At 58.9% G+C, this 56,850-nt stretch carries 51 protein-coding genes and 4 pseudogenes; 17 read left to right on the forward strand and 38 right to left on the reverse strand.

The features are described from left to right. Positions 1 to 90 precede the first annotated feature (90 nt). Positions 91 to 984 (forward strand): LysR family transcriptional regulator, encoded by an 894-nt coding sequence (locus ACMGE0_RS30615; protein ID WP_436819658.1) that lies wholly within the window; start codon positions 91 to 93, stop codon positions 982 to 984. Positions 985 to 1,005: 21 nt separating this feature from the next. Here ACMGE0_RS30615 and ACMGE0_RS30620 read toward each other — a convergent pair whose 3' ends face one another. Genes ACMGE0_RS30620 through ACMGE0_RS30640 form a run of 5 tightly spaced genes read right to left on the reverse strand, consistent with a single transcriptional unit; the run spans position 1,006 to position 6,671 of the window. Continuing rightward, a complete protein-coding gene (locus ACMGE0_RS30620) occupies positions 1,006 to 2,061 on the reverse strand; it encodes an ABC transporter ATP-binding protein (protein WP_436819659.1) in 1,056 nt (351 codons plus the stop codon). Between the two features lie 13 nt (positions 2,062 to 2,074). Then, on the reverse strand, positions 2,075 to 2,926 hold the full coding sequence (locus ACMGE0_RS30625; RefSeq protein ID WP_436819660.1) for a carbohydrate ABC transporter permease: 852 nt from the start codon (positions 2,924 to 2,926) through the stop codon (positions 2,075 to 2,077). A gap of 2 nt (positions 2,927 to 2,928) precedes the next feature. Next, entirely contained in the window at positions 2,929 to 3,819 is an 891-nt protein-coding gene (locus ACMGE0_RS30630) for a carbohydrate ABC transporter permease (protein ID WP_436819661.1), read from the reverse strand. Positions 3,820 to 3,841: 22 nt separating this feature from the next. Further along, on the reverse strand, positions 3,842 to 5,134 hold the full coding sequence (locus tag ACMGE0_RS30635) for an ABC transporter substrate-binding protein (RefSeq protein ID WP_436819662.1): 1,293 nt from the start codon (positions 5,132 to 5,134) through the stop codon (positions 3,842 to 3,844). 16 nt (positions 5,135 to 5,150) lie between these two features. Then, positions 5,151 to 6,671: a sulfatase gene (locus ACMGE0_RS30640; RefSeq protein ID WP_436819663.1), complete on the reverse strand. Its 1,521-nt coding sequence runs from the start codon at positions 6,669 to 6,671 to the stop codon at positions 5,151 to 5,153. 85 nt (positions 6,672 to 6,756) lie between these two features. On the opposite strand from ACMGE0_RS30640, the gene ACMGE0_RS30645 reads away from it, so the two are divergent. After that, a complete protein-coding gene (locus ACMGE0_RS30645) occupies positions 6,757 to 7,650 on the forward strand; it encodes a LysR family transcriptional regulator (protein ID WP_436819664.1) in 894 nt (297 codons plus the stop codon). A 70-nt stretch (positions 7,651 to 7,720) separates the two neighbouring features. Here the strand turns inward: ACMGE0_RS30645 and ACMGE0_RS30650 are convergent, their stop codons facing one another. From ACMGE0_RS30650 to ACMGE0_RS30680, 7 genes are all read right to left on the reverse strand, one after another. Beyond that, positions 7,721 to 9,511 carry a chloride channel protein gene (locus ACMGE0_RS30650; RefSeq protein ID WP_436819665.1) on the reverse strand — a complete coding sequence of 597 codons (1,791 nt, stop codon included), beginning with the start codon at positions 9,509 to 9,511 and terminating at the stop codon, positions 7,721 to 7,723. 260 nt (positions 9,512 to 9,771) lie between these two features. Beyond that, on the reverse strand, positions 9,772 to 10,818 hold the full coding sequence (locus ACMGE0_RS30655; RefSeq protein ID WP_436819666.1) for an NAD(P)-dependent alcohol dehydrogenase: 1,047 nt from the start codon (positions 10,816 to 10,818) through the stop codon (positions 9,772 to 9,774). An 11-nt stretch (positions 10,819 to 10,829) separates the two neighbouring features. Then, complete coding sequence (locus ACMGE0_RS30660; protein WP_436819667.1) at positions 10,830 to 11,837, reverse strand: ABC transporter ATP-binding protein; 1,008 nt, start codon at positions 11,835 to 11,837, stop codon at positions 10,830 to 10,832. Between the two features lie 52 nt (positions 11,838 to 11,889). After that, positions 11,890 to 13,356, reverse strand: coding sequence for a sulfatase family protein (locus tag ACMGE0_RS30665; RefSeq protein WP_436819668.1), 1,467 nt, complete (start codon positions 13,354 to 13,356; stop codon positions 11,890 to 11,892). Positions 13,357 to 13,421: 65 nt separating this feature from the next. Then, complete coding sequence (locus ACMGE0_RS30670) at positions 13,422 to 14,243, reverse strand: carbohydrate ABC transporter permease (protein ID WP_436819669.1); 822 nt, start codon at positions 14,241 to 14,243, stop codon at positions 13,422 to 13,424. Continuing rightward, the gene (locus tag ACMGE0_RS30675; RefSeq protein WP_436819670.1) at positions 14,240 to 15,172 is read right to left on the reverse strand and encodes a carbohydrate ABC transporter permease; all 933 of its coding nucleotides are present in this window, start codon (positions 15,170 to 15,172) and stop codon (positions 14,240 to 14,242) included. Before ACMGE0_RS30675 ends, ACMGE0_RS30670 begins: the two co-directional genes overlap by 4 nt. 46 nt (positions 15,173 to 15,218) lie before the next feature. Then, positions 15,219 to 16,127 (reverse strand): LysR family transcriptional regulator, encoded by a 909-nt coding sequence (locus ACMGE0_RS30680; RefSeq protein WP_436819671.1) that lies wholly within the window; start codon positions 16,125 to 16,127, stop codon positions 15,219 to 15,221. Between the two features lie 156 nt (positions 16,128 to 16,283). Here ACMGE0_RS30680 and ACMGE0_RS30685 point away from each other — a divergent pair, with 156 nt between their 5' ends. Further along, the gene (locus ACMGE0_RS30685) at positions 16,284 to 17,603 is read left to right on the forward strand and encodes an ABC transporter substrate-binding protein (protein WP_436819672.1); all 1,320 of its coding nucleotides are present in this window, start codon (positions 16,284 to 16,286) and stop codon (positions 17,601 to 17,603) included. Between the two features lie 73 nt (positions 17,604 to 17,676). Continuing rightward, on the forward strand, positions 17,677 to 19,167 hold the full coding sequence (locus ACMGE0_RS30690; protein WP_436819673.1) for a sulfatase family protein: 1,491 nt from the start codon (positions 17,677 to 17,679) through the stop codon (positions 19,165 to 19,167). Positions 19,168 to 19,984: 817 nt separating this feature from the next. On the opposite strand, the gene ACMGE0_RS30695 is transcribed toward ACMGE0_RS30690, so the two are convergent. The 13 genes and pseudogenes from ACMGE0_RS30695 to pcaQ form a co-directional block, all read right to left on the reverse strand. Continuing rightward, positions 19,985 to 20,917: a cucumopine synthase-related protein gene (locus tag ACMGE0_RS30695; protein ID WP_436819674.1), complete on the reverse strand. Its 933-nt coding sequence runs from the start codon at positions 20,915 to 20,917 to the stop codon at positions 19,985 to 19,987. Positions 20,918 to 21,032: 115 nt separating this feature from the next. Further along, entirely contained in the window at positions 21,033 to 23,021 is a 1,989-nt protein-coding gene (locus ACMGE0_RS30700) for a hydantoinase B/oxoprolinase family protein (RefSeq protein WP_436819675.1), read from the reverse strand. A gap of 4 nt (positions 23,022 to 23,025) precedes the next feature. Next, positions 23,026 to 25,068, reverse strand: coding sequence for a hydantoinase/oxoprolinase family protein (locus ACMGE0_RS30705; protein WP_436819676.1), 2,043 nt, complete (start codon positions 25,066 to 25,068; stop codon positions 23,026 to 23,028). Positions 25,069 to 25,109: 41 nt separating this feature from the next. Beyond that, entirely contained in the window at positions 25,110 to 26,000 is an 891-nt protein-coding gene (locus tag ACMGE0_RS30710) for an ABC transporter ATP-binding protein (protein WP_436819677.1), read from the reverse strand. After that, the gene (locus ACMGE0_RS30715) at positions 25,997 to 27,004 is read right to left on the reverse strand and encodes an ABC transporter ATP-binding protein (protein ID WP_436819678.1); all 1,008 of its coding nucleotides are present in this window, start codon (positions 27,002 to 27,004) and stop codon (positions 25,997 to 25,999) included. The genes ACMGE0_RS30710 and ACMGE0_RS30715 overlap by 4 nt, the downstream gene beginning before the upstream one ends. Position 27,005: 1 nt before the next feature. After that, positions 27,006 to 27,842, reverse strand: coding sequence for an ABC transporter permease (locus ACMGE0_RS30720; protein ID WP_436819679.1), 837 nt, complete (start codon positions 27,840 to 27,842; stop codon positions 27,006 to 27,008). A 10-nt stretch (positions 27,843 to 27,852) separates the two neighbouring features. Further along, positions 27,853 to 28,773: an ABC transporter permease gene (locus tag ACMGE0_RS30725; RefSeq protein WP_436819680.1), complete on the reverse strand. Its 921-nt coding sequence runs from the start codon at positions 28,771 to 28,773 to the stop codon at positions 27,853 to 27,855. A gap of 5 nt (positions 28,774 to 28,778) precedes the next feature. Next, positions 28,779 to 30,299 carry an ABC transporter substrate-binding protein gene (locus tag ACMGE0_RS30730; protein ID WP_436819681.1) on the reverse strand — a complete coding sequence of 507 codons (1,521 nt, stop codon included), beginning with the start codon at positions 30,297 to 30,299 and terminating at the stop codon, positions 28,779 to 28,781. A gap of 184 nt (positions 30,300 to 30,483) precedes the next feature. Continuing rightward, positions 30,484 to 31,362, reverse strand: coding sequence for a TrmB family transcriptional regulator (locus tag ACMGE0_RS30735; protein ID WP_436819682.1), 879 nt, complete (start codon positions 31,360 to 31,362; stop codon positions 30,484 to 30,486). Between the two features lie 371 nt (positions 31,363 to 31,733). Further along, positions 31,734 to 31,847, reverse strand: a pseudogene (locus ACMGE0_RS30740) (IS1595 family transposase); the annotation flags it as partial. After that, positions 31,833 to 31,945, reverse strand: a pseudogene (locus tag ACMGE0_RS30745) (aconitase family protein); the annotation flags it as partial. The pseudogenes ACMGE0_RS30745 and ACMGE0_RS30740, both read right to left, overlap by 15 nt. Before the next feature lie 28 nt (positions 31,946 to 31,973). Then, the gene (locus ACMGE0_RS30750; protein ID WP_436819683.1) at positions 31,974 to 33,548 is read right to left on the reverse strand and encodes a sulfatase family protein; all 1,575 of its coding nucleotides are present in this window, start codon (positions 33,546 to 33,548) and stop codon (positions 31,974 to 31,976) included. A 109-nt stretch (positions 33,549 to 33,657) separates the two neighbouring features. After that, on the reverse strand, positions 33,658 to 34,566 hold the full coding sequence (gene pcaQ, locus ACMGE0_RS30755) for a pca operon transcription factor PcaQ (protein ID WP_436819684.1): 909 nt from the start codon (positions 34,564 to 34,566) through the stop codon (positions 33,658 to 33,660). A 106-nt stretch (positions 34,567 to 34,672) separates the two neighbouring features. Between pcaQ and ACMGE0_RS30760 the strand changes: the two genes are divergently transcribed. Together ACMGE0_RS30760 and ACMGE0_RS30765 are read left to right on the forward strand one after the other, a co-directional pair. Beyond that, a complete protein-coding gene (locus ACMGE0_RS30760; protein ID WP_436819685.1) occupies positions 34,673 to 35,659 on the forward strand; it encodes a Bug family tripartite tricarboxylate transporter substrate binding protein in 987 nt (328 codons plus the stop codon). A gap of 61 nt (positions 35,660 to 35,720) precedes the next feature. Further along, complete coding sequence (locus tag ACMGE0_RS30765; RefSeq protein WP_436819686.1) at positions 35,721 to 36,707, forward strand: MBL fold metallo-hydrolase; 987 nt, start codon at positions 35,721 to 35,723, stop codon at positions 36,705 to 36,707. Between the two features lie 220 nt (positions 36,708 to 36,927). Here the strand turns inward: ACMGE0_RS30765 and ACMGE0_RS30770 are convergent, their stop codons facing one another. Genes ACMGE0_RS30770 through ACMGE0_RS30780 form a run of 3 tightly spaced genes read right to left on the reverse strand, consistent with a single transcriptional unit; the run spans position 36,928 to position 39,513 of the window. Beyond that, on the reverse strand, positions 36,928 to 37,761 hold the full coding sequence (locus tag ACMGE0_RS30770; protein WP_436819687.1) for a hypothetical protein: 834 nt from the start codon (positions 37,759 to 37,761) through the stop codon (positions 36,928 to 36,930). Then, positions 37,758 to 38,705: a nucleotidyl transferase AbiEii/AbiGii toxin family protein gene (locus ACMGE0_RS30775; protein WP_436819688.1), complete on the reverse strand. Its 948-nt coding sequence runs from the start codon at positions 38,703 to 38,705 to the stop codon at positions 37,758 to 37,760. Before ACMGE0_RS30775 ends, ACMGE0_RS30770 begins: the two co-directional genes overlap by 4 nt. Then, on the reverse strand, positions 38,695 to 39,513 hold the full coding sequence (locus ACMGE0_RS30780; protein WP_436819689.1) for a type IV toxin-antitoxin system AbiEi family antitoxin domain-containing protein: 819 nt from the start codon (positions 39,511 to 39,513) through the stop codon (positions 38,695 to 38,697). Before ACMGE0_RS30780 ends, ACMGE0_RS30775 begins: the two co-directional genes overlap by 11 nt. A 263-nt stretch (positions 39,514 to 39,776) precedes the next feature. On the opposite strand from ACMGE0_RS30780, the gene ACMGE0_RS30785 reads away from it, so the two are divergent. Next, entirely contained in the window at positions 39,777 to 39,920 is a 144-nt protein-coding gene (locus ACMGE0_RS30785; protein ID WP_436819708.1) for a hypothetical protein, read from the forward strand. Positions 39,921 to 39,969: 49 nt separating this feature from the next. Here the strand turns inward: ACMGE0_RS30785 and ACMGE0_RS30790 are convergent, their stop codons facing one another. Beyond that, on the reverse strand, positions 39,970 to 40,794 hold the full coding sequence (locus ACMGE0_RS30790) for a LysR family transcriptional regulator (protein WP_436819690.1): 825 nt from the start codon (positions 40,792 to 40,794) through the stop codon (positions 39,970 to 39,972). Positions 40,795 to 40,945: 151 nt separating this feature from the next. Here ACMGE0_RS30790 and ACMGE0_RS30795 point away from each other — a divergent pair, with 151 nt between their 5' ends. Continuing rightward, positions 40,946 to 41,299: a DoxX family protein gene (locus tag ACMGE0_RS30795; RefSeq protein ID WP_436819691.1), complete on the forward strand. Its 354-nt coding sequence runs from the start codon at positions 40,946 to 40,948 to the stop codon at positions 41,297 to 41,299. Positions 41,300 to 41,380: 81 nt separating this feature from the next. Here the strand turns inward: ACMGE0_RS30795 and ACMGE0_RS30800 are convergent, their stop codons facing one another. Further along, positions 41,381 to 42,319 (reverse strand): LysR family transcriptional regulator, encoded by a 939-nt coding sequence (locus ACMGE0_RS30800; RefSeq protein WP_436819692.1) that lies wholly within the window; start codon positions 42,317 to 42,319, stop codon positions 41,381 to 41,383. 117 nt (positions 42,320 to 42,436) lie between these two features. On the opposite strand from ACMGE0_RS30800, the gene ACMGE0_RS30805 reads away from it, so the two are divergent. After that, positions 42,437 to 43,378, forward strand: coding sequence for an alpha/beta hydrolase family protein (locus ACMGE0_RS30805; protein ID WP_436819693.1), 942 nt, complete (start codon positions 42,437 to 42,439; stop codon positions 43,376 to 43,378). A 119-nt stretch (positions 43,379 to 43,497) separates the two neighbouring features. Here ACMGE0_RS30805 and ACMGE0_RS30810 read toward each other — a convergent pair whose 3' ends face one another. From ACMGE0_RS30810 to ACMGE0_RS30820, 3 genes are all read right to left on the reverse strand, one after another. Further along, on the reverse strand, positions 43,498 to 44,280 hold the full coding sequence (locus ACMGE0_RS30810; protein WP_436819694.1) for an alpha/beta hydrolase: 783 nt from the start codon (positions 44,278 to 44,280) through the stop codon (positions 43,498 to 43,500). 89 nt (positions 44,281 to 44,369) lie between these two features. After that, positions 44,370 to 44,657 carry a putative antibiotic biosynthesis monooxygenase gene (locus ACMGE0_RS30815; RefSeq protein WP_495885027.1) on the reverse strand — a complete coding sequence of 96 codons (288 nt, stop codon included), beginning with the start codon at positions 44,655 to 44,657 and terminating at the stop codon, positions 44,370 to 44,372. Between the two features lie 12 nt (positions 44,658 to 44,669). Then, positions 44,670 to 45,281, reverse strand: coding sequence for a glutathione S-transferase family protein (locus ACMGE0_RS30820; protein ID WP_436819696.1), 612 nt, complete (start codon positions 45,279 to 45,281; stop codon positions 44,670 to 44,672). Positions 45,282 to 45,402: 121 nt separating this feature from the next. Here ACMGE0_RS30820 and ACMGE0_RS30825 point away from each other — a divergent pair, with 121 nt between their 5' ends. The 7 genes and pseudogenes from ACMGE0_RS30825 to ACMGE0_RS30855 all read left to right on the forward strand — a co-directional run bounded on the left by ACMGE0_RS30825 (position 45,403) and on the right by ACMGE0_RS30855 (position 51,516). Then, on the forward strand, positions 45,403 to 46,197 hold the full coding sequence (locus tag ACMGE0_RS30825) for a helix-turn-helix transcriptional regulator (protein WP_436819697.1): 795 nt from the start codon (positions 45,403 to 45,405) through the stop codon (positions 46,195 to 46,197). A gap of 654 nt (positions 46,198 to 46,851) precedes the next feature. Beyond that, the gene (locus ACMGE0_RS30830) at positions 46,852 to 47,820 is read left to right on the forward strand and encodes an AraC family transcriptional regulator (RefSeq protein WP_436819698.1); all 969 of its coding nucleotides are present in this window, start codon (positions 46,852 to 46,854) and stop codon (positions 47,818 to 47,820) included. A gap of 116 nt (positions 47,821 to 47,936) precedes the next feature. Continuing rightward, on the forward strand, positions 47,937 to 48,590 hold the full coding sequence (locus ACMGE0_RS30835; protein ID WP_436819699.1) for a nitroreductase family protein: 654 nt from the start codon (positions 47,937 to 47,939) through the stop codon (positions 48,588 to 48,590). Positions 48,591 to 48,623: 33 nt separating this feature from the next. Further along, a pseudogene (locus ACMGE0_RS30840) lies at positions 48,624 to 49,170 on the forward strand (carboxymuconolactone decarboxylase family protein). Positions 49,171 to 49,213: 43 nt separating this feature from the next. Then, positions 49,214 to 49,921, forward strand: coding sequence for an FMN-dependent NADH-azoreductase (locus ACMGE0_RS30845; RefSeq protein WP_436819700.1), 708 nt, complete (start codon positions 49,214 to 49,216; stop codon positions 49,919 to 49,921). 69 nt (positions 49,922 to 49,990) lie between these two features. Continuing rightward, positions 49,991 to 50,455, forward strand: a complete 465-nt coding sequence (locus tag ACMGE0_RS30850; protein WP_436819707.1) for a DUF3788 domain-containing protein — start codon at positions 49,991 to 49,993, stop codon at positions 50,453 to 50,455. A gap of 143 nt (positions 50,456 to 50,598) precedes the next feature. After that, positions 50,599 to 51,516 (forward strand): NADP-dependent oxidoreductase, encoded by a 918-nt coding sequence (locus ACMGE0_RS30855; RefSeq protein ID WP_436819701.1) that lies wholly within the window; start codon positions 50,599 to 50,601, stop codon positions 51,514 to 51,516. 210 nt (positions 51,517 to 51,726) lie between these two features. Here ACMGE0_RS30855 and ACMGE0_RS30860 read toward each other — a convergent pair whose 3' ends face one another. The 4 genes from ACMGE0_RS30860 to ACMGE0_RS30875 form a co-directional block, all read right to left on the reverse strand. Then, entirely contained in the window at positions 51,727 to 52,149 is a 423-nt protein-coding gene (locus ACMGE0_RS30860) for a type II toxin-antitoxin system VapC family toxin (RefSeq protein ID WP_436819702.1), read from the reverse strand. Beyond that, positions 52,146 to 52,400: a type II toxin-antitoxin system Phd/YefM family antitoxin gene (locus tag ACMGE0_RS30865; RefSeq protein ID WP_436819703.1), complete on the reverse strand. Its 255-nt coding sequence runs from the start codon at positions 52,398 to 52,400 to the stop codon at positions 52,146 to 52,148. Before ACMGE0_RS30865 ends, ACMGE0_RS30860 begins: the two co-directional genes overlap by 4 nt. A gap of 231 nt (positions 52,401 to 52,631) precedes the next feature. Then, positions 52,632 to 53,834 (reverse strand): porin family protein, encoded by a 1,203-nt coding sequence (locus ACMGE0_RS30870; protein ID WP_436819704.1) that lies wholly within the window; start codon positions 53,832 to 53,834, stop codon positions 52,632 to 52,634. Positions 53,835 to 53,852: 18 nt separating this feature from the next. Further along, a complete protein-coding gene (locus ACMGE0_RS30875; RefSeq protein WP_436819705.1) occupies positions 53,853 to 54,863 on the reverse strand; it encodes an ABC transporter substrate-binding protein in 1,011 nt (336 codons plus the stop codon). Between the two features lie 334 nt (positions 54,864 to 55,197). Here ACMGE0_RS30875 and ACMGE0_RS30880 point away from each other — a divergent pair, with 334 nt between their 5' ends. Next, complete coding sequence (locus ACMGE0_RS30880; protein ID WP_436819706.1) at positions 55,198 to 56,142, forward strand: glycoside hydrolase family protein; 945 nt, start codon at positions 55,198 to 55,200, stop codon at positions 56,140 to 56,142. 44 nt (positions 56,143 to 56,186) lie between these two features. Here the strand turns inward: ACMGE0_RS30880 and ACMGE0_RS30885 are convergent. Then, positions 56,187 to 56,850, reverse strand: a pseudogene (locus ACMGE0_RS30885) (IS3 family transposase); the annotation flags it as partial.

The following is a 56,850-nucleotide window of genomic DNA, read 5'->3' on the forward strand; positions in this document are numbered from 1 at the left end:
TCCTCTCAGCCTGCATCTTGAATCACATTCGACATCAAAAGGGAATCCGCGATTCAAACAAAATCATAAACGCTCTAATAAGAGGCGAATATGGATCAGCGGCTTCTTGCTTCATTTGTCGTGCTCGCCGAGGAACTGCATTTCATACGGGCAGCCGAGCGATTGCGGATAACGCAGTCCGCGCTCAGCCAGCAGATCTCCAAGCTGGAGCAGGAACTTGATGTACAACTGTTCGACCGCACGCGCCGTCGCGTATCCTTGACCGACGCCGGCCGCAGCCTGCTTGAGGAAGGCAGCATTGCCCTGAAGCAGTTAACCCTTGCGGTTGACATGGCGAAGCGGGCTGCACAGGGACATGTGGGGCGACTGACGATTGGCTTTGCCGATGCCGCGGCGCTGAACGTCCTGCCCACTCTCACTTCGGAATTCGCGCGCCTGTTTCCGGGCGTCAACATCATTCTCCATGAGATGATTTCCGCCGAACAGGTGGAGGCCCTGCGGGCGGGGCGGATTCAGATCGCCTTCCTCCGCCCCGTCTTCGACAACGAGGACTTTGAAACCTTTCTGCTGCTGCGCGAACCCTATGTGGTTGCCATTTCGGCGACCCACAGGTTGGCAACATCAGAGGTGATCAGGCTCACCGAGCTGGCTGACGAGGGGCTTATCACGACACACCGGGTCAAGGCCCGTTATGTGCATGGAAATTTCCAACCTTACCTCAAGAGGGCAGGAATTCAGTTGAAGATTGTCCAGGAAGTCAACGAGCTGCATGCCATTCTCGGCCTTGTGGCAGGTGGTCTCGGGATCGCCCTCTTCCCTCGCTCGATCATAAAGCTGCAGCTGGAAGGGGTTGTTTATAAAAATCTGCATCGCGACGATACGCCGATGGCGGAGATGCTGATCGCCAAGCGCTCCGACGACCGGACCGCGACGGTCACGCGCTTCATGGAAATGGCGAAGAGATTTTACCGGCCGGCGCGATGATACCCGGGGTCGCGTGCCGGCTCAGCGGAGGCGCTTGCCTGTACCCTTATCAAAGAACAATGCCTTGTCGGCCTGCGGTCTGACCTTCAGGATTTCCCCCGGCCGCGCCTTGATCCGGTCCTTGAAGACGCAGACCACGTCCTGGCCACCAAGCTTGCCGGCGACCTGCGTCTCCGATCCCATCGGCTCGACGACGATGACGTCCAGCGGCAGGCCGCTTTCGTCGATTTCAATATGCTCGGGACGAATGCCGTAAAGCACATTCCGGGATGTCAGCGCAGGAGTCCCCACTGATATCGGCAGCGTAACCGTTCCGGCCGAAAGCCCGCCATCCGGCGCGGTCGTCACCTCCAGGAAATTCATCGAGGGCGAGCCGATGAAACCCGCCACGAACATGTTGTCCGGATCGTCATAGAGGTCGAGCGGAGCGCCGATCTGCTCGACACGACCGTCTCGCATCACGACGATCTTGTCGGCCATCGTCATCGCCTCGATCTGGTCATGGGTGACGTAGACGGTCGTCGTGCGAAGCCGCTGATGCAGCGCCCGGATCTCGCCGCGCATCGTCACACGCAACTTGGCATCGAGGTTCGATAATGGTTCATCGAACAGGAAAACCTGCGGATCGCGAACGATGGCCCGTCCCATGGCAACACGTTGCCTTTGGCCACCAGAAAGCTGGCGGGGGAAGCGATCGAGCAAAGGCTTTAGGCTCAGGATCTCGGCAGCACGCTCTACTTTTGCAGCGATCTCGCGCTTGTCGGCCCTCTTCAGCATCAGCGAGAACGCCATGTTCTCGGCCACCGTCATATGCGGGTAAAGCGCGTAGCTCTGGAAGACCATGGCGATATCACGGTCCTTCGGAAGGACGTCGTTGACGACCCTGTCGCCGATGCGGATTTCGCCTCCCGTCACGCTTTCAAGCCCGGCGATCATCCTGAGGAGGGTCGACTTGCCACAGCCCGACGGTCCAACCAGGACGACGAATTCCCCGTCCTCGATCTCCACGGCGACTTCGTGCAGGATCTTGGCCGCGCCATAGGCCTTTGCGACATTGTTGATGTGAACTGAAGCCATTGTTGTCTCGACTTTAGCTTTTGACCGCACCGGAGGTGAGCCCGGCGACAAAGAAGCGTTGCAGGAAGGCGAAGATGATGACGGCAGGCAGCGATGCGAGAATGGCAGCCGCCATCGCACCTCCCCAGTCCTGCTGCATTTCGCCGAAGAAGGTGAGGAGCAGACCAGGACCAATGGTTCTCAGATTGTCGCTGGTAACCAGCGTCAATGAATACAGAAGGTCATTCCAGGCCCAGGTGAACGAATAGACGGCGACCGAAATCAGCGCCGGGCGGGACAACGGCAGGACGACTTTCCATAGGATCGTCAGCTCCGATGCTCCGTCGATGCGGGCCGCTTCAATGAGTTCGTTCGGAAGCCGCGAATAGAAGGAGAAGAGGATATAGATCGCCGGCGGCAGCGCAAACACGACATAAGCGATGGTGAGACCGAGCAGCGTATCAAGGAGGCCTGCCGCCTGCATCATCGGATAAAGGCTGATGAGGATCACTGCGAACGGAAACATCTGCGCCACGATCATGAAGTTCATCATGACGAAGCGGCCGGGGAAACGATATTTGGCAAAGCCGTAGGCAGCCAGCGCCGCAAGCGTGGTGGTGATGAGCGACGAGCCGCCGGCCGTAATCAGGCTGTTCGTCAGGTAGCTCGGAAGGTTTGACTGCGAGATCGCCCGCCAGAAACTGGCGAGAGTCGGCTCGGTGGGGATAAGCGATGGAAACTGCACGAAGATCTGGTTGTTCGGCTTCAGTGCCGTCGCCAGCATCCAATAGACAGGAAAGAAGAGGAAGCCGACCAAGAGGACGGTAAGAACCGCCCTGAAAGTGACGGCAACGGGATGCCGGGATGTGAGAACCAGGGGATGCATGGTCAGTCGGCATCCTTAAAGAGGGAACGGAGATAGGGCACGGCGACGACGGCGATGGTGAGGAACCAGATGATGCCCACGGCCGATGCCGTGCCGAGGTCCCAATTCTCGAAAGCGCGACGATAGACCTCGATCGAAAAGACTGTGGTCGCCCGTACAGGCCCCCCGGAGGTCATCGCATAGATGATGTCAAACATCTGCAGATTGCCCATGGCCTGCAGGACCATGATGACGCCGAGTGTCTTCTTGATATGCGGAAGGACGATGTAGCGGATGACGTGATAGTCGTTGGCGCCATCGATGCGGGCTGCCTCGACCTGCTCCTGCGGCAGGGATTGCAAGGCTGCCAGTACGAATAGCATCACGACGGGCGTGCTGAGCCAGGCCTTTGCCGTGATGACGCTCATCATCGCGCCGACATTATCCGACAGGAAGAAGATGGGCTGATCAGTCAGGCCGAAGGTCAAAAGCGCGGCGTTGATGATGCCGTACTGGCCGTTGTAGATCCAGCTCCAGAGCAGCGCCGTGACGGTGCTCGGCAGCACCCAGGGCAGAAGCGATGCGGCGCGGATCACCGAGCGTCCGCGCATCGGCTCGTTGAGCAGCAGCGCATAAGCCGTACCGAAGACCGTCGTTACCATGGTTGTCACGATCACGAAAATGGCCGTGACCTGCCAGGACAGCAGGAAGCCTGGGTCGGACAGGAGCTTCGTGAAATTGGCAAAACCGATGAAGCGGGGTTCAGCCGATGTCAAAAGATATTCGTGGAAAGCCAACCAGGCGGACCTCAGGAAAGGCCCGAAGATCAGCACGAGGAAAGCCAGCAAGGCCGGGATCGTCAAAGAGAACCCGAACCGATGCTGGGCTGCTTCCAGGGAACTTGTTCTGCGCATCAAACTGAACCCGCGCATGCGATCACTTCTTCGGACCGATGACCTTTAGCCGATCGGACATGCTCTTCAGCGCATCGGCCGGCTTCTTCTGGCCGAGCATTGCGGCAGCCACTTCTTCGCCGATGACGGTGCGAAGCTCGTTGGCGTTCGCGAAGGGCGAAAGCTCGTCGGCTCGTGCCGTGCTGGAAAGCTCTATCCACTTCGTCAGATAAGCGTCATCCTTCAACGTGTTGATCGCGGAAAGCGTCGAGGGGAAGACCCCGGTCTGCTTGTAATACTCGATCTGCACTTCCTGCTGGCTCAAGAATTTTGCGAAACGACCGGACGGTCCGTCGGGGGTGGGCTTGACGCCGCCATAGTTGAAGAAGCCCAGGAGGTGCCCCCACTGGACAGAAACCGGCGCGTCATCGGCTTTCAGCACGGGCATGGCGACCGGGAGGACGTTCTTGTCATAAGCTTCCCCCTGCCCGCTTTGAGCGCGGGCAAAGGCGCGGGCGAGCGGCGGATCCGGATAGAACGCGACCTGCTCCTGGGCAAACAGCCTGCGAATATCGAAGCGGTCGTTGCCGGGCAGGATGAGGCCTTCCTTCACGAGGTCCGCAAGCAGTGTGAGCGCCTGTCGGTTCGCGGCGGAATCCACGACAACGTTCGTGTCCTCGAAAAATTTGCCGCCGAAGGTCCAGAAATAAAGCTGTGTCTCGAGCTGGGTGAGCGACGGGTTCTTGGTGCTGAAGCCCAGCGGGCTGGACGACGGCTTTGCCTTCTTGACCTGACGCAAAGCGTCGACAAACGCGTCGATCGTCTTCGGCATCTCCTTGATGCCCGTATCTTCCAGCACCTTGGCATGGGCGACGAGGCCGGTCGAGCCGGTGACCCAGGGCAGCGCATAACGCTTACCATTCACCATGGTCATCGCAAGCGCGCTCGGGTGATAGGTGCCATCGATGAAGTCCTTGCCGAAGACCTCGTCGACGTCGAACATGCCACCCGCGGCCACGAAAGGTGACAGCCAGCGTTCCTGCAACTGGCCCACATCGGTCTGCTGGTTGGAGCGCTTGCGCAGCAGAAGCGTGGTTTCCATCTGCGCGAAGGGGACGCCGACAGTGTCGAGCTTGATCCCTTGATTGGCAGCGCGATACTTTTCGAAGGTCGCGTCGAGGAAGGGCTTGCTGCCCGCCTCCGTATGGCTCCAGCCGATGTAAACCATCGTATCGGCGGACGCCGCCGACGTAGCCGAGGGGCCTATCAGATAGCCGGCGCCTGCCGCGCCAGCCAGCGCAAGAACATTCCGTCTCGTTAATTCTGCTTTGATCATGTTAACCTCCCGATGATCAATTCGCATTTTCAAGGCCGTACCAGCCATAGACTTCCATCGGCGTGTCATGCGCTTTCAGATGGCTCGTGAGCTGGTGATAAAGATAATCGAGGATGCCCGGATTTTCCGCCGGGCTCCGCTGCAGAGGATCCTGGACTATGTTGTAAAGGCGGGTCCCCAGGTCATCGAATGACTTCAGATCGTTGCCTGGGGGACGCGGCGCCGTTTTCAGAGCATCAAAACCAAGGAGCGGCGCGCCCTTCGTGAAATCGAAGGGCGGCACGAGCCGTGCGGTCTTGAGTTCCTCGATGCTGAAGGGCACCGTCATGTGCGCCGGCGCGAGCGTGTATTCGACCAGACCTTCCCGCGAAATATCCGGCGGATAGTGGTAGAGTACCCATTCGCCATCCGTGATGCCGATCGGGCCCGAAAAGAGGCCGAACATCGCGGAATCGCGGATTTTCTCGTCGCGCGCCAAAACCGGCAACAGGCTGTGGGAGCGAACTTCGGTCGGTATGTCGAGGCCATGAATGTCGAGAAAGGTGGGCATCAGATCGGTTGTCTGCGTCAGCGCCTGACGCCTCGTCCCCGCCTGGTCCCGGTAGTCGGGATGGTGGATCATCAGCGGGATATGGGAGATTTCCTCGTAGTAAGGCATCCGTGCCTTGCCCCACCATCCGTGTTCCGACAGCAGGAATCCATGGTCGGTGGAAAGCACGAGGCAGGTGTCCTTCCACATATCATGCTCGTCCATGTAGTCGAGCAACCGGCCGAAATATTCGTCGCACATGGCAACAAGCGCCGCATAGTTGGCGCGGATCTCAGCGATCTCCTCTGCGCTCTCGACCACCCGCTCGTAATGCGGCCAGTCCAGGATCTTGCCGTTGTAGCCCTGGTCATAGGCCTGCTTGAATCTGTCCGGGGCATGGAAGGGCTCATGCGGATCAAAGCATTCCAGCATCAGGAACCAATTGTCGGCACCCCGATTCTGGTCGAGAAACTTGAAAGCGGATGAGAAACATCTCGGCCCGGGGAAATCGGCCTCATCAAGGATCTCCGTCCGGTTGATGGCGTGCTGAAGCCGCTTGTCGGGCTTGGCGGTGTTGTATTGCCGTTCATCGAACTGCGCCCGGATGCGGTCGATCGGCGGCTCAACCAGCGCGACCCAGGGATCGTATTCCTGCCCACGAATATAATCGTAGCTTGAGAATTTGGTGTGGAAGCCGTGTCCTCCATCCTCGAAGTAATGAAGATGATCGGAGATCAAATGGGTATAGATACCTGCCTTCTTCATCTGCTGCGCAAACGAATTGTCATAGGGCTCCATCGGGCCCCATGAGCGATGCATGAAATTCAATCGGCCCGTGTGAAGGTCACGGCGCGCAGGCATGCACGGCAACGACCCGACATAGTGCCTGTCGAACGTCACGGCCCGCCGCGCGAGACGGTCAAAATTGGGAGTTTTCACCGCGTCGCCGCCATAGGCGCCAAGCGCAGCACGATTGAGCGAGTCGAACAAAACGAAGATGGTTTTCATTGATCCTCCGGACTCGCAAAAAGCATATCGCAATGATAAGGAAAAATATCTGTTGGTAGTGAACTAATGAAGAAAAGTTATCGATATGAGGCTGCTTGTTTCCCGCCACCTGGAGAACTTCCTCGTCACCTACGAGACGCTCAATCTTCATGACGCGGCGGATCTGAAAGGCATCTCTCAGCCGGCGCTGAGCAAGAGCCTGAAATTGCTGGAGGAGGAAGTCGGGGCGCCGCTGTTCATCCGTACCAGTCGCGGACTGGAGCCCACCCCGGCGGGCGATACGCTGCACAAATATGCCAGGAGGCTGGATCAGGATGCCCGTTTTGCATCCATCGATTTGCAACGCTCCGTCGACAATCTTTACGGCAAGATGCGGATCGGCATCGGCCCTGTTCTTGCGACGACCACGTTTCCGAAAACCATAGCTGAGTTTCATCGCCAGTTCCCGCAGATTTCCGTTACCGTGGAAACCGGCGTCTCCAGCACGTTGATCGCAGCCCTCGATCGAGACCATCTCGACGTCGTCGTGTCTGCGCTTCCCGAAGCACCGGTACCCGACAGCATGGTCGCGATGCCCCTGTTCACGAGCGAGATGGTCGCCATCGGGCGGAAGAGCCATCCGCTTGCCGATCAGGTTTCGACCTTTGAACAGGTGTCGGCGTTCGGGCGGGTCGGATTTGTCGAGGATCGTGAATTCGAGCGCAATGCCGCCAAGGCCTTGGGACAGCGCGCGGAAAAAGTCTCACCCATCCTCCAGACGACGTCACTATCCGTCATGTTCGGCATGCTGGCCGAGACAGACTATTACGCGATCGTGAGTGATTTGATCCTGCCTCGCGCGCTCGATAGCAACCTTGTAAAGCTGAGGTGCAAGAGCCGCCTGTGGTCGATCACGATCGGTGTTGTCTGTAAGCTGCCGATCTCCGAATCTCGGGCAGTTGTCGCCCTTAAACGGGCCCTTGGTGAGAGGCGCGGCTGAAGCCATGCCGAGGTCGCCATTGGGGGGTGGCTTCTATGGGACAATGGCGAAGCAATCGCAAAGGCAGCGATCAGATTGTTTCACCCACGGCCTCCCGGCGTCTCCGGTCAAGCTCTTCGCTATACCGGCGCAATGTGTGGGCTTCGCTGAGCTGTCCGATCACGCGCCGTTCAATCAGATTGTTGACGACGGCCAGCGCATCGCTTCTCGTCTTGTCAAAAATTGTGGCGGCCTGCTTGGCATTCATCTGGGGCTGCAGGAAATCGTTCCTATTTCGAATGAACTTGTCCAGCGTAGAGTTCTCATCGCCGTGAGCCTCGTCCGCATAGACTTCTGCGACCAGCACAATGCCGACATACCGGTCGTCGTCATCGACAAGGATTGCTCGTTGTGCGGAGCCCAATGGGAATGCCTCTCGGAACTCTGCAAGCGAGAGGCCGGCCTTCGCCTTCTTCACATCCTGACGCATGAGTTTGTCAACGGTCAGGTTTCGGATCCAGCCGATATCATGGGCGCCACGGATGCTTTCGCCGCGCAGATGGAAGCGCCAGGTGGCGAACGAATAGCCGAACGTCGTGCGGACGACGACCGAAGTACTGATGGCGGCTGCCAGCACCAATGCCGTGATGGGAAAATCTCCGGTGATCTCGAGGGCGAGGAAGGTCATTGTCAGCGGTCCGCCGATCAAGGCCACAGCGAGGGAGCTCATGCCGACCACAGCGAAAACCGTCGACGTCAGCGCCCCGCTCATCACCACATCGGCAGGAACCGCAAATATCTTGCCGAGCAATGCTCCCATGAAAAGCGATGCGAAGAAAAGCCCTCCGCGGAAGCCCGACCCGATGGATATAGCGGAGGCGATCGCCTTCAACAGGAAGATGACCATAAGGGTGGCCAGACTGCTCTGGGTCTCAAGATTGAGGTGCAGAGCGCCGTGACCGGCCGAAAGCACCTGGGGCGTGATCATGGCCAGCAATCCGACGACTATGCCGCCGAGAGCCGGTCTGACGGCTGCATGGATCGAACTGCGCCGCGCGACCTGCTCGGTGAACGCCACTCCTTGCATAATGGCGATTCCGACGAGTGCGCAGAAAGTTCCAAGCAGGATGGCCGGAAGGAAGTCACTTGGCGCGATCGGACCAATATCTCCCACCTCGATCAAAAACGCGTTTCCGGAAAACGACCGAGCGACAAGAGTTGCGAGTATGGCCGCGACCACGACGGGAGCGAGAGCGATTGTGCTGTAGGTGCCGATAATAAGCTCGAACGCATAAAACGAGCCGGTCAACGGCGCATTGAACGCGGCCGCGATCGCGCCGGACGCCCCACACCCAACGAGGATGCGCAGGTCTTCTCTTCTGAAGTTCAGTTTTGAGCCGAATTTTGAGGCGATTCCTGCAGAAAGCTGCGTGTATCCGGCCTCCAACCCAACAGACGCGCCGAATCCGTTGGAGATCAGATTCTGGATTGCGACGATGATGCTATCCGTTAGGGATATGCGTCCGCCATAAAGCGCATTGGCTTCGATGGGATCCACGATCGGACGGTTGCGTCTCTTTCGCAGCAACAGGAAGACAATTCCCATGAGGATGCCGCCCCCGATCGGTGCGGTCAACAGAACAAGTCGGTGGTTGATCGCCGATGAACTCAACCATTGATCGTGCTGGATATCAAAGATCGCGCTGTGCAGTGCCTTCGAAATCCAGCTCATAGCGCTTACCGCACAACCCGCTGCTATTCCGACCAGAGCAGCACAGGCGATGACGCCGATTTCGCTGCCTCTTGCAAGCGTCTTCTTCTGGAAGAGCCTCCATCGGGCCTGCGCCGCCCGATATAGCGATGACAAAGCTGTGGGGGACATGGGTGCTTCTATTGGGTATGTCGCAGTTCGAAGGAGCCGAAGGATAAGCCAGACCGGTGAGGTCTACTCGGGCTCAAGTCAGTTATGGAGGGTTCATATTTCGCACGACGTGTTGTGCATAATATCTTTGGCACAGCCGGCGATTTCCAAAAGTTATCGCCCGATGATCTGACTTCCCAGGAGACGTTTCTCATCAGATGTCACAATTCCCCATGTTAAGGCTGGAGCGTCCGCCAGCATATGATTGTCAATCCCCCCGCTCAGTTGGCGACGCGGATCTGCAGCTTGACGTCGGAAGGACGCCCCTCGGCTGCCCGCTCAAACGCTTCGATGGATTTGTGAAACGGATAGGTTTCCGTGATGAGAGGTTTCAGGTCGATCCTACCTGACGACATCATCTGGATGGCGCGGGGATACTGATGGGCGTAGCGGAAGACTGTCTCGAAGCGGATTTCCCTGGTCGATGCCAGCGACCAGTCGACCGGTGTCGGCTCGACCGGAAGACCCACCACGACGATGCAGCCGGCAGGGCGCGGCAGGGCGAGAATGTGCTTCCAGACAGCGGCGGCTCCGCTAGCCTCGAAGACGATATCCGCACCCCACTCGCCGGTCACTTCGCTGACGACCGCTGCCAGGTTTTCGCGCTTGGCATTGACGGTCCGGATACCCGGGTATTGTGCTGCCGTTGCCAAATTTTCGTCGACGATGTCAGCGATAATGATCTGAGCGCAACCACCGCCAAGCGCGGCAAGCGCGATCATGATACCGATCGGGCCGGCACCGATCACGACGCCAATGTCTCCCGGTGCTATTCGTGCCTTCTGCGCCGCCTGCAGCCCGACTGCAAACGGTTCTATCATGGCCCCTTCGGCGAAGCTGACATGGTCAGGAAGCTTGAAGGTGAATTTTGCCGGATGCACCACTTCGCTGGTCAAGACTCCGTGGATCGGCGGGGTTGCCCAGAAGTTCACGGCGGGATCGACATTATAGAGGCCAAGCTGGGAAGCGCGAGAATTAGGATCGGGAATACCTGGCTCCATGCAAACGCGATCGCCAATCTTCAGGCCATTGACGCCTTCGCCGACTTCGACGACTGTTCCGGACGCTTCGTGGCCGAGCACCATTGGCTTGTTGACGACGAAGGGACCAATCCGGCCATGCGTGTAATAGTGCACGTCAGAGCCACAAACGCCCACGGTATGGATGGCGATCTTCACCATGCCAGGGCCGACGTCCAGCGGCAGGTCGATGTCGCGCAGGGCAAGCTCGCCCTTCTTTTCAAGCACTAGCGAACGCATCTTGGTCATCTTCGATCTCCTCAGGCAACAGCTTCGACGCGGCGCCCGTTGCGGAAAACATGAAACTTCTCACGACTGGCGGACGCGTACACTTCCTGTCCCTGCAGGGTGGCGACCTGGCGTCCGATCCGCACGATGAATTCTCCCGCACCTTCGAGTTCGACATGGGCGATGGTATCGCTTCCCAGCTGCTCGATGAGCCGGATGCGCCCCTTCCAGTCGCCACCGTCGCGCGACAGTGTGACGTCTTCCGGGCGCACGCCTGCGAGATCCCCGCCGAAGCGCTCTGCAGCCCCGCCGGTGACGAGATTCATTTTCGGCGAACCTATGAAACCTGCGACGAACGGTGTCGCTGGACGGTCGTATAGGTCGAGCGGCGCGCCAACCTGCTCGATGTTGCCCTTGTTCAGGACGACGATCTGATCCGCCATCGTCATTGCTTCGATCTGGTCATGGGTGACGTAGATCATCGTCGCACCGAGTTTGCTGTGCAGATCCATCAGTTCCACTCGCATCTGATTACGCAGTGCTGCATCTAGGTTCGACAGCGGCTCGTCGAAAAGAAATACTTTGGGATCGCGCACGATCGCACGGCCGATGGCGACGCGCTGCCTTTGCCCACCGGACAACTGTCCAGGCTTGCGGTCCAGATATTGATCGAGCTGGAGGATGCCAGCTGCACGCTTTACCCGCGTATCGATTTCTTCCTTCGGCATTTTCGCCAGTTTCAGCGAAAAGCTGACATTGTCGTGAACAGACATATGCGGATAGAGCGCGTAGGACTGGAACACCATGGCAATGCCGCGATCAGAGGGATGGACGTTGGTCACATCCTTGCCTCCGATCGAGATCGAACCGCTCGTAGGATTTTCAAGACCAGCGATCATGCGCAGCAAGGTCGATTTTCCACATCCGGAAGGGCCAACGAGAACCGTGAACGAGCCATGCGGAATGTTAAGCGACAGGTCGGGAATGACCTGCACCGATCCGAATGTCTTGTTGATATTGGAAATGCTGACTTCGGCCATTGTTCCTCCTCCGAGGGGCAGCATCTGGCTGGCGCCCTTGGTCCCGTTGATTTCAGAAATCGGCGATGCGCCGCGGACCCGCGCCGCTCACGACCATCATAGCTGCGAAATGCTTTTGCATGAGATCCAACTTGAGTGCCTGGTACCCCGGATCGGTCCAGTGGTCGTTACATTCCTGCGGATCGTTCTCAAGGTCGAACAGTTCCCCCTCCCCTGCGTCATGATAGACATTGAGCTTGTAACGACCATCGAAATACATTGAGCCACGCGAACCGCGGCCTCCCGGAAAGCCGAGTGCATCGAAGAATTCCGACAGGACATATGGCTTGTGGCTGTCCAGATCCGATTTGCCGGTCAGAAGCGGCAACAGGGACTTGCCTTGGTTTTGACACGGCGCCGGAAGCCCCGCCGCCTCAAGCAATGTCGACGGCAGGTCGACCAATTCGACCAGAGCCTGCGACTTTGCGCCCTCCTCGAACCGCCCCGGATGCGAGATGATCAGCGGGACATGGACAAGCCCTTCATAGAAGCGGCATCCCTTATAAAGCAGGCCGTGGTCACCCAGCATCTCACCGTGATCGCTCATGAAGATCACCAGCGTGTCCTGCCGCTGGCCGGTTTCGTCGAGTGTCGCCATCAGTTCACCCACCATGTCGTCGATGAGAGCGATCATCGCGAAATACGCGGCGCGAATACGTTTGGCATCATAGGATGCGGGTGGCGTGTCGTGGCTTTGCCCTTCCGACTTGGCTGCGGCTGCAGGGTGATAGGGTATCGTCGGATCGACCGCGACCTTGGCCTGCTGGTCGACGCCGACAAAGCGCTTCTGATGTTCGATATCGCTCTTTGCAAAGATTGGATCGGGAATGCTGTCCGGATCCACCCGGTCCATGTATTCCTTCGGCGGGTCGAAGGGCGGATGCGGGTCGAAGAGGTTGATGGACAGCATCCACGGCTTGTCCTTTGACCGCCTCATGAAATCCTGCGCCCGTTCCTTCGCCCAGGTCGTCTGATGCACGCTGGTGTCGACGCCGTCATAGATCGCACCATGTGCATGCGCATAGGCCTTCAGCGGATCGACGCCCTTTTCGACCATCCAGTTGTGATAGTCATGTCCTTCCGGCCAGTCAGGATTGGGGTGCTGGCTCCAGTAGAACTCGTTGTAACCGTCATCCGGGCGCATCTCGATCCTGTTCTGGGCTGCCGACAGATGCAGCTTGCCGATCAGGCCGGTGTGATATCCCGCTTCCTTGAAGATTGCAGGCACCAGCTTGAGATGCGGAGGAAAATGGCTGTTGCCGTTGCGCTGCACTTGATGGGCGATCGGATACATGCCGGTCAGGAACGACGAGCGGCTCGGGGTGCAGATCGGGCTTTGCGTGTAGGCGTTCTTGAAGATCACCCCCTTTTGCGCCAGCGCGTCGATATTGGGGGTTTTCGCTCCTGAGAAGCCGAGACAGGACAGGGTATCCCAGCGTTGCTGATCGGTGCAGATCCAGAGTATGTTCGGCTTTCTCATGACAAACCTCATCCATGCCCGGAACGATGCGCGCCGGGAAAAAACAGACTGATCAGGTTATTTCGCTAGCCCTTGACGCCGCCCGCGGTCGTCTGGACCAGATATTTGCGGATAAAAATCGAGAAGACGAGAACTGGCAGCAGGATCAGCACGCCTGCAGCGGCCACCTTGCCCCACTCGGTTCCCTCGTAGGCCATGTAGTTCAGGATCGAGACAGCAGCGGTCTTCGCATCGAACCGTGTGAGCGTCAGCGCGAAGAGGAACTCGTTCCACGAGAAGATGAAGACGAGGATGGCGGTCGAGGCGATGCCAGGTGCCGCCATCGGCACCGCGATCTTAGTGAGCGTCTGGAGCCGGGTGGCCCCATCAACCACCGCGGCCTCCTCAATCTCCGTCGGAATAGTGTCGAAGAAGGAGATCATGATCCAGATCGCCAGCGGCACGGTGAACACCGTATTGATGATCACCAGGCCCAGCTTGGTGTCCATCAGCCCCGTCTCGCGAAAGGCAACATAGTAGGGAATGACGTAGATCATGCCCGGAGCGGCGCGCACTAGGAGAACCCAGGAGAGCAGGCCCGGCTTCAGCCTTGAGCGCAGCCGCGACAGCCCGTAAGCGGTCGGGATCGCCAGGAGCATGCTTAGCGCGACTGTCGATGCGGAGACGACCACCGAGTTAAAGAAGGACTGCATGAACTTGGCGTCACCCAGCACGTCCGCATAATTCTGCAGGATTGGGTGGCCGATCAGCACCGGCGGCTTCTGGAAGGTCGTCAGCTGGTCCTTGAAGGAGGTCGAAACCATCCAGATGACCGGTGCCAACAGAAAGATGATGAATAGATAGGCGATCGTGTAGCAGACTGCCTTTTCCCAACCACGGGTATTCATGACTTTGCCCTCCCCTCGGTCCGGGCGATGTTCACGAGGAACGGTGCGCACAAAGCCATCATGACCATGAAGAAGAAGAAGATAATCGTCGCCGCATAATCGATCTTCAGATATTCGAAGCCGGTGACATAGGCGTAGTAGTTGACGGGTTCCGTTGCGCCGGCAGGACCGCCGCCGGTGAGAATGAAGATGATCGGGAAGATCGCCAGCGCTTCCAGCACGCGGAAGACGATAACCGTCTTGATCACCGGCCGGATAGCCGGCAGCGAGATGTACCAGTGGCTCTGCAGCCAGCCCGCGCCATCGATTGTCGCCGCTTCATATTGCTCCTTGTCGATCGTCTCTAGGGCCGACAACAGCAGCAGGGCTACGAACGGCGTTCCGACCCAGGTCGAAGCCACGATCACGACCATCAGCGCGGAGGTCGGCATATTCAGTAGATCCAATTCGAGATTGCTGCCTAGAACGCCACCCAAATAGCTGAGACCACCGGCGCCCGGAACCAGAAAGAGTTTCCATACTAGACCACTGACGGCCGGCGGAATGACGGAGGGCAACAGGAAAGCAAGCCGCATCCATTTTGTGCCCGGCAGTTTCTCCTTCATCACGATTGCCAGCGCCAGACCGATCAGCAACTGGGCCAGAACAGGAAAGATGATCAGTTCCATCATCACGACCAGGGAATTTATGAACCGTTCGTCGGACAGCAGCGACCAGTAATTCTCTGCGCCTTGGAAACTCGGCGGCATCATCGAGGTCGGATCGACATAATAGAGGCTGACGATGAATGTGTAGATGATCGGCAAGATCGTTATGCCAGCCAGCAGCACAAAACAAGGCAGAATGAGCGCCCATAGATCGCCGTTACGTTTTATAAGCATATATGCTCCTCCTGGGAAGGAGCTAACGGGAAGCTCGGCGGGGATCAAATACCAATTATCGATATGTTATTTAAAAAGCTGATAACGCTGTGGTTCACCATTCTTGCGAGCTCACGGAATAGTCCGGAAAGCGTTCTGAGCATCTGCGCCGGCAAAGCGAATGAAACTGCTTAGTGACGGGCTTTACGAGGTCCGAGCGAAGAAACAGAGCTCCAGAGATCATCGCCGTCGAAGCCGGATCGGGGCACAGGCCAACGACGGAGTGCTTTGAGAACAGATCCGCAAACAGAAACGAGGTGGACATAAGAAGATCGGTGTTGCGGATCAGCTCCACCGTGCTGGTCATCCTGTTGGTTGCTACCGCGTAAGTTCGCTTGGTGACTTTCCACCGGTTCGGGTCGTGATCATATTCGAAGATGTGTCTGATCCATCCTTCGGCATCGAGATCATCCGCAGAGATGTCCGCTTTTTCCCTCAGCGGGTGGCGTTCGCGGCAATAGACCTGGTATTGCGCGGCAATCATCGGCTGGAATTCTTGGGTGGCCCCGTAATCGTAAGACGGCGAAACGATGCCGTAGGCGACGTCATATTCACCGCTCTTGATCCCGTTCACCCGTGTATCATGATTGACCACATCAAGAGTAACGATCACGTTCGGCCGACTCCGGCGAAATTCCGCGACGATCTCGGGAAGGATGGTATAACCCCAGGTATCCCCCGCACATATCTTTAAAGACAGGTTTCCACCGACGGCGTCATAGAGGATCCGCTCTTCGGCATCCCGGATTGTGCGAAGTGCCCGGCTGGCATGTTGATAGAGCGTCCTTCCTGCAGCCGTCAGTTCCACCCCACCCGAGGTGCGTTTGAACAGGCGTGTCTTGAAACGTTGCTCCAAAAGCGCGATGGAGCGTGACAACGCGGGCTGGGAAAGGTGTAGCGCTTCCGCCGCACGCGACACGTTGCCGGCTTCCGCTACCGCAAGAAATCGCTGGAACTCATCCATCTCCCACCTTTATTCGTTTTTTGCATGGCTTATCAGAAATGGCGATTAGAACAAGGGGCGACCGCCATGCAATGGTGTCCGGGAGGAGATGAGGACGGACCTTAAAAAACTGCGAGAGCAAACTCGAAATCGTCCGCGCCAATGGAGGAGACAATCATGACCAGAAAACTTTCTATCGCGATGACCGTCGTGCTGGCGGCGGGCTTGACGAGCAGCGTTTCAGCGCTTGCTCAGGGCAAGTCCTACAGCGGCACCACCATCCGCGTCCTGACGACCAATCAGCCTTGGGATGTTGAACTGCAGAGGCGCGCCAAGGCATTCGAAGACAAGACCGGCGCCAAGGTCGAGTTCGACATGTACGCGCTGACCCAAACCGCCCAGAAGGTCGCCGTTGAGCTAGCTTCCAAATCTCCGGCCTATGATGTCGTCTGGGTGGAATCGAGCGACATTGCCCGTTTTGCGCCGGGCAAATTCATCGAGCCCTTGACCGCCCAGGTGAAGGACGATGCCAACTACAATCTCGCTGACCTCATTCCCTCCACGGTCAAGGGATTTAGTTACAAGGATGACATTTATGGCCTGCCGCATTTCGCGGCGACACAAATTCTCTACTACCGCGGCGATCTTCTGAAGGAGGCCGGCATTTCCGGTCCACCGAGAACTTTCGACGAGTTTGTGGAAGACTGCAAGAAGCTCCAGAAGCCGGGGCTGGTTTGCACGGCGATGCGCGGCAAGCCGAGCACCAGCGAGAACGTGTGGTATTGGACGCAGATGTTCCTCAGCGACGGGGCCAAATGGGTCAAGAACTACCCCGACGACATGACGCCGACCGTGAATTCGCCGCAGGCCATCAAGGCCCTTGAGTTCTATGTTGACCTGATGAAGAACTATTCAATTCCCGGCTCTGTATCTGCAAGTTACGACGAAGTCGTCGTCGCTATGCAACAGGGCCAGATCGCCATGGCGATCGAAGGCGCGCCGCTGGCCGGCCGCATCCTTGACCCGTCGCTTTCCAAAGTCGCCGGCAAGCTCGGCTTCGCCGTGCCGCCAGGAGGTCCGGCCGGCACGTTTGCACCGTTCACGGCGCAAGGGATGAGCATCAACGCCGCTTCGAAGAACAAGGAAGCCGCGACCGAATTCCTGAAATGGGCGACCACCCGCGAAACCATGCTCGACATCGCGGCCAACAGCTCCTTCGTCGCGGTCACACGCAGCTCTGTCTGGGATGACCCGGCCTTCAAGCAGAAGCATGGCTACGATTTCGGCTTCGGTTCGTTCACGGAAGCCTATGCGAATACACTTCGCACAGCCGACGAAAACTATCGCCTGCCGATACCCGAGTTCCGTCCCATGGGCGACCGTGTCGCGCTCGCCCTGCAGGAAGTGGCCACCGGCAAACGTTCTGCCAAGGAAGCACTCGATGCCGCTCAAGGAGACATCGAGAAGATGTTCAGGCGGGCAAATTACATCAAGTAAGCCGGCTTCGTAGCTCCCAGAAGATGGATGGTACTCCCGCGATCTGGCGGGAGAGCCGGCGGAGATTGTCTGCATGACCAGACCGAACATCCTTTGGATTTGTACCGACCAACAGCGCTGGGACACGATTTCCGCGCTGGGCTTCAAAGGTCTGAAGACACCCAATATCGACAGGCTTGCCGAAAATGGTGTCGCCTTTACCCGCGCCTATACGCAAAGCCCGATCTGCACCCCGAGCCGCGCCACGTTCCTGACAGGAATGTATCCAAGCGCCCACCAGGTGCAGATGAACGGCAATGAATATTTCCCGGATCATCTCAAGCTTGTGCCCAAGGTCTTTGAACAAAACGGCTATCACACGGGACTGATCGGAAAGCTCCACCTTTCAGCCTCGCAAAACCGCTTCGAAAAGCGCGCAGACGACGGCTATGGGGAATTCTACTGGAGCCACTATCCCTACCCCGACGAGGCGCCTGCCGACCAGTTGCACCATCACGACTATCATGAGTGGCTGAGACAAAAGGGCGTCGATCCGCAAGAGGCCTTCGCCTATGCCCACGAAGCACTGTCCGATGGCGTACCGACCGAACATCACCAGACGACCTGGGCCGGTCTGCGCGCAAGCGATTTCATCGAGCGGCACAAAGACAAACCTTGGTTTCTGTCGATCAACCTGTTCGATCCGCATCCGCCTTTCGATCCTCCGGCCGAATACATGGCAAGGATCGACCTCCATCAGGTGCCGCCGCCGATCTTCGCACCAAGCGATCTTGAACATCAGAAGCGTTTTACCGGCGTCGATCAGCAGACGGCTCAACCGGCAGATCCGCGTATAAAGCCCCTCGACGATCAGAATTCCGGCTCGGTTCCGGTCGGTCGCACGTCGCACGATACGCCACCGGCGATTTATGACGCATGCAAGATCAAGGCCGCCTATTTTGCGATGATCGAGTTGATCGACGATATGGTCGGCGATCTCGTGGAAAAACTGCGGCAGTCGGGACAACACGACAACACACTGATCATCTTCATGAGCGACCACGGTGAGATGCTCGGCGATCACGGCCTGCTCTACAAGGGCTGCCGTTTCTATGAAGGGCTGGTCCATGTGCCCCTCATCATATCATGCCCGACGAAATTGAAGACGGGCGTGGTCTCGGACGCGCTGGTGGAATTGGTCGATCTTCCCGGCACTCTCCTCGACATCTGCGATCTGCCGCCGCTGGAACAGGATCAAGGAAAGTCGCTGAAGCCGTTGCTGCGAGGCGAAATCGCTCCCGAGATTCACAAGTCACATGTCGTCTGCGAATTCTTCGACGCAATCTCCTTCCCCGGGCACCGTGGCTCGCGTGGCTCTATGTATTTCGATGGTCGCTACAAGCTCAACCTCTACCATGATGCGGGAGAAGGCGAGTTGTTCGACCTTAAACTCGATCCCGAAGAGCTCAACGACCTTTGGACGGACCAGGCCTACGCTACGCTTCGCAACGATCTCGTTCTCAAGCACACGGCGGCGATGATGATGATCTCCGGAAAGGGGCCGAAACGAATTGCGGATTTCTAGAGCCGGCGGAACTGGCAAGATACCAGGCGCGTCCGGTTAAATCCAGCAAGCTCCCTACCTCCTGCTCGATCGACTGGAGTTCAACAGATGGACGTTGAAGAGAGACTTCGGTTAACATTCAGCCCGCTTGATCACTTCAGCGAATAACCAACATCGTGTGCCGCTCGTGATAGGACGAACCGTTGTTCTCTGTCTGGCGAGGTGCTCAAATACCCGAAGGAACGCATGAGTCGCATCGGCAAAGCATTCGTCACTCAATTAAAGCAGTCAAATACCGACCTTGTCTGGATTATCACTGGCTCGCGCCACGGCGTTTACGGGAACCATCCATGGATTGCGCCCCTGGAACAGCTCTCCGCGAGATACAGGCGACGCAGGCGCTCAGAGGCGGGGTGGAGGGGGCCGCCGAGTGGATCGCAGCGCCGCAATGTTATTGTGATGCTGCAGACAACAGCTTTTTCGCAAATACCTGGGATCGGGATCAGGTGGTCTAGCGGCTCCCGGACGCAGAATTGATTGCCAGCGGCGAAAGATGTCCGATCGCTGGCCTACTTTATCCCGGCCCGATCCTCACACTACAGCCTCATCCGGAATTCGGGCCTGCCTATCTCGCAGGCCTGTTAGCCGAGCGCGGTGGAATCCTGCCGGAAAGGCAGCGGGAGTATGTGGAAAAAAATGCACTACGCGCTCCCCCCGATGAAGAGTATCTCGTGCGATTGATGAAGTCTGTGATCGCAGGGAAGCCTAGCAGGGAATTCACCTAGTTCCGTCGCTGACAGATCGTCTCGGCGGAACAGATTGCGCGGGAAACCTCCGGTTAAACCAATCGCTCTACCGTAAGCCAGATCGGTTCCTTGCTTCGATACGATGACTCCCATACCGCTGCCCCCACAGCAACCAGCTTGGGCACATCCTCAGCGAGAACTGATCCAATCACCGGCGCAAGGATATCTTCCGTCGTGCGTCCATATTGAACGATGAATTTCTGCCCCGTGCGAGCGTTGAAGCGCAATCGTCCGGGAGGTGCAAGACGGATTTCCTCCTTGAAAGGCGTCTGCGCTGTGGAAACCAAAGGCGTGTAAGCCATCAGGGATTCTCCGGCGACCATGGCGTGGGTCTGGAGGCAGGTGAAGGGCATTATTGACAGCAGTTCTTCGCAAAGTTCGGTATTGCCCGATGTCGCGAGGAAGGCGCGCACCTCTATACCGACCGGCTCCCACCGCAGACGCAACAGGGTGTCGGTCGGCTGCAGGTTGTCAACGACAGGCGGAAGGTCGGCCTCCTTACCATCCGCATACCGCATCGAGTCGCCGATATTCCACGGAAACCAGTGGTAAGCCCATCCATAGAGAAGATTCGTGTAGCGAAGAAACTTTGTCAGGGCTTGATCGAACTGTTCCACATCGAGCGCCGGGGCCACCTTGAGAAAACCGTGCCCGAGGACCTTCAACTCTCCGAAGCCACTGTAGCCGAGATAATTCAAGACTGTGGGAAACATTTCGGCAGCCATCGCACGCGACGCCCCGACGTCCTTGCGCTGCCGATGCAGGACGAGCATGGGATAGACGATATACATCGTGAAGTCGCGCAGCATTCCATGCGCAATGTCCAGCGTCGTGAAATAACTTCCCTTGCCGCCCGGACGAGTCTCCAATTGGCCAGTGCGTAGTTTCTGGTGCTCCTGCGGTTCTTCGCGCGCAACCCTTGCGGTGGCGGCATCCATATCGTCGAGGAAGGTCTCAAAGCTCATCACGGGGTTTCCTTCCAAAGATTCCTTTGGTTCATGAGATACGATGTTTCGGATGCGGCGACCGCGCCGCATTCCGTTTGGCAAAGGCGCCAAGGCGGATTGCTTGACCAGCCGCTCATTCCGCCGCAACGCCGTATGAACGGCCTTCGAGGAAGTCATTTGCCGCTTCAATGGCACGCGAAACGTCATTTTCCGTCACGCGCTCGCCCTTCACCGTCAGCGTCTCTCTTACGAACTCGATCGTCCGCTGGCGCATGGGCCGAGGCATCGCGAGAATTTGCTGTGCGAGGAAGGATCGAACCTCAGGAGTCCATATTCCGTTATAGGCATCACGCTCGGGACCGTAGGCAAATTTGCCGACGGTCATTTTCGCTGCGAGTTCCGCTCTCAACTCCGCGGTGCGATCTTTGTCGATCGAGTTGCCGTCGATCACGACCCCATAGCTCTCCCGAGCAACAGTTCGGGAAAGAAGATCCATGCGAACATCATTGAGGACCAGTTCCGGATCACGATCCAAGGGGTTGCCGAAACCTCCTCCAGCTGGCGAAACGATCCTGACGACATCTCCGCGGGCCATTTGAAGGACCCGGATCTTGCCAATCGACTTCTCGTCGGCGCGGCCGGGATTGGTGATCACCTCGCCCAACTTGCCCGGAAATCCTCCTTTGAAGCCCCAGGGACGGAACTTGAACCGGTTCATCCCGCGCACCGTCATGGTCGCTTCCAGGCCGGTGTTCTCGATTTCCATGACCAGCGCAGCACCGCCCCGCCAGCGGCCGGGCGACTGTGTGTCGGCGACGAGATGGCAGCGGCGCATATGCATGACCGTCTCCACCTCCAGCACCTCCGTCGGAATGCTCTTCAGGGCACCGGAGCGGCCATCGACCCCATCGATGCCATCCTTGCCGATGCGGCCGCCGCCGCCGCCGATGATCGGATTGAGCACGCTGACCCTCTGGCGGCCGGTCTGGGGATCGCGCGCATTCGCGACGATGATGCCCACCATGCCGGCGCCCGCCGCCATGACGCCGTCCGGCAGGGCCTGGTTGAGGCAGCCGAGGATCACGTCGAAGACGCGGGTTCCCGCCGCGACGCGGGACCCCATCGCCGCCGGATATTCGGCATTGATCACGGTGCCGCGCGGCGCCTTCGTACGGATCGGCCGCAGCAGCCCGGCATTTTTCGGAACGCCTGGCTCGACGCTCATAATGTAATAGGTGAGCGCCTGGGTGACGTAAGGATGCGTGCGTTCGCCGATGATGAAGTTGTAGGCGGCGGCCACCTGCGGATCGGTACCGGTGAAGTCGAGATCGATCTCCCCGCCCTTCACCGTCATGGTGGCGGTGATGTGGGCGTGCTGGTTCTCCTCGATCCCTTCGAGATAATCGGAAAAGGAATAGGTTCCGTCCGGAATGCCGGCGATGACCTGCCGCGCCTTCAGCTCGGCGAAGGCGATGACTTCGTTCATGCCTTCCTTCACGGCGGGTACGCCATACCGGTCGCAAAGCTGGTTGAGGCGCTTGTCCATGCTCTTCATCGCCGAGAGCATCGCCTGGAAGTCACCCCACATCTCGTCCGGGATACGGCTGTTGTCGAGAAAGATGTTCTTCGCATCCGGGTTGAGGCGGCCCCGATCGAAGAGCTTGATCGGCCGCACGCGCAGACCTTCCTGGAAGGATTCGGTGAATGTCGGGGAGATGCTGCCGGGCACGGCGCCGCCAATGTCCGACGCATGCACGAAAGACCATCCGAAGGCGATCAGTTCGCCGTCCCGGAAGACCGGATAGATCAGCGTCACGTCCATCATGTGGGTGACGAGCCCGTCGGTGAAGAACGGATCGTTGGTGATATAGCAGTCGCCCGGCGCGAAATTCTCGCGGCCGATGCGGTTGAGCGTCTCCTGCAGCGGCAGTCCGATGAACACCGTCACGCCGGACTGGCTGGGATAGGCGAAGATATCGCCTTCCGGGGTTGCGAGCGCGCACTGATAGTCCTGCACGAGCTTGACGAACGTGGTGTGCGCGGTCCGGTGGAGAACGGTCGACGCTTCCTCGACGATGGCCGTGAAGCGGTTGTTCATGATCGCGGTGCGGACGGGGTCCATGGGTTTACTCCCGGATGAGAATGAGATCGCCGAAACCGTTCACCGATGCGGTGAACTTCGGGGGAATGAGAATGGTGGTGTCGATCTGCTCGATGATGGCCGGTCCGGCGATCGCGGCTTCTGCGGTCAGGACGGAACGATCGTAGACGGCCGCCTCAAGCGACTGACCGCCGATCTGGATCGGCCGGCTGCCCTTCGCGACGACCGCCTGGCGGGCCCCGCCGCCCTGTTCGATGCCGGGTGCTGCGAGCGATCCGGAGATGCGGACGCGGATCTGCAGGAGTTCGACCTCCGCCTCGCGGTCGGAATGGGTGTAGAGCCGCTGGTGCTCGTCGTGGAAAGCGTCCACCAGTCCCTTCAGCGAACCGCCCGAAAGGTCGTCCGCGCCGACCTTCACCTGAAGCTGGAAGGACTGGCCGCGGTAGCGCATTTCCGTGTAACGGTCGATATCGACGGAAACGAGCTGATGCGCCTCGATCTGCTGGAGAAGCCACCGGCGTGCCTCGACTTCGAGTTCACCGAAGCGGGCGGCAAGCGTATTGGCGTCGATATCCAGCCCTTGGACCGTCATCGCCAGGTCGTGGATGAGCTTGGCGACAAGCCCGCCCGAGGCACAGAAGACCGATGGCGTCGGCGGGATCAGAACGCGGCGGATGCCCATTTCCGCTGCGAGAAGCGGTCCGTGCAGCGAGCCGGCGCCGCCATAGACGACGAGCGTCACGTCCTCGGGATCGGCCCCGTGCCGCGCAAGGTAGGGAAGAACGCGCGCTACCATGTTCGACGTGGCGACGGTGAGCGCGGCTTCCGCGCACCGGACGCCGTCCTGTCCCATCGCCGCCGAGAGACCGGAAAAAGCACCTTCGGCCGCCGCGACGTCGAGCTTCATCTTGCCGCCGAGGAAATAGTCAGGGTCGAGATAGCCGCAAAGGAGATAGGCATCCGAGACCGTCGGCTCGGTTCCGCCATGGCCGAAGCAGGCGGGACCGGGCCTTGCCCCGGCCGAGCGCGGCCCGACCCTTAGAACACGGCCGTCGAGCGAGACGATCGAGCCGCCGCCCGCCCCGATGGCCTCGATTTCGGTCACCGGCATGCTGAGTGGGAAATCCCCCACCTCGGCGCTGCTTGAAATCGTCGCCTGGCTGTCGCGGATCAGGGAGACATCGGTGCTGGTGCCGCCCATGTCGAAGGTCAGGTACTGGCCGCCATCCAGCCTCTCCGACACCGACAGTGCCGCCGAAACCCCCGAGGCCGGGCCTGAAAGTAGGGTCTGGACCGGGAACTGGCGCGCCTCGCCCGCGGCCATCGCGCCGCCGTTGGAGCGGGTGATGAACAGTCTCGCCTTCGGCAATCTTTTGGAAAGATAGTGCTCGATATCGGCGATGTAGGTTTGCATCTTCGGCTTCACGAAGGCGTTCAGAACGGCGACGATGGCGCGTTCGTATTCCCCGATCTGCGGCCAGATCTCGCTGGAGATCGACACCTCGAAACCCCCGCCCAGCTCTTCGCGCACCGCTTCGCGCGCCGCCAGCTCATGCGAGGGGTTGCGGTAGCTGTGGTAGAAGGCGATGGCGATCCCAGTGGCGCCGCCGTCGCGCGCCTTGCGCGCAACGGCCCTGACTTCCGCGAGATCGAGCGGCCTGCGGGCGGTCCCATCCGACATCAGCCTTTCCTCAATCTCGAAGACGAGATTGCGGGGGACCAGCGGCACGGTGCGCTGGTTGAAGAAATCGGTCGGCTGCTTCAGGCGCAGGCGCTGCAGATTGAGGATATCGCGAAAGCCTGCCGTCGTCAGGAGGGCGATCGGCGGCGCCGACCTTTCGATCACGGTGTTGGTGCTGACGGTAGTGCCATGCACCACGGTAATCTCCTCGTCGTCGTGGAAGCCGATCGACTCCAGCATCTGGTCGACGCCGTTGCGGAAGCCGTCGGCATAGTTGGGAGGGGTCGAAGGCACCTTCAGGGACATGGTGCGACTGTTACCGTCGTTGGATCTCCAGGCGATCACATCCGTGAAGGTGCCGCCGATATCGATTCCAATCCGAAGCATTGGATGTGTCCTTTCCTAAAAGCTGCGTCGTAGAGACGGTTTCAAACCAAGAGAAAGTGCCCGGGCGCCCGCTCTTCGAGCGCCTCGCCGGCCGGATATCGCTCGGGATCGTAGATCAGCCGCGTCCTGCGCCTTTCGACATCCGGGTCCGGCGCCGGAGCGGCGGAAAGCAGGGCCTGCGTGTACGGATGAAGAGGATTGCCGAACACGGAGGCCGCCGGCCCGATTTCGACGATCCTGCCGCGCAACATCACCGCGACCCGGTCGCAGAAGTAACGGACCATGCTGAGATCGTGAGCGATGAACAGATAGGTCAGCCCCATCCGCTGCTGCAGCTCCTTGAAGAGGTTCACGATCTGAGCCTGGATGGAGACGTCCAAGGCGGTGATCGGCTCGTCCGCGACGATGAACGAGGGATCGGAGGCGATCGCCCGGGCAATACAGATGCGCTGCCGCTGGCCCCCGGAAAATTCATGCGGAAACCGCCTCATCAAGGCCGGGTCCAACCCGACCGTGCTGAAAAGCTCCGCGACGCGCTCCTCTCTCTCACTCCGGTTCCTGGCGCTATGGACGCCAAGCGGCTCGGCCACGAAGTCGCCGACACGCATGCGAGGGCTGAGCGCCGCGTAAGGGTCCTGGAAGACGACCTGCATTGCCTTTCGCAGCGGCCTCATCTCGCGCCGGGATGCATCGGTGATGTCCTGCCCATCGAACCACAATCTCCCCTTGGTGAGCGTCTCGAGCCGCAGCACCATTCGGCCGAGCGTGCTCTTGCCTGACCCCGATTCCCCGACGAGGCCGACGATCTCGCCCCGGGCGATATCGAGGGAGACGCCGTTAACGACGGGCGTCGGCCTGGCATTCCCCCAGCCCCGGCTTTCGTAGACCTTTGTGGCATCCTCGATCCTGACGAGAGGTTCCGTCCGTGTCATGCCGCACCTCCCGTTTCACGAATGCGCGTCTTGAGATCGTACCAGGCCGCCACCTCATGGCCCTGGACATCGCCGACCGGCTTCAATCCCGGACGCTCCTCGAAGCAGCGGGGCGTGGCGAACGGATTGCGCTCTGCAAAAGGATCACCCTTCGCCCGCCGGAACGGGTTGGGCGGCTGGCCCGGTATCTGGTACAGCGGTTCGCCCGCCACCTGATCGGGACGCGGCAGCGACTTCAGAAGGCTCCAGGTATAGGCGCTCGCTGGATTGTAGAAGACCGACCGCACAGGTCCCCGCTCCATGATCTGGCCCGCGTACATGACCTGGACGGTCTCGGCGAAGCCGGCCACCACGCCGATGTCGTGCGTGATCCACAGCACGGACATCCCGAAACGCTCCTTCAGGGAGCGGATGAGATCGATCACCTGCGCCTGGATGGTGACATCGAGAGCGGTGGTCGCCTCGTCCGCGATGAGGAGCCGCGGTTCGCAGGCCAGGGCGATCGCGATCATCACGCGCTGCCGCATGCCGCCGGAAAACTGAAACGGAAAGGCGCGCATCCGGCGCTCCGCGTCGGGAATTCCGACGAGTTCGAGCAGTTCGCGCGCCCTTGCCCGCGCCGACGGCCAGTCCAGCCGCTTGTGGCGCACCAGGACTTCGCTGATCTGCCGGCCGACGGTCAGAACCGGATTGAGCGAGGTCATCGGATCCTGAAAGACGATGCCGATCTCCCTGCCGCGCACGTTGCGCAGCTCCTGCGCGTTCATCTTCAGGAGATCGCGACCGGCAAAGATGATCTCGCCGCTTTCCAAGGCCAGCCCGCGCGGCAGCAGGCCAAGCATGGCGAGAACATGCATGCTCTTGCCGCTGCCGCTTTCGCCGACGATGCCGAGCGTCTCGTTTTCACAAAGGTCGTAGCTGATATCGTTGACGGGATATCCGGTCTCGCCACCGTTCTGGATACGGATCTTAAGGTTTCTGATCCGGAGAAGAGGTTCGGCCATCTCACGTCACCTTCGGATCGAGAAGATCGCGGAGCCAGTCGCCGGTCAGGTTGACGGACAGTGCGGTGATGAAGATGGCGGCTCCCGGAAAGATGGCGATCCAGGGCGCGGAGGACATGTAGGACCGGCCTTCCGCCAGCATTCGTCCCCAGCTCGGCGACGGCGGCTGGACACCAAGACCGAGAAAGCTCAGCGCGGCTTCGAGGATGATGACGCGGGCAAGCTCGATGGTGGCGATCACCAGCGCCGCCGAGAGAACATTCGGCAGGATGTGCTGGAAGATGATCCTGACATCGCCGAGCCCGATCGCATGCGCGGACTGGATGTATTCGCGCTCCCGCACGCCCAGCACCTGGCCGCGGATCACCCGGGCGTACTGGACCCAGCTCGTGAGCGCCAGCACGAAGATCAGATTCTGGAGGCTCGGACCGATCGTCCCGACGACGAGCAGCGCCAGCAGGCTCAGCGGGATCGACAGCTGCAGGTCGACGATGCGCATCAGGACCGCATCAACCCAGCGGCCGTAGTATCCTGCGACAAGGCCGATGACGATCCCGATGGCGCCGCCGAGCAGCACGGCTGTTGCGCCGATCATCAGGGTCACTCGCGCCCCATGGATCGTCCGGGAGAGGATATCGCGACCGAGCTGGTCTGTGCCGAAGAGATGCAATCCCTTCGTCGTGTCGAAGGATGGTGGCGCCAGCCGGGCCATGAGGTTGTTTGCCGTGGGACTGGCGAGGCCGAGCAGCGGGCCGAACAGGGCGACGGCGATCAGCAGCGCGATCAGCGAAACGCCGATGATGCCTGCGATGCTGCCGAATTTGGAGGAGACGCGCATGGGATGAACCTTACCTTCCGAGCCGGATTCGCGGATCGAGGAGGGTGTAGAGAAGGTCGACCAGGAAATTGATGCAGACGAAGATCGTCGCGATCAGGAAGACGCCTGCCTGGATCACCGGGAAGTCCTTGCTGTCGATCGCCTGGACCAGAAGCCTGCCGACGCCCGGCCAGGAAAAGACGGTTTCGGTGACCGCCGAGCCGCCCAGCAGTTCCGCGGCCAGAAGGGCGAGCATGGTCACGACCGGGATCAGGGCGTTGCGCGCCGCATGAACCATGAAGATGGTCCGCGGCATCAGCCCCTTGGCTCTCGCCGTCCGGATGTAATCCTCCGACAGCGTCTCGATCATGCTCGACCGGAAGAGCCGGGTGATGTTCGCGGCCACGAAGATCCCGAGCGCCATGGTGGGAAGCACCAGCGATGCCGGTCCATCCCACCCGCCGGTCGGGAACCAGCCGAGCTCCACCGCGAAGAAAAGGACAAGCAGGATGCCGAGCCAGAATACCGGCGTGGCCTGTCCGGCGAGCGCAAGGCACATGATGACGAATTCAAGAAACCGCCCCCGGGCCAATGCGGCGGCAAAGCCCGTCGCCGCTCCCAGCATCGCTCCGAGCGCAAGGGACGAAGCGGTCAGGATCGCCGTGGCCGGCATCCGTTCCAGCACGACGTCCATTGCAGGCCGGAAGGACTGGTAGGACAGGCCGAAATCGCCGACGACCGCATGGCTCAGGAAGTCCAGATATTGCACGATCATCGGGCGCTCCAGACCCAGGCTGCTGCGCAGTTCCTGGATCTGGCTGTCCGGCGTTCCCAGCGGCAGCAGAAGCACCGCCGGGTCGCCGAGCATGCGCGTCACGACAAAGACGATCGTCACGATACCCCAGATGGCGAGCAGCGACTGACCGATGCGGATGAGGAGGTATCGCGACATGGGCCCTACTTCAGAACCACATCGGAAGCGCGAACCCAGTCATCGCCCCGTGCCTTCCAGTCAATGCGTGCCGAGGTGGCGTAGGTGAACGGCTGCGCGAACAGGAAGATCACCGGCGCTTCACGGCACATGATCTCGGTCGCCTGTTTGTAGTGGACAAGTCGCTCCTTCGGATCGTTGGTCGCCCGTCCGGCCTTCAGCGCCGCGTCGTAATCGGCATTGTTGAAGTATGCGGTCGGATTCTGGGAGGCATAGAGGCCGAGCTGACCGTCGGCGTCGAGTGTCGGCCAGGCCTGCCCCATCAGTGACATCGGCCCCATCTCGCCGCGCGAATAGGGCTGGACCCAGGAGCTGAAGTCATATTCGCGGATCACGGCGTTGAGGCCGACTTCCTGAAGCTGCGCGGCGACGACCTGGCTGATTTCGCTCGCCATGAAATAGCGGCCCATCGGCACCTGCAGCTCGATCTGCGTGCCCGACGCAAGACCGGATTCGGCGATCAGCTGCTTGGCCTTTTCGGGATCGTAGGGATAGGGCTTGAGGTCTGCGTTGTAGCCGAAATAGGCAGGCGTCATGATCTGGCAGTTGCTGACGGCGCCGAGGCCGCCAAGCAGCCCGTCGACGATTGCCTGCTTGTCGATCGCATAGTTGACGGCCTGACGCAGCTTGACGTTGTCGCTGAAAGGCGGCTTCGCTGTGTTCATCCGAACGACCATCGAACGACTGCTGGGAACCCAGCCCGCATTCGTCTTGCTGCGGCCCTTCAATCTTTCCACTTCCTCGAGCGGAATATCGAAGGCGAGGTCTGCCTCACCCGTGGATATCGCTGCCACACGGGCTGCGGGCTCCGGAATAATCTTGAAAACGACGATATCGAAGGGAGAAGCCGGCTCCTTATAGGCGTCGTTCCTGACCAGGACGAGACGGTCGCCTGCCGTGAATTCCTTCAGCTTGAACTCTCCGGTCCCATAGACCTCGTTCGCCGGATTATGGGTCTCCATCCATTTCGGAGAGAGAAAGAAGATCATCGACAACTGGTCGGGCAGCGTCGGATAGGCGCCTTTGGTGTGGATCTTGATCCGGGTGGGGCTGACCACCTCGACATCGGAAACCGGATCGAACCAGGCGCGATTGCGCGACTTGGTTTCCGGATTGCGTATTCGGTCGATGTTCCATTTGACGACGGAAGCATCCAGCGGCTCGCCGTCCGCAAAGGTGACGCCGGCCTTCAGATCGAAGACCCATGTGCTGTCGCCCTCCGAATACCATTTCTCGGCAAGGACGCCGACGAGCTTCGAATCCGCATTGCGCGCAACGAGCGACGAGTAGAGGTGGGCCGCCACGCTGACGTCGGTGCCGACCACCTGCGCCTGGGTCGGGTCGAGGGTATTGACGGAAGAAGACAGCGCGATGGTGAGCGTTTCCGCTTGGACGGGCAACGCAACGCCTGCCATTAACATCGTGCCGGTAGCCCATGCAATCCGGCGCATAAGACGGCCGCCCAGGCCGCAGGTCACTTTCAGCATTTCAGTTCCCCTTTGTCTTTTCGGCTTCGATCCGGTTGGCCGATCCCCACCGATAGGAAAATTATTATTCAGCTTCTGAATAATATCAAGTCCAAACAATAGGCATCTGCTGCCTTTTTTATGACCAGATGAAAAAGGCAGCGGATATCAGGACTTAGGAGCTGCGGCCGGTCAGATCGGGGGCCTAGTCGACGATCTGGGCCGGCCGCCTCTTCAGGCGGCTTTCGACGAAGCTTCGAATATCCTCTTCCATGGCGAGCATGCCGTAGGACTCTCGCAACTTGTACAGCGCCGGCCCGAATGCATCCTCGATCTCGGCTTCGAACTTCGTCATGATTTCCGCCAGATAGAGTTCGTGGCGCAGGAAGACTCCCGCGAGATAGACGAAGGACCGATTTTCCGAATATGCACCGTTGAGGCCCGACGGTTCACGGGCAAGGGCCTGCTTGAAGTCGACGCACAGCAGGAAGAAATCAGGACCGATATTGGCGCCGTTGCCCTCATGCGGCCACAGGCGCACCTTGGCGCCCTCGCGAAGTTTCGGCTTATCGCCGTAATAGACGAAGAGGATCTCGACCCCCCGCTTGGCCGCCGCCTGCAGGGCCTTGTGGATTCGTTCCGGCAGAGGCGAGGTCGCCTTGAGAAGGATCTGTGACCGAGCGTCTTCGATCGTCGCCAGGATGCGCTTGTCGATCGCCGCAGGCGAGGACAACATCTCGACATAGTCGTCATTCGCCTCCGGAGAGAGGCTTCCCATCCTCCCAGCCAGTTCTTCGCAGATGCGCGTCGTCCTGCTGGCCATCGTCTCGAGAAACTGTTGGGGTTGAACGGCGATGTAACGGGCCGGCTGCCCCGAAACCTGGGTGGCAGCCCCCTTCTCCGTCAGTGACCGCATCACATTGTAGGTGTTCGGCACCGCAAGCTTGGCCTGCTTTCCGAGCTCATATGCCGTCGCCGGCCCGATCTGCACCAGGGCGACGTATATTCGGGCCTCCTGGTCGGAAAAGCCGATCTGCCCCAACTTTTCGATGATGTCAGTAAGATCTGTTTTGCCTGGGGTCATCCGGATTCCCTGATTAAAAGCGAGACGCACTGAGTTGTTATTCAGCGAGGGAATAACACAGGTTTGCTGCGCAACATACAATTTACACGGCTTGGCCTAGTCTGCTGAATCGGACGCCTCCATGACGAATGGCGAATTGGGCGATCCGGGCGCGAGGAACGCGACCATTGGGCCGCCCGGAGTTCTGGCCACTGCCGCTCAAGCGGTCGTGCCGCCGCGCCATTGGCCAATACTCCCGCCACAAGTAGGCCATCGGCAATGGCGTTCAGGCGAAGTGCCGCGGTGCGCGCCTTACCCTCCGCGGAGATCATCGGATTGGCTGGCGAAATGGGGGCGGAACAAGAACTGTTCCCGCAGACACGCGGCCTTTATCAACCAAAGACAGCTACTGCTGATTTGATGATGATTCCACCATCCGGACTTCTGCGCATCTGGCGTCCGGTGGCGAAACGGAAGACCTGCATCAATTGCAGGGCCGGCGGAACAAGCATCGATACCGGGTCGCCGAGCATTACCGCCTCCCCCTCGATACCGCCAACGCCCCAGCCGAGCACGCGATGCCATTGACCATCGTCGTGTGGCTATGATTGCGACAGAGATTTGATCTCAAGTCACGCCAAACCCGTCGGGAGAATTTGCTGATCGATGTGATCAATCTCCAACCGCAGCAGCTTTTCGATCAGACTTGATTGCTGTTTCGCGTAATTCACGTCATCCCACAGGTTGCTGAACTCGCCTGGATCATTGGCGAGATCGTACAACTCCCCCCACGGCACTCCGGCATAGATGCTGAGCCGCCAACCGTCATCAACGATACTGTGGACCCTGGGCAGGTTGTTCAGGCCAGGTGTCGCCCTTTGATGTTCATACTGGATCAGTGCCGCGTCGCGACCGCCGGCGCCGTTCAGAATACACGGTAGCAGGCTGTGGCCTTGCATTCCGCGATCTCTGGCAAGGCCTGCGCGCTCCAGGATTGTTGTACCGATATCGATGGTCGATCCGATCGCTTCGGTGCGCATTCCCTTCGGAGCCTCCGCCTTAGGATCGGCCCATATGAAGGGAACACGGAGAATACTCTGGTACTGCTCAGCCCCCTTCAATAGAAGTCGATGATCACCAAGATGGTCGCCATGGTCCGTCGTAAAGGCAAGAACGGTGTCCTCCATAAGCCCCGTGTTCTTCAGCACGGAGACGATGCTGCCTATCGCGTCATCGATGCACGTGATCATTCCGCATGTCAGTGCCATCGCTTCTTGTGCTTCGCGAACGGTAACGGCGATCGTATTCATCCCATTCAACCTGGCGGCGCCCCGGTCGCGCTCGGCCATGGCCGCAGCCACGTGAGGCGGTGGCGTCCAGTCGTTGCGGGTAAAGGCCTCAGGAACAGGAAAGTCCTCCGGCCTGTACATATCCCAATACTTTCCAGGTGGATTGAAAGGATGGTGCGGATCCGGGAACGATATCATTAGAAAGAAAGGCTGGTCGCTGCTGCCGAGATCGGCCAGATAGGCGCTGGCCCGGTCTTTGATAAATTCCGTCGAATAAAGATGTTCCGGAACAGCGGTCCGGTAGGCCTGAGGACAACTGTATGCGTGCGGCAGTTCCTTTGAATAGTCTTCTGGCGAACTGGCCTCCTGCCGGCACCTCTCGTTGAACCAGCGAACATAGGCGCCTCCGGGCTTGTCGCCGTGACCAGTGACGAGATCGACATGATCGAAGCCATAAAACGGGAGCTGCAGGGCTGCGTCGGACCTGCACCAGAACTCAGGTTCCTCCTGCCGATAGAGATCACCGTCGATATTCCGCATCCGCTTTTTTGCAGGATTAGTTCCGGCAAAAACCTCGGGATGTACCGGAGGCAATCCTGTGAAATTCTGGAGGTGGCTTTTGCCGATCAAGGCAGTCTCGTAGCCCCCTTCTCTCATGAGCTCGACAAAAGTCACCGCATCAAGGGAAAGCGGAATGCCGTTCATCCTGACACCGTGGATCGACGGCATTCGAGCTGTCATCAGGCTCGCGCGGTTCGGCATGCAAACGGGACTGGCAACGTAGAAGCGGTCGAAGCAGATGCCGTCGCGAGCGATCTTGTCTATATGCGGTGTCTGAACGATGGGATGTCCGTAACAACCGAGATAATCGGCGCGTTGCTGATCGGTGACGAACAGGATGAAATTGGGCCGTCGCACGTTTGTCTCCTGCTGAATGCTTAAACCTTGTCCTCACGCTTCTATTGCTACTGCTCACGCTGGTAAAATGAGCTTCCATATCTCGACCATTCCCACTGGTTATAGCCAGCTATGACTCAGCGCGGGTATGGGACCGAATGAGATGAGCAAGATGCGATCCGGGATGATTGAGTTGCCGCGCCGAATGCAGCGTCAAGCCGACCGGCCCCTCCATGGCTCCCTCCGGCAGCACGATCTCCCAGAGAAGACCTTGGGAAAGATCCTCTGCAACGATGCCATGAGGAACGAACCACACTGCATCTGTCATCAAAGTGAAGGTGCGTGCGAATGTTGGCGACAACGTTTCCAACAGATTTGGCAGCCCGGTGATCCCTTGCGATATGAGGAACCGATCGACTTCGTAGCGTATGACGGTGGTCGTCGTCGGGAGGATAACGGGATAGTTGCCGATCTTGTCCGCCCTCAGAGCCGTTCTTCCGAGCGGATGGTTCGGCCTGACAACGACACTGATCTTTTCCGTGTAGAGATGCTCGAAGGTCAGTTCGACCATGTCGCGTGGTTCCGACAGGCGCCCCATCACCATGTCCACCTCCGCTTGTCTGAGAAGCGCCAGCAGATGGGCGTTGGAGCCCGTTGCAATAGTTATAATCACGCCGGGATAATCTTCCTTGAAGCGGCTGATGACTGTGGGCATGACGGTTGCTGCAACATTCGGCAGGACGCCCACGGCAAGTCGCGGCATCACACCTTCCTGTTGCGTGACCACTGCGACGCCCTGACGAAACGCGACAAGAGCGGTCATGATATGCGAGTAGAACTTCTCGCCCTCGGCTGTCGGTGCAATGCCTTTATTGGTACGGCGAAGAAGCCTGACGCCGAGAATCTGCTCCAGTTCGTTTATCGTCTTGGAAACCGCCGGCTGGGTTACTGCAAGCTTGTCCGCGGCGCGCGAGATGCTACGGTTCAGCACCGTCTCGGAAAAGCACTGCAGGTGGCGAATTTTGATGCGTGGATCCACGTCGCTATGACCACAGGGTTATATCGATGGTTCTGAATATCATTTTACATCCGTGTCGCTGTCAATCATGACTGATGCATCATCTTAAACTTGGGAGGGTGTTTTGATGGATTTTGGCTGGTTGATACCGAAGCGGGTGCTGTTGAAGGGGTGCATTGCAGTCTCGGGCGCGGTTTTGCTGACGGGAGCATCTCTCGCCAATCCCCTCCCCAAGGAGACTGTGACCATCGTCGTGCCCCTCGCGGCCGGCGGTCCGACGGACGCGGTCGCTCGCATCCTGGCTGCGAAGATCCAGGCAAGCATCGGGCAAACGGTCATCGTGGAAAACAAGCCGGGAGCCGGGGGAAATATCGGCGCTGCCTATGTGGCGAGGTCCCAAGCAGATGGATTGACCTGGCTGGTGGCCCTGGACAGCACATTTACCATCAATCCTGCCATGTACAAGTCGCTCGGGTTCGAACTTGCCGATCTCTCCGCGCTGGCCGGGTTCGCTGAATCAGCCCAGGTATTGGTCGCAAACGCGAATATACAAGCCAAATCGCTCAAGGAATTTGTGGCCGAGGCCAAGGCTAACGCCATGAGCTATGCCTCGGCTGGTGTTGGCACCCCGGGCCATCTAACGTTCGAGTATCTGTCCAAGGTTGCCGACATTAAGGTCAACCATGTTCCCTACAAGGGTAATGCCCCCGCTGTGACGGACCTTATCGGCCGACAGGTGGATGCCGGATTCCTAGTGAGTTCTGGGGTCATCAGTCTTATAAAAGGTGGGGGTCTGCGTGGGCTGGCTTATTCCGGCAGTGCGCGCCTGCCGGCACTTCCGGATATCCCGACGGTGGCTGAGGCAGGCTATCCGGACTTTGCGGCGAGCTTCAAGTTCATGACCATGGTTCCCAATAATGTTCCGGCAGAGACAAAGACGTTCATTGCGGGCGAAGTGCGCAAGGCGCTTGAAAGTCCCGACGTCAAGGAAAAGCTCACCAACCTGGGTCTGGGAACCGAGGTCGATAACGAAGCAGACGCCGAGAAATGGCTCGTCACCGAGAGGAACCGCTGGAGTGGGATCATCTCCACTGCCGGAATAACGGCAAACTAATCGGAGCACGGCGCTCGGTGTTTCCATCGCTATTGTTCGTCTCTTCTGACGTAGGTGCACAATGACTGTATTCGGTAAACTCGCACTTCTGAGCTTCTCGCTGTCTCTGTCGATTGCTGTATGCAGTCCTGCATCGGCCGTGGATGCCGATGTGAAACTGATAACGTTGGGAACGACAGCGGGGCCATTGCCGCGCAAGGACCGCGCCCAGTTCTCCAACGCTCTCGTTGCTGGTGAAAGGCTCTACATCGTTGATGCCGGTGATGGTCTGGCAAGGCGCATTGTCCAAGCCGGCCTGGACTTCACCAAGGTAACGGAGATCTTCATAACCCACCCGCATAATGATCACACGGGTGGTCTCGCCAACCTTCTGAACGTCGTCTGGCAGTATGCGCGCTTAAAACCCCTTCAGATAATCGGGCCTCCGGGTACGGAGGAAACACTTCAAGGTGCGCTAGCCTTCAACAAGGTTGACGAGGAGATCAGGCTGTCTGAGAACCGCGATAAGCCGCTTTCGTCGATTGTCACTGCGCGGAACGTCGGAGTGGGCGAAATCTATCGAGATGACGTGGTTGTTGTCACCGCGATGGAGAACTCGCACTTCCAGTTCGCTCCGGGATCTCCGGCTTTTGGAAAGTACAAATCCTACGCATTGCGATTTGAATTCGATGGAAAAACGGTCGTGTTCACGGGAGATACCGGGCCGTCCGACAAACTTCGTACTTTCGCGCGCGGAGCCGATATTCTCGTGTCCGAAGCTTTGGCGGTAGACGAGGTGAGAAGCCGTCTCCAGCGGGCCGGTCAATGGGACAGAATGAGCGCGACTGAAAAACAGGGGTGGGAAAAACATATGTCGGAGGAGCATATCACACCTGAGCAGGCCGGCGAACTGGCAGCGGCGGCTGAGGTGAAGACCCTGGTGCTTAGCCATCTTTCCGCGTCTGGCAAAGACAACGATGATTACACCCGGTTTGCTGAAGCTGCGGCAAAAAAGTTCAAGGGCCGCATCGTGGTTGCAAAGGACCTTATGCAGATCTCGGCAAACTAGCCGACCTGCCGATAGCGCGTGCTGAACCCGGCTGAACATCAATGAGCTAGATGATGGGAATCGAACCGCTGCACTGGGAAACTGCTATAAGGAAATCAGAGACATAAGTTGCGCGTGTCGATGTTGATCACCCTTGTCAGAACGAACGTTTGACTACCGACGTTCCCTCCCCGAATTTCCAAAGGTCGCTCAGACGAGCGTTATGGCGAGCGTGGGAAAGCTAGCCCGAAACGGTACGGCTCAAACGTTCGTGTTCTGCCATCAGGAAGGTCACATAGCTGCGGATCAGATTGCAGTAAAGGCGACCTTCATCCGCGTTGATGGTGATCCCACTCTTGAGGTCGACACCGTGGCGGACGCCGCCCCCGGTCGGCGACGACAGGTAGCCATGCAGGGTGGTCAGCCAGGTCAGAACCTGCTTGATGGTCTGTCCCTTCATCTTCGTCCGGAGCTCGATGGCGATCTTGTTGAAATACTTCGCTTCGATCGTGGTTTCTCCGGCACTAAGGCCCTTGAAGGCCGTAAGTACGGATTCCATCAGCCACAATATCTCCTGCACAGCCTGCCGCGGATGCCCCTCGGAAAGCAACTGCTCGGAGTCGCGGAACGACTCCTGCGCCTGCTCGTCGAGTGACTGATAGCGCTCGGGCACAGGTATCGGCTTATGGATTCCGACCGCGACAATGGCCGGCAGCCTGATCTCGAACCCGGCTTGATGGTCCGCAAGGATACGATTGATGCGGCCCACTTCCGGCAAAGTAAAGTCGTCGCCGCGTAGCGCCTCGCAGCCTTCATAAAAGGCTTCGATGAAGAGCGGCGCGTTGTCGGCCGCCTGCCAGATAAGATTATTGAGGTCAGACTCCGCCCAGCTCTCGGACGAGCTGCGGTTAGCTGTACTGCCGCAAGCGCCTGCGAAATAGCGTTTGAAGTGTTCGAGGATGGCCCACCTGTTACCCTGCGCAGCCACCTTTTCTACGAGTGTGTCGAATTCGATTACGGCTTCGCGCGGCAATGCTCCCGGCGAGTCGAACCTCCAGTTCCCCTCCATTTTCATGATCTACCCTCTCCTACAGTCGTTAATGCAAAGAGCTGCTCCAGATCAGCTCTTTGCGCGGCATGCTTTTCGGGATTTTCCGCAATGAGCTTGCGCAGGTTCACGAGTTTCCCTTGGACCGCCGGGAGTGCGGCTGCCTGCGGCAGGCCGATAGCGTTAAAATCCGGCGCCCCGTCATGAAGGCTCAGCAAAAACCTCTGCGTGTTCTTATCAGCAAGGCGGGCGCGGATATCCGCGATAAGCCGGTCTCTTGTCCTCGCGAGCTCGTCGATTGTGACTGGTATGGTTGTCATCCCGACAAACTCCAAGGTGTAGGATTCGTTTAGAGGACTAAGGCTCGGTGAAAGCAGTTCGTGCGCCGGACGCGGCGAACTGGCGACGTAAACGAGAAACGTACGGAACAGCGCGTCGGTTAGCCCCTCATGGTCGTAGAGCAGCTTGACGTCAAAGAGATCGCGCGGGTGCTGGCGATCTACCGCCGCGTGGAGCTTTCCACCAAACAGATCTTCGAACGATACGACCTGGATAGACGCGTACCCGAATTCATCTTCGACCGCAGGCGAGACATCCCGTGGCTCGGGGTCGTGGACGACTCCACGTGTGACGGGCGAAGTTTCGATCTTGACTTCCGCGCCACCGAGCCGGGCGCGGATGCGGGTGGCGCCCCCGCCGCCGCCAGCGATGCGGCGGGCATCAAGCCCCGCAATGCCGCCGTTGGCGGCGGCGGTGATGCGGTCCAGCGTTTCGTCGATCTCGGCCAGACTCTCCGCGCGGTCCCGGACCGGCAAATAGGTCAGGTCGATATCAACCGAGAGCCGAGGCATGTCGCGATAAAACAGATTGATTGCAGTTCCGCCCTTCAGCGCGAAGGCCTTTTCAGCTGCGATAAAGGGGAGAAGCCGCACCAGCAGCGCGACCTGGGCGGCATAGGGTTCACGGGCCATCGGCAGCTCCTGTTGAGGTTTCGAGGAACTCCGAGGGAACCATGATGCGGTAGCGGGGGTGGATTTTGCCGCCCTTCACGAGGGCGCGGTCGCCCGTGCCCAGCTTGAAGTCATCGGGATTGAGGCGTTCGCGCCAAGAATGCTTATGGCGGTCGGCGAACACGAAGAACAGGCGTCTAACCTTGATCTTCCAGCAGCTCTGCAGCAGCGCCGTCAGGCGGCGCGGACTGAGCGTGGTCAACCCTTCAAATACCATGTCGAGATTGTGGAAGCTCTCATGGGCGGGGAGTTCGTCGAGGGCTTCCAGTAAGGCGCGCTCCGGTGACGACATTCGAAGCGCCCAGCCCCACGGCGTCGTAAGAGCGCTGGCAGATTTGTTCTCGGTGAGGCCTAAACCTGGATCGGTGAACAGGGACGTGCCGCGGGTAATTAGGGGCGCGTCGAGTTTCAAGCGCGGTACCCATGACGGGATATCATCGCCATAGAGCCACACAGGTGCGGGAGCTCCCAAAGGCAAGTAGTGGCGATATCCCTGCTCGCCGAGGGCAGTGATGCCACCGGCATGGATCTTGTAGCTCATGATGTGCTGGAGCGAGAGTAGGCAGGTCCGCCAGTCGAGCGGCGCCGGCTGCGGCGCCGGGCGACGGAAGACGCCGCGCTCGAGGCGCTCCAGCCAACCGCTCTCAACATACTTTCGCGTGAGGAAGCGGCTAATGCCTTGATTGTCTAGCCAACATGCGTCCGCGACAAAGCCTGCCGGGACGGCTTCCAAGACATTCTTTAGCTTGATTTCCTTCGGTGTACTCATGGTACACAGATAGCATAGATTCGAAGAAACGTACCAGGGCTCTTTGTAAATTCCGCGAAAAGAGTACTGAGAGACCACAAATTCCCTGTTTATCAAAGAGGACGACGTGGGTCAGGGACCCAGCTTATTCGTTTCATCGCAGGGGGCTGGAAATGTGCCCTTCTTCCTGTCGCGCTGGTAACGCCTTGAGATCCCATCAGGGGTGAGTAGCGGCCTGCACCGTGGCAGAGTGAGGTCGCTAGAAAACTCTCTAGAGGCCGACCATGCCGATGACAGCAGATCAATCTCAAGCGCAAACCGCTACTCTCGTCGATCTTGGCGCAATTTTCGTCTCGTTGGAATTAAGCAAATCGACCTGGCTGGTGACAGCAGAATTTGAAACCCAACTCGCCCAGCAGGCGGCTTAGTTTGAAGCGCCTCGCTGGTCCAGCCCGAAGGATTCACTCCATAACCGGCTCAGTTCTGCGTGGAAACCAACAGCTCAGGTGGAAAATCCGGCCAAATCTGCACCATCTCGCCGCTCTCGAAATAGGGCGACATTGCCGCCAATCCCGCCTGGACAAGGCCCACCCCCGCGAGTCCCGCTGCGTGATAAGTTTGGACGCTGTTGACACTCAGCGCACCCGGGAGTGCCAGCGACGAGTAACCGTTCCCGTCCGGATACTCCCAACCGAACGGCTTCGATCCAAGCGTCGGCGCGTAATGAACGATGGCATGGCCTTGGCTCACAAGGTCTTCGAGTGTCCGAGGCGTGCCGCGCCGGGCGAGATAGGCGGGACTGGCCGCATTGACCATTCGCAACGCGCCGATTGGACGCGCAATCAGGGTCTCATCGACAACCGGGCCGATCCGCACGACACAGTCGAAGCCTTCCTGGACGAGATCAACGCGCCGGTCCGTGCTCGATATTTCCAGTTCGAGTTGTGGATTTGCCGCCATGAATTGTGGGATGGCAGGGATGAGGGTCGAGCGCGCAAGTTCGGTGGGCAGATCGACACGCAGCCTGCCGCGTAGCGAGGTACGCTCGCTTGCAAACATGGAACGAAGATCCTCGGCGTCTGCGAGCAGGTCTCGGGCACGGGTGTAGAACGCACGGCCATCTTCAGTCAGTTGAACCGCGCGGGTTGTCCGATGGAGCAGCCGAGCACCAACGTCCGCCTCAAGCTGGCGTACCGCGGTCGAGACGCGGCCCTTGCGAATGCCAAGGCTCTCCGCGGCTTTCGTAAAGCTCGCCATCTCGGCGACCCGAGCAAAAATCCGGAGCGCATCTAAGTCTTGCATTGTCGCTTTCCTGAGAAACAGTTCGTTCGTTTACGCCCCTTCATAGCAGCATTCGAAACGGCATATCCATTCGAGAGACGACTGAGCTCTGGTTCAGGGCTGGACAGGTCCGAATGAGCGCGGACATGGCGCCAAGAGAAGGACAGTGAGTATGAACAAGTTTGCTGGGCGCCAGATCCTGGCATGGGCCGTGTCAGCCTTCTTCGTTCTTGGCGGCGCGATGAACATAGTCGCGCCAACATTCATCATGGAGGACTACGCCCGCTGGGGGTATCCCGCATGGTTTCACTACGTCACGGGAGCGCTCGAGTTGCTGTGCGCGGGGCTGCTCGTGCCGCGCAAGACCCGGGCGGCGGGCGCCATACTCGGGGTGCTTGTCATGGGCTCGGCCGTCCTTACTCTCGCGGTGCACGGCGAGTGGACGCATGTGGTGCTGCCGGCGTTGGTCCTGATCGCCTTGGCGGCGATATGCTTCGGCAGCAGAGATGGTGAGAGCCTGACTTGAATGGTGCACCTTACGTCGCCGCTGCCGAGGTGCCGACTTCCAACGGAAGCAAATACCGCCAGCAGAAAAGCCCGCCTCGCGCTAGGAACTGACAGACATGGATGCGCTATCCCTCTGCTGCTGCGCCGACCTGATGAAGTCCAGGAACGCGCGCAACGGCGGCGGCACCAAGCACCGTCCGGAGTAATAGAGGAAGGGGCCGGGAAAAGAGGACCACCAATCAGGGAGAACCGGGACGAGGCGGCCTGCCGCGATATGCGGCTGCAGCCATTCCTCAAACAGTCCGATGATGCCGACACCGCCAACCGCCATGTCCACGGCCAGGTCCATCGCGCCGCAGATGCTTACGGTGAGCGGCCCCCGCGGCTCAATGCGGACCGTCTCGTCGCCGCGTTCGAGCTCCCACGGGCTGAACAGCGACCCGTTGTCGAACCGTCCGCGCAAACATCGGTGCTGCAGCAGGTCCTGCGGATGCTCGGGATTGCCCGCTCTTTCGAGGTAGGTGGGCGCGGCAGCCATCGCGAACCGCTGAACCCGAGGTCCGATCGGCACTGCGATCATGTCCTGCTCCAGCTTCTCTCCGTAGCGGATCCCCGCATCGGCGCCTGCAGCAAGCACGTCTACGATGGTGTCTTCGGCGACGACCTCCACCTGGATGTCGGGATAGAGTGCCAAGAATTGCGGAAGAAGTGTCGGAAGCACCAGGCGTGCGACACCGACGGGCACGTTGAGCCGGAGCGTGCCCGCCGGCTTGTCGCGCAGGTCATTGAGGCTGGCAAGCGCCGCATCCATCTCCGTGAGGAGCGGAGCCAGTCGCTCGACAAGCCGACCGCCAGCTTCGGTCGGGGAAACGCTGCGTGTCGTGCGGTGAAGCAGGCGCACGCCCAGCCGGTCCTCCAGCCTCCGAACGGTTTCACTGAGCGTTGTCGGGCTGACACCGAGCGAGCGCCCTGCCTCCCGGAACCCGCGCGCCTTGGCGACGGCAACAAACGCGGTCAACTCATCGATATTGGCAGTCATGTCCAGTTATCCGTACAGCCTGTCTCGATAATGCGGGATTATCGTTGTGATCCGCAAGGGGTACATGATGGACATCAGCCAACTTTCAACCGAGCTGAGCTCTGAAAGGACAATGACATGACCCAAGTAACGCAAGCTGCAGCAGCACAACCGACCCGCGCCGACCTCGTCGCTGGTCTGGTCTCCGCCATGGTCAATCCGACCCGCTCGCCGATCATCCGCTCGCCAGCGGACGACGGCATCGCCTTTGAAGATGTCTTCTTCCCCGCGATGGACGGCGTGACGATCGAGGGCTGGTTCATCCCCGGCGACAGCGATCGCCTGATCATCGCCAACCACCCGATCTGGGCCAACCGCTACGGCTTCCCCGGCCACCTGAAGCCCTATAGCGACGCCTGGGAGGCGAGCGGCAACAACATCGAAGTCAACTTCATGCCGGACTACAAGCACCTGCACGAGGCCGGCTACAACATTCTCGCCTACGACTTGCGCAACTTCGGCCAGAGCGCGGCCGGCAGCGGCGGCGTAATCGGCAACGGCATCCGCGAGTATCGCGACGTGATCGGTTCGCTGCGCTATGTCCGCTCGCGATCTGACCTCAAGAACCTGAAGCTCGGCCTGCTCAGCCGCTGCTGCGGCATGAATGCGACCATGGTCGCCATGTCCAAACACCGCGAGGAGTTCGACGACGTCCGCGCAATCGTCGCACCGCAGCCCATCTCGCTCAGCGCCTTCTACCGGACGATCCTCGGCCACATGGGCATGTCGGACGCGCTGCCTGAGGTAGCCGACGCGCTGCGCCGCGCGACCAGCATGGAGCTGAAGGACATGGACATGCCTCCCTATGCAACGGCGGTGGATATTCCGACACTACTCCTGCAGGTCCGTGAAGATACCCTGACCACACCCGCCGACGTGCAAGCGATCTTCGACGCGATGCCGACCAACGAGAAGGAGCTCATCTGGATCGAGGGCACCAACCGGCGCTTCGACGGGTACAACTACCTGCCCCAGCACCCCAAGCCGATGCTCGAATGGTTCGACCGCTTTGTCGGCTAGCCGCGAAGGTTTCGCCACACCGCGCCGAGATCACCAGAACGTAATTATGAGGGTTTGCTGCGGCACGCCCTCATGATTTTCGCCTGCAGTCAGCCTAGCATTCGTTCGAACGAAAGCGCTCAGCCGTGCCCAGCAGCTTCCAGGACAAGCTCGCTAACTTCACGCGGTTGCGAGATTATCGAGAGATGGCTGGCCGGCAGTTCTATCGTCTTTGCACCCATCCTCTTGGCCAGATACCTCTGCAGCTCGGGATTGATGGTACGGTCTTCACCCGACACCGCATAATAGGCAGGTTTGGAACGCCAGGCTGCATCTGTGACCGTGCCTGCCAGCAAGGCCTTCTGAAAGGGATATTGCGTTGCATAAAGAACCTTCGCCCTCGCGGGAGGCACATCACCGGCGAAATCGCGCAAAAACGCTTCTTCGGTGAGCCTGCCTTCATCGCCATCGTAGACGATCCCCGCTGTCGCGGGAGGAGTAGGATATTTTTTGGCAAGCGCTGCGAAGTCTTCGTTCGCATCGGGTGCGCCAGCGGCGATATAGACAAGTGCTGAGACATTAGGATGCATCCCGGCTTGGGTGACGATCATCCCGCCGAAGGAGCGACCGACCAGGACGGTCGGGCCGTCTTGGCGGGCGAGTACGCGCTCTGCTGCTACAATGGATTGAGGCAGGGTCGTCAGGGGGTTCTGAACCGAAGTGACGGTGAGCCCCTTCGGCTGCAACAGGGATATGACGTCGCTCCAGCAAGAGCCATCGGCAAAGAGGCCGTGCACAAGGACAATATTGCGGGCTTTAGGCGGACGACCTAACGCGGGAGCTGCCAAGGTCTTTGTCGCAACGAGCGTAGCCGCTGCTCCTCCGATGAAAGTAGCCGAGAATGCGCGCCGGTTCATGCCCATCTTCGATTTCCCTTCTTGGCTTGGGTTAGTGCCGCCTTCAGATGGAAGGCCGCCGCTGCATCCGGTTCCAGCCTTCGGCCGGGTTGAAGCTAATTCTGCGGACGCAGGAACCAGTCAAAGTGTTTCGCTATCAACGGACCCACAACAAAGACAATGAGACTTACCGTGATCGGCGTTAGAACCAGTGTTCGATGCCAGACGGCCCAGCTGTCGGCCAGCGGACTCAGTGCGTAGAGCAAAAGCGTCACGATGGGGTAGACGAATACAATCATGACGATGGTCATTCTGATTTTTGATGGTCTGGCCGGTACGACGGCGGGGCCGTCGCATGCCCTCGGGCTCTTCGAAGCGCAGGTCGTAGTCTCAGGCTTGTTCAAATCACTAGCCTCTTAGTATTCGGCGCTCGACCGCTGGCGAAACCTCTTGTACCAGGCGTCAAGGCGCGGATGAGCGGAGCCGAAGGGTTGGTCGAACCTCTCCCGGCATGTTTGAAAGATTGAAAATACCGTGCAGTCCGCGATCGTCGGCCTGTCTCCTGCCAGGAACTCGTTATCTCCGATCGTCGCCTCCAGGACATCCAGTATTTCAGTGACGTACCCGAAGAGTTTGGTAGCAACCTCCAGTGATGGGGATGGCTCCTTGACCGGGAAGGATTTGGTGACATTCCACAGCCAAAGCTGAGAGCGGACCACCAGATCAGTGCCCAATCGCTCAAGCGACCGTATTTTCGCGCGAGAAATGGCATCGCTCCCCATCATCGGCATATCGGGATACAGCTCCTCCAGATACTCGACAATAGCGGCCGAGTCTGTGATCGGCACACCCTCATCCGTGACGAGGGTCGGGGCTCGCCCGCCGGGATTGATCGCGAGGTATTCGCGCGACTTGTGCTCTCCTCCAGCGTAATCCAGATCATATCGCGGAACGTCGATCCGCTTCTCGCTCAGGTAGATGATAACGCGCCGCGGATTTGTCCCCTTCTTAAACTGGTAGAGGAGCATACGATCAAACCTTCCCTTGACATCTCGATCGCTAGTCATGTCCCAGAGGTTGCGCGCAAATTTAGCGTGTTACAATGGGGCTTTTATGCTATTACTAAAGTGATGCTTTGCGAGGTGAGAAGTGGCGTCTGATCGTTTAACGCGCGTGCCGGCCCGACAGGCGCTGTCGGACTTCATCCGACAATGTCGTGAGCGCACTTCTCCAGAATCGGTTGGCTTGCCGCAGGTGCGCCGCCGTCGAACCAGAGGCCTTCGTCGTGAGGAAGTCGCCGCGTTGGCTGGGGTCGGCTTGACGTGGTACACTTGGCTCGAGCAGGGACGCGACATAGCGGTATCGGATGATTTTCTCCATCGATTGACGCGAGGACTTCGGCTCGACCGGGCCGAACGGGAGCACCTTTTTGCGCTGGCTGGCCGTGAAACATTTTCGGATGGAGCTGAAAGTGCCGAGCTTCCTCCGTCACTCGTAAGGATGATCAATGCTCTCGATCAAGCCGCTTACATAATGAACAGCTCCTGGGACGTCCTGGCCTATAACAAGGCGGCCAGTACCCTGTTCGAAGACTTCAAATTGCCGCGACCGAACATGCTCCGCATCGTTTTCTTTTCCGACCACTACCGGCAGAGGATCCAGGACTGGCAGTTCGCAGCGAGGCTTGTCCTGCTCAAGGCGCGCCATGACTTTCTGACGGGCGGGAAAAGCCCGCTTTTGAGGTCCATCCTCGATGAGGTTCTTCAAGTCGTTCCTCAAGCCAGGGAATGGTGGGATGATCCCGAAGTACTTCGGATCGGAGATATGGACATTACGCTGTGCGATGCACAGGGCGGTTGGCGAAGCTATCGCCTCAATATCCTCGTCTCCGAAAATAGGCCCGGACTTCGCATCGCCTTCTACGATGAAAAAGTAGGAGCTTGAGCGAAGCGTCTTAGAATGTGGTTGTGGATTTCGAGCGCCGTTCGCTTTTTTGCAACGCGACAATGTCTGCTGTTGGCAAATAGTATTGAAAAACTTCTGCGGGTGGCTTCTCCTACGCGCTCACTGACTCATATTCCGGTAAGGCCGTACCTTTCCTTTACGGCTCCCGCAAGAAAAGTGTCATCGACTGTGAGCCACTAGGAAATCCATTCCTGACGAAGGAGGCGGGGAGTGTTCACGCCAACGCTCAGGGGAATTTTCAACACTATCGGCGCACAGTACGTGACCTAGCGGTTCGTCTATGGCGGACTTGCGGGCGCGAAGCCGACGTTCACCAATCTAATCTTCATCTCAAATCGGGCACCCTTGCGAAAGCGGGCCATACTCGCCTTGAAAGGATCTAAACCGCCGACGTGCGCCCTAGACTTGCTAAGAGATTGAAACCGGTCACCGCTTTGGGCGGAGCGTTGGCTGCGGCTTAACGTCGTGGAGGCATGCGCTTGCCCGATTAGATACATTTTGATCCAATCCACTGCACAACACCCCGCTTCCTCACCTCGAATTTGGCTCGTCAGCTCGTGGATTCAGCCGTGGAGTGCGTATGGTTATCGTGCAATACGATGGAATGCCTGAACGGTGGATTTCCGAGGTCCTATGTCTGAACTCGATTGGCTGAGCCATCTGCTGCAAATCATCACGGTTACCGGCCAGCTCGAAGTGCGCTGCGCCTACGGCGCTCCGTGGCGCATTACCTGGAACCGGGCCGCGGCGAACGAAATTCCCTACCACGTCGTTGTCAGAGGCCGGGCGATCTTTGAGGATCCGAGGGCAGGAATCCGGCGAGAGTTGACGAGCGGCGACATCGTGCTGCTACCACACGGTGCGGCGCATGTGCTGCACGACGGTAGCGGACAAACGCCCGTTCCCACTCAGCAGCGGCAGGATGCCGCCGGTTGGATATTGAGCGAGAACAACAGCAACGGCGAGCAGCTCGATCTGTTGTGTGGCCGATTTTTCATCACACCTCCTCACGATCGACTGATCCGTAACTACCTGCCTCTCAACCTGGTTGCGCGTGCCATGGATGGCCCCTCAGAACACAGTTTGGCGTCCGCAACCAACGAACTCGCCGGTCTGGTGGGGCTGATGCGAATGGAAGCTGCCGGCGACCGACCGGGAGGACGCGCCGTTCTCAATGCACTGTCTTCGGCTCTTTTCACGCTGGTGTTGCGCGCCGCGAGCCAATCCGAAACAGCTCCTGAAGGTTTGCTGGCGTTGGCCGGCCACCCGCGGCTGGCCCCAGCAATAAGCGCCATGCTCGCCGATCCGGCTAAGCCCTGGAAACTGCCTGAGCTGGCGGACCTCTGCGGCATGTCGCGCGCCACGTTCATGCGTCACTTCCAGGGCCGGCTCGGTTGCTCCGCCCTCGATCTGTTGACCGATCTGCGCATGAGCCTGGCCGCCAACGAGCTTAAAAAGTCAGCGATCAGCACGGAGGCCGTCGCGGAAACGGTCGGCTATCTATCCGTTTCTGCGTTTCGGCGTGTATTCGCCGAGAGAATGGGGATGACACCAGGCGAATGGCGCCGGCTGGCGCAGACCGGCGAGACAAGTGCCGGTTAGGGTCGGCCTCTAACATATGATCCTTTTGAGCATCATATTGAAGCAAAGAAGTCTCGTTAATATCATAGACGCTCGTAAAATCGGCTCCGTAATCACTTGATGAGGGGAGCCACCCAATGAACTACATCAGCAATACAGCCACCGAAACGGCACCGACGAATGCCGTCATCGAAACCATCCTGAGCCGCAGCGCCGCGAAATATTACGACACTGCCGCCACCCTCACCGACGATCAGATCCGGTACCTGGTGCGGATCGGCACGTCGGCGCCGACGTCGTTCCACCTGCAGAACTGGCGGTTTATCGCCGTTCGCACACCCGAAGCCAAGGCCCGGCTGCGCCCGATCGCCTGGAACCAACCAGCAATCACTGAAGCCGCAGTCACCTTTATCATCATCGGCCAGTTGGCCGATGCGAGCACCGTTCCCGAGCGTCTGGCGCCGGTCGTGGAAGCCGGCATTATGCCGGCCCACCTGGTGCCGGAATGGGAAGCGCCCGCCCGGGACCTCTATGACAATCAGCTCCAGCGGCAGCGTGACGAGGCAGTGCGCTCTGCGACCTTCGGTACCGCGGCAATCATCTATGTGGCGCGATCGCTGGGTCTCGGTTCTACGCCGATGGTCGGCTTCGATGCCGATGCCGTGCATCGCGAATTCGGCCTCGCAGAAGACGAAATCCCGGTCATGCTCTTGACCGTCGGGCCGGAACGGGCCGGCAACTGGCCGCAGAAACCACGCCTGCCCGTGGCTGACGTCCTGTCCTTCGCATAACCCCCAACTCAATCAACTTTTATGGAGACTATCATGACCAGAACTAGCGTTCTGACGCCGGAACAGGTGCCGGCTGCATCCAAGCAAACACTCGATGCTTTCACCAAAAACATCGGGTTCACTCCAAACATGATGGCGGCCTTTGCGCAAAGCCCGATCGCCTTTAACGCATGGGCTGCCTTGCTCGGCTCCCTCAGCAAGACGCTTGACGTCAGGACGCGAGACAGCATCGGCCTTGCTGTCTCCGAAGTGAATGGCTGCAACTACTGCCTGACGGTTCACAGCTTCACCGCCGAACATATGGCCAAGCTGCCAGCCGAAGAGATCATTCTCGCTCGCACGGGCCACGCAAATGACCCGAAGCGGGATGCGGCGGTGCAGTTCGCGCGCAAGGTTATCGAGACCCGAGGGCAAGTCAGTGACGCTGATCTGAAGGCTGTCCGCGATGCCGGCTTCACCGACGCGAATATCATCGATGATCGTCGCTCTGGTGGCCATGTACACCCTGACAAACCTGTTCAACAACGTCTTCGATCCGGACAGGGACTTTCCCGCAGTTGCCCCGGCTGGCGCGATCTGAGTTCCGAATTATCGCAACCTCATGAAGCTGTTGGATCAAACTCATGAACATTCTCCACATCGATAGCAGTCCGCGCCAACAATCACATAGCCGTCAGCTTTCGGCGGCGATCATTAAAAAGCTTCTTGAGATTGTGCCAGGCGCTGACATCATCCGGCGTGACCTAGGCGCTGATCCCCTACCTCAGACCGTAGCCCTTTATGCCGCCGCGCTGGCGTCGTCGGCAACTTTGGCCGCCCCGCCGGCAGGATCGCTCGATCTTTCCGAACAGCTCATTGGGGAGGTCGAAGCGGCGGATGTGGTCGTCATCGGAACGCCGATGCACAATCTGACCATTCCGTCCGTTCTTAAGGCCTGGATCGACCAGATCCTGCACGTCGGCCGAACAATGAAATCAACGCCGTCCGGGAAGGTGGGAACGCTTCGGGACCGTCCGGTCTTTATCGGCGTGGCTTCTGGCGGCTTCTTCACCGGCGAGCGAGCCAACCAACCGGATTTCCTGACACCCTATCTGTCGGTCGCGCTCAGCTCCATCGGGCTAAAGAGCCGGCAGTTTCTCCCGCTTCAAGGGACTGCCTTCCTTGACTGGGAGCAGGCGGCAGAGGCGAGAGACAAGACGCTTGCTGCTCCGGACCTCACCGCCGTGGAGCGTCTGACCGAGATCCAGAACCAACCCGCAATGATCGCGAGCGTCGGTCGGATGCATGCCGACCTCGCCTCGCTCCGGCGAGCATCGCCAGGCGCACACTGAGGACGCAAGGCTTCGAACGTCCGCACATCAACCACCCGGCGCAGCCGGACCATCAACATGAGGCTACAGATGATTTTATCTACGGCTACGCTTCCCCAGATCGGTGACAGGATCACCGGCAATTCGACATTGCCCGATGACGGCGCCATCCGCGAATGGCTGGGCTCAGAGGCATACGGCCAATGGACCGAACTGCGGACCTGGATCGACACGTCCTACCCTGGAGTGTTCGCACCGGACTGGCTTTACGGCGGAAAGAACCGCGGTTGGTCCTTGCGCTTCAAGAAGACCAAGGCGCTTACCACTTTGGTGCCGGAATATCGGCGGTTCTCTGCCATCGTCGTGATGGGCAGAGCGGAACGTGAGAAGTTCGAGGAACGGCGTTATTTTTGGCGGCCGCAATTGGTCAGAGCCTACGATGGCGCAAAGACCTACATCGACGGAAAATGGCTGACGCTTCCGGCCTCGCCCAAAGAGGAGCTGCAGGATGTGACAGAGCTTTTGGCGATGAAGCGTCCGCCACTCCCACGCTGAGTGTCCCCGTCACTGCAAAGTGCCGTGCAGGAGCCGACACCGAGCGACCGCTAAGGGCATCTAGCCACACATCCCTAAGGGAGATCGAAATGATCTTCCGCGCTGTATCACCACAATTATCAAATATCTGAGGAGACAAATCGATGAAAGCGATCATAGCAACCGACGAAGCCGCCGGCCCAGCTGGCATGTCGCTGGCGGAGCGTCCGCAGCCGCAGGCAGCGATAAACGACGTCATCGTTGAAGTACATGCGTCGGGCTTCGTGCCAACCGAACTCAGTTGGCCTTCCACCTGGATCGATCGCGTCGGCCAAAGACGAACGCCATCAATCCCGGGCCATGAGTTCGCCGGCGTGGTTACGGCTCTTGGCTATGGTACGACCGGCCTGTCTTTGGGACAGCGCGTGTTCGGCCTGACGGACTGGTACCGCGACGGCACCCTGGCGGAATACGTGGCCGTAGAGGCACGCAACCTCGTACCGCTCCCGGATGACGTGGAGTTCACAGTGGGGGCCAGCCTGCCGATCTCCGGCCTGACCGCCTGGCAGGGGCTGTTTCAGCATGGCCGTCTTCAAGCGGGTCAGAGCGTCCTTATACATGGCGCCGCCGGTGCGGTCGGTTCGATCGCGGCGCAGCTGGCCTGCGAATTCGGAGCCTATGTCATCGCTACCGGTCGCGCCGCCGACCGGCAGAAGTCGCTCGAGTTTGGCACGAACGAATTCGTCGACCTTGCAAACGATAGGCTCGAAGACATCGGTTTCGTCGATCTGGTGTTCGATGTCATCGGAGGTGAGATCCAGAAACGGTCGGCGGGACTGGTACGAGCCGGAGGTACGCTCGTGTCCATCGTTGGCCCGGTTGAAGCGCACCCCGCCGATGGTCTGGCTATTGATTTCGTCGTCGAATCTGATCGTGCTCAACTTAGCGAGATCGTTCAGCGGGTACGTGACGGGCGCCTTCGGACGAACATTGGCAACATCTCGGCGCTTGATAATGCCATCGCCGCATTCAACTCGACCGAGCGGCGGACGGGCAAGACGATCATCCGCGTTGGTCCATAAGACCTCGGGCATCGATATTGAGCCGTTGATTTTCTGGAGCTCTCCCAACCTGGGTCCTGACGGCCGGAGCAACAACTCCGGCCTTATGCTTCCGGATGCATGGCGGCTGCGACGGTTTGCTCTTGAAGGGATTGGAACCGACGTCCCTCACAGTGTCCAGCAAACGCTCTGGGTGTGCAATGAATAACGCAGAGGCATCCTTCAACGAATTCAACCTCTCCATGGATCGATAACGATCACCCCGGTACCGTCGAAATCCTGAACATTACGAGTGACGACAGCTAGACCATGAATTAACGCGGTAGCCGCAATCAAAGCATCAGCCTCATTCCGGCGGTCTGGGACATGCAAGTGGGCGCAACGAGTAGCAACGGCGTCGTCAATTGGCACAATTCGTTCTGCGAATTCAGGGCGAACGCGACTGTCCATCCATTCGCGCAATCGAGAACCCTGGGCAGCATCGCGACGCTGGATGCTTAATATCCCGCGCTCAAGTTCCAGGATCGTAATTGCGGAAATGAGCAAGTCATTTGAATCTTGAGCACCGACCCACTTCTTTACATTTGCATCGGCTTTTCCGTCCCCAACCTTGCGCAACTCGGACACGACATTTGTATCCAGCAAATATTTCAAGATAAATCGATCTCCCGAGGAGCGATCTCGGCTCGAGGCGGATCGAAATCAATAGTCGACAAGCCAGGCATCGAAAGAGCATCGACAAGGTTGCGGCGCTTGCCGGTCAGGCGCTCGAATTCGCTGTAAGTCATCAACACATGCGACGGTCTCCCGCGATCTGTGATTACTACAGGCCCTTTCTGCGCAGCCTTTTTTGCCCTGCTGACATCGTGGTTCAACTCCCGGCTAGACAAACTGGTGATGCTCATATCATGCCTCAATGTAGGAACATACCTACATATACGTCATCATTCATTAGGAAGCAATATTCAAAATATCGCCTTGAACGGGATCGAACGAACGCGAATTTCGTTAAGCCACTAAGAAATAAGGAATCGCTGCACGCTGCACTTTTCCTGGTCTTTGATAAGGCTACTTCTAAAACGAACAATCCTACCGGATTGCTGCTGCAGCATCATTCTGGAAATCGAGGATCGACTTCAACCTGGGGCGACCGACATTTCTATCAACCGGCGGTGTGCTTCGACCACGGGCACCAGGAGGTCGGGGGTGACCTCATCCGGAACATCCAGTCTGGTATGGCAACTGCGGTTCACCCCAAGACAGGCAAAGGCCTTGTCATAGCCGCGTTCGACAATGGTCGACAATTCTCCTGCTTCGGAGAGGATCGGTTGGGGGTCGTCCAAGCCCGCCAAACCGGAAAAAGCAGCCCTTGCCTGCACGGCGAGGCTCGGAGTCGTCATGCATATTCTGTTTGGATCAGCCGTATCCAATCGTCGCCCGCCCCGGATCGCCGTATAGGCTCTGGAAGCCAATCCGGCACCCATATGTGCCCAGATATCGGTTGCCTCCGGCAACGGCGCGCGATCCAGCGCTGAATGTGTCCCTGCAAAGCGAAGCTCATGCGCCCCGCTGTTCAGCAGAAACAGCGAATGGTCCGGAAACGCCTTCGGCAGCCAGGCCGCCAGCCCAAGAAATGCCGCTGTTCCGGTGCCCCTCTCGACCGAGCAGGTGAAGAAGCCGGAACGCGGCGTCGACATCGCAATCCAGCGGACCCCACGTTGTCTCCTTGCCACGAGCGTAGGACTGTATACAACCCGGTTTTCTCCGGTCAAATACAATCGGACTGTGAGGTTCGCAGATGCCATGCCGGCATAGGCCGCCAGGTCGGACGGACGTCCGATGGCGACGGGGATCGGAATGAACGGCTTGTCGGCATAGGAATTCAGCCCGACGATCTCTCCCGTCGGGCCGAACGGCAAAATGACGGCCGCCAGTGCTCCAGCCTCCGCCACTGCCGTCAGCAAGGGGGCTGCAACCGACGTCCAGATTGCGGCATGTCGGGCATAAGGCAACAGGACGACGGCGATGCGGCCCCGGGCGGCGTTGGCATCTGACACTGAATGTACCAATGCCAGCGGGGCTGCAATACCTTCGTCGGGCGTCGGAACGACAACAGGCTGCGGGTACAACTCCAGAGCGCAACTCGATCCAATCACGTCGCAGCGGCGAGGCTGAAAGAGCGGAACAGGAACCCGCAACCTTTCAACCTCATAACCTAGTTCCCCCAATTCGCGCGCAATCCATTCCGCGGTCGCGAGATCTCCAGCACCACCTGCGACCTTTTCTCCAAAGCTGGCGTGAATCAACAGATCGCGCCAGAGATACTCGGGATTTATCATTCTGGTCACCGAAGCCGGTCACTTATACATTTCGGTCGCGCGCTGCAGCATTTGCGTCCGCACGTTGGCGTCCTCTTGTGTACCCAACAGAGGCGCCTTCAGAAAATCCCTGACATTTTCCGGATACTGGTCTTCGAGTCCCTTGACTGTCGGGCGCCGGGCAGAGCCCGCATAGATCAGTTGTGCCTTGTCAGAGAGGAAAAAGTTCAACAGCACGCGCGCAGCATTCGGATGTGGCGTCCCCTTCACAACGGCAGCGTCAAAATTCCCGTAGACAAGGCCCTCCTCCGGCAGGATCACTTCGAGCGGCAATCCCTTGTTCAACAGGGTATCGGGCAGAATAAAGGGGATATAGACAGGATACTCACCCCGCGCCACGCGACGCGGACTGTCGCGTATCTCACGCGTGAAGACCGGCCGATTTTCGGAAAGACGCTTTTGATAATCCTCTCCGAACTTCTCGTATGTCACCGCGAAGAAGAGTCCGCCGCCGCCTACGGCACGAAAATCATCCGCGAGAATTTTCCCCTTCCAGCTCGGATCCGTCAGATCTGCCCATCTTTTAGGGCGTTTGTCCTTCGGAACGGATGCATTCACGATAATCCCCATGCTTTGCGAGAACACCGGGAGCCTCAGCTCATTTCCGGCAAATTCGGGCGACAGGCGTGCAGCATTTGGAATATCGCCGTGAGGTTGAAGGACACCCATGGTCTCCAGCGTCACGGAGCCGCCGCTGAAGGACAGGTCCGCCGCGGACCGATTGGTAGCGAGTTCGAGACGGAGCCTTTCGAAAAGCTCGCTCCCACGCAGTTCCAGCTTCTGTACCTCAATGCCGTATTCTTCGCTGAAGGCGGACAATATCTGATCGAGTTGGGGAACGCCGACCTGCGACGTGTAAAGCGTTACCCGACCTTCCTGTTTCGCAGCCTTTACGACGTCATCCCAGCTTTGCTCCGCCCAACCCGGGGAGCTTAAGCTTATCATTGCAAGGCCGGCCAACACGCGGGCCCACATATTCCTGAATATCATCTTCCTCTCCTCCTGCCCGCTCCACTCGATGGAAGCCAATCAAACCTTAGACAAAAGCGAAACGACAAAAACCCCTTGATGCGCCTATAGAGCTTTCGCGAATCGAGGAAGATCGAAGGTATCCGCTCTGCTCGGTTTGCTGACTGCTTGATTGCATGCGGATAAAGATGATTCAGCCGACCTGGCTTGGAGAACTCCGTTCTCGGATCGAGAAAGGACTTGCCGCACATCGACATATTTACCCGTAATGCCGGGGATCCGATCATGGTCCGGGTTTCGATGTGCAGTCACGTCATGCTCGGAGTAGCGACGGCTGCGGGACAGGGAGCGGCGGATGGATACCACGGAGTTAACGGCAGTCCGCCTCCTGGATCGACCGATCATCCAGCCAGAAATGTGCCGGCGGATGGGGCAGAATATCAACGGGCCCAGCATTATCCAGGTGCCGGATTGGGTAGAAAACGCGCTCGGTGCTTATTATCTTTATTTCGCCCACCACCGTGGCGATTATATTCGACTTGCCTACGCCGACACCGTAACAGGTCCCTGGACCGTTTACGAGCCAGGCGTGCTTCCTCTGGCCGACTCCGGCTTCAGTCATCACATCGCCTCGCCCGAAGTAATCGTGGATCATACGGTCAGGCAGATTCGCATGTTTTTCCACGGTGGCGACGAAATCAAACATCAGTTTACACGTCTGGCAATATCGCCCGATGGCCTGAATTTCACAGCACGCCCGGAAAACCTGATGAACCCCTATGCTCGTCTGTTTGAGCACGGGGATTGGGTTTACGCTATAGCAATGCCCGGCCAGTTCTATCGGTCCAAGGATGGAGTCAAAGACTTCGTCCCGGGGCCGCGACTGTTTTCTGCCAATATGCGTCATGCTGCCGTCTGGGTAGAAGGCAATTGCCTCCATGTGATTTACAGCAATCGCGGCGACGCTCCGGAATCCCTCCTCCATTCCAGAATTGACCTGTCCACCGATTGGATGGAGTGGCGGGAAGAAGCTTCGAAAATCCTTCTCACACCGGAAAGAGAATATGAAGGCGTGAACCTGCCGATCGAACCTTCAACCATAGGACCAGCGGAAAAACCGGTTCGCCAATTGCGGGATCCGGCGGTATTCCAGGCCGACGGCAAACTTTATCTCATCTATTCCGTCGCAGGGGAAAGCGGTCTGGCGCTGGCCGAAATCAACTCTCGGAAGGTCTCATCGCGCTCAAAGGTCTTGATGAGAGTCGAACCATCGACCCAATGCACGCCCTGGAAGCGGTGAACCGCCCCAGGTTTCTGGACCAGCGGATGGTAGAGTTTTCCGGCCTATCTCAGGAAGCGGGCTGGCGGCGCTCCCGGATTCATCAGTGAGATCGGTACCTTGTTACCGATCGCACCATGTGGTCGAAACTCATTATAGTCTCTGCGCCAATCCTCCATCTTTTCGCGGGCGTCCGCAAGGGTCAGGAACCAATGCTGGTTCAGGCACTCCGCTCGGAAGCGGCCATTGAATGCTTCGATGAAGGCGTTGTCCGTGGGCTTTCCCGGACGTGAGAAGTCCAGGATAACGCCCTTGGCATAGGCCCATAGATCAAGATCGCGGGACACAAATTCGGTCCCCTGATCGACACGGATCGTCTTCGGATAGCCAACATGGCGGCACACCCGTTCGAGCGTCCGCACTACGTCTTCGCCGCGATAGCTGTGACGCGGGTCAAGCACCGGCACATACCTCGAGAAGGTGTCGACCACCGTCAGGACGCGCAACTTCTTACCGGTCGCGAGCTGGTCGTGAACGAAGTCCATCGCCCAAACATCATTCGGGCCAACAGCCATTTGCCGATCTTCCCGAAGCTTTGCCTTCACCCGCCGCTTGGGTGTCTTGTTGCGCAGTTGAAGACCCAAGTCCTTGTAATGCGATAGGTTCGCTTGATGTTGGTGCCCCAACCCTCGCGTTCCAACAGCACATGCACACGACGATAGCCATGGC

The sequence above is a fragment of the Neorhizobium descurainiae genome, assembly GCF_051400715.1.
Lineage (GTDB): Bacteria > Pseudomonadota > Alphaproteobacteria > Rhizobiales > Rhizobiaceae > Neorhizobium.

Excerpts from the sequence above, each read along its gene's own strand:
- ACMGE0_RS30615 (WP_436819658.1), top strand. The coding sequence starts at position 91 with ATGGATCAGCGGCTTCTTGCTTCATTTGTCGTGCTCGCCGAGGAACTG.
- ACMGE0_RS30620 (WP_436819659.1), bottom strand. The coding sequence starts at position 2,061 with ATGGCTTCAGTTCACATCAACAATGTCGCAAAGGCCTATGGCGCGGCC.
- ACMGE0_RS30625 (WP_436819660.1), bottom strand. The coding sequence starts at position 2,926 with ATGCATCCCCTGGTTCTCACATCCCGGCATCCCGTTGCCGTCACTTTC.
- ACMGE0_RS30630 (WP_436819661.1), bottom strand. The coding sequence starts at position 3,819 with ATGCGCAGAACAAGTTCCCTGGAAGCAGCCCAGCATCGGTTCGGGTTC.
- ACMGE0_RS30635 (WP_436819662.1), bottom strand. The coding sequence starts at position 5,134 with ATGATCAAAGCAGAATTAACGAGACGGAATGTTCTTGCGCTGGCTGGC.
- ACMGE0_RS30640 (WP_436819663.1), bottom strand. The coding sequence starts at position 6,671 with ATGAAAACCATCTTCGTTTTGTTCGACTCGCTCAATCGTGCTGCGCTT.
- ACMGE0_RS30645 (WP_436819664.1), top strand. The coding sequence starts at position 6,757 with ATGAGGCTGCTTGTTTCCCGCCACCTGGAGAACTTCCTCGTCACCTAC.
- ACMGE0_RS30650 (WP_436819665.1), bottom strand. The coding sequence starts at position 9,511 with ATGTCCCCCACAGCTTTGTCATCGCTATATCGGGCGGCGCAGGCCCGA.
- ACMGE0_RS30655 (WP_436819666.1), bottom strand. The coding sequence starts at position 10,818 with ATGACCAAGATGCGTTCGCTAGTGCTTGAAAAGAAGGGCGAGCTTGCC.
- ACMGE0_RS30660 (WP_436819667.1), bottom strand. The coding sequence starts at position 11,837 with ATGGCCGAAGTCAGCATTTCCAATATCAACAAGACATTCGGATCGGTG.
- ACMGE0_RS30665 (WP_436819668.1), bottom strand. The coding sequence starts at position 13,356 with ATGAGAAAGCCGAACATACTCTGGATCTGCACCGATCAGCAACGCTGG.
- ACMGE0_RS30670 (WP_436819669.1), bottom strand. The coding sequence starts at position 14,243 with ATGAATACCCGTGGTTGGGAAAAGGCAGTCTGCTACACGATCGCCTAT.
- ACMGE0_RS30680 (WP_436819671.1), bottom strand. The coding sequence starts at position 16,127 with ATGGATGAGTTCCAGCGATTTCTTGCGGTAGCGGAAGCCGGCAACGTG.
- ACMGE0_RS30685 (WP_436819672.1), top strand. The coding sequence starts at position 16,284 with ATGACCAGAAAACTTTCTATCGCGATGACCGTCGTGCTGGCGGCGGGC.
- ACMGE0_RS30690 (WP_436819673.1), top strand. The coding sequence starts at position 17,677 with ATGACCAGACCGAACATCCTTTGGATTTGTACCGACCAACAGCGCTGG.
- ACMGE0_RS30695 (WP_436819674.1), bottom strand. The coding sequence starts at position 20,917 with ATGAGCTTTGAGACCTTCCTCGACGATATGGATGCCGCCACCGCAAGG.
- ACMGE0_RS30700 (WP_436819675.1), bottom strand. The coding sequence starts at position 23,021 with ATGGACCCCGTCCGCACCGCGATCATGAACAACCGCTTCACGGCCATC.
- ACMGE0_RS30705 (WP_436819676.1), bottom strand. The coding sequence starts at position 25,068 with ATGCTTCGGATTGGAATCGATATCGGCGGCACCTTCACGGATGTGATC.
- ACMGE0_RS30710 (WP_436819677.1), bottom strand. The coding sequence starts at position 26,000 with ATGACACGGACGGAACCTCTCGTCAGGATCGAGGATGCCACAAAGGTC.
- ACMGE0_RS30715 (WP_436819678.1), bottom strand. The coding sequence starts at position 27,004 with ATGGCCGAACCTCTTCTCCGGATCAGAAACCTTAAGATCCGTATCCAG.
- ACMGE0_RS30720 (WP_436819679.1), bottom strand. The coding sequence starts at position 27,842 with ATGCGCGTCTCCTCCAAATTCGGCAGCATCGCAGGCATCATCGGCGTT.
- ACMGE0_RS30725 (WP_436819680.1), bottom strand. The coding sequence starts at position 28,773 with ATGTCGCGATACCTCCTCATCCGCATCGGTCAGTCGCTGCTCGCCATC.
- ACMGE0_RS30730 (WP_436819681.1), bottom strand. The coding sequence starts at position 30,299 with ATGCTGAAAGTGACCTGCGGCCTGGGCGGCCGTCTTATGCGCCGGATT.
- ACMGE0_RS30735 (WP_436819682.1), bottom strand. The coding sequence starts at position 31,362 with ATGACCCCAGGCAAAACAGATCTTACTGACATCATCGAAAAGTTGGGG.
- ACMGE0_RS30760 (WP_436819685.1), top strand. The coding sequence starts at position 34,673 with ATGGATTTTGGCTGGTTGATACCGAAGCGGGTGCTGTTGAAGGGGTGC.
- ACMGE0_RS30765 (WP_436819686.1), top strand. The coding sequence starts at position 35,721 with ATGACTGTATTCGGTAAACTCGCACTTCTGAGCTTCTCGCTGTCTCTG.
- ACMGE0_RS30770 (WP_436819687.1), bottom strand. The coding sequence starts at position 37,761 with ATGAAAATGGAGGGGAACTGGAGGTTCGACTCGCCGGGAGCATTGCCG.
- ACMGE0_RS30775 (WP_436819688.1), bottom strand. The coding sequence starts at position 38,705 with ATGGCCCGTGAACCCTATGCCGCCCAGGTCGCGCTGCTGGTGCGGCTT.
- ACMGE0_RS30780 (WP_436819689.1), bottom strand. The coding sequence starts at position 39,513 with ATGAGTACACCGAAGGAAATCAAGCTAAAGAATGTCTTGGAAGCCGTC.
- ACMGE0_RS30785 (WP_436819708.1), top strand. The coding sequence starts at position 39,777 with ATGCCGATGACAGCAGATCAATCTCAAGCGCAAACCGCTACTCTCGTC.
- ACMGE0_RS30790 (WP_436819690.1), bottom strand. The coding sequence starts at position 40,794 with ATGCAAGACTTAGATGCGCTCCGGATTTTTGCTCGGGTCGCCGAGATG.
- ACMGE0_RS30795 (WP_436819691.1), top strand. The coding sequence starts at position 40,946 with ATGAACAAGTTTGCTGGGCGCCAGATCCTGGCATGGGCCGTGTCAGCC.
- ACMGE0_RS30800 (WP_436819692.1), bottom strand. The coding sequence starts at position 42,319 with ATGACTGCCAATATCGATGAGTTGACCGCGTTTGTTGCCGTCGCCAAG.
- ACMGE0_RS30805 (WP_436819693.1), top strand. The coding sequence starts at position 42,437 with ATGACCCAAGTAACGCAAGCTGCAGCAGCACAACCGACCCGCGCCGAC.
- ACMGE0_RS30810 (WP_436819694.1), bottom strand. The coding sequence starts at position 44,280 with ATGGGCATGAACCGGCGCGCATTCTCGGCTACTTTCATCGGAGGAGCA.
- ACMGE0_RS30820 (WP_436819696.1), bottom strand. The coding sequence starts at position 45,281 with ATGCTCCTCTACCAGTTTAAGAAGGGGACAAATCCGCGGCGCGTTATC.
- ACMGE0_RS30830 (WP_436819698.1), top strand. The coding sequence starts at position 46,852 with ATGTCTGAACTCGATTGGCTGAGCCATCTGCTGCAAATCATCACGGTT.
- ACMGE0_RS30835 (WP_436819699.1), top strand. The coding sequence starts at position 47,937 with ATGAACTACATCAGCAATACAGCCACCGAAACGGCACCGACGAATGCC.
- ACMGE0_RS30845 (WP_436819700.1), top strand. The coding sequence starts at position 49,214 with ATGAACATTCTCCACATCGATAGCAGTCCGCGCCAACAATCACATAGC.
- ACMGE0_RS30850 (WP_436819707.1), top strand. The coding sequence starts at position 49,991 with ATGATTTTATCTACGGCTACGCTTCCCCAGATCGGTGACAGGATCACC.
- ACMGE0_RS30855 (WP_436819701.1), top strand. The coding sequence starts at position 50,599 with ATGAAAGCGATCATAGCAACCGACGAAGCCGCCGGCCCAGCTGGCATG.
- ACMGE0_RS30865 (WP_436819703.1), bottom strand. The coding sequence starts at position 52,400 with ATGAGCATCACCAGTTTGTCTAGCCGGGAGTTGAACCACGATGTCAGC.
- ACMGE0_RS30870 (WP_436819704.1), bottom strand. The coding sequence starts at position 53,834 with ATGATAAATCCCGAGTATCTCTGGCGCGATCTGTTGATTCACGCCAGC.
- ACMGE0_RS30875 (WP_436819705.1), bottom strand. The coding sequence starts at position 54,863 with ATGATATTCAGGAATATGTGGGCCCGCGTGTTGGCCGGCCTTGCAATG.
- ACMGE0_RS30880 (WP_436819706.1), top strand. The coding sequence starts at position 55,198 with ATGGATACCACGGAGTTAACGGCAGTCCGCCTCCTGGATCGACCGATC.